This is a genomic window from Streptomyces sp. NPDC038200, from assembly GCF_055600785.1.
The window spans coordinates 1-57,133 of sequence record NZ_JBVJYH010000001.1; the positions used below are offsets into that span (position 1 = coordinate 1).

A 57,133-nucleotide genomic window follows, 5' to 3' on the forward strand; every position below is an offset into this window, starting at 1 on the left:
GCGAACGCGGCAGCATCAACGCCACCACCCGCTCCGGCCCCGCCCCACGCTCCACCAACAACCGCGCCAACCGGTTCGCCCGAGCACTCAACTCCTCGTACGACAGCTCCACACCCTCGAACACCACCGCGACCGCGTCCGGATCGGCCGCCACCCGCGCCGCGAACGACTCCGGCAACGACACCCACGGCACCTCGACACCCGTGGCGTTGCGGCGTACCACCAGCTCGTGACGCTCGTCCTCGGACAGCACATCCAGCCGGCCCACCCGCACATCCGGATCCGCCACCACCACCGACAACAACCGACCGAACCGCTCCACCAGACCCTCGACCGTCCCCCGGTCGAACAGATCCACAGCGAACTCCAGGAAGCCCGTCAGCCCGGCGGGCTCGCCGTCGGCACCCTGCTGTTCGGTGAGGTTCAGCAGCAGGTCGAACTTCGAGGAGCCGGTGTCCAGTTGCTCGACCACGGTGGTGAGCGCGGGGAGTTCGAAGCTGGGGGCTTCGTTGTTCTGGAAGGCGAGCATCACCTGGAACAGGGGGTGCGCGGCCAGGGAACGGGCGGGGTTGAGGACCTCCACCAGATGCTCGAAGGGCACGTCCTGGTGCGCGTACGCGGCCAGGTCCGTCTCCCGGACCCGGTCCACCAGCTCCCGGAACGTCGGATCACCCGACAGGTCGGTCCGCAGCACCAGCGTGTTCACGAAGAACCCGACCAGGTCGTCCAGCGCCTCGTCCGTACGGCCCGCCACCGGCGAACCGATCGGGATGTCCGTCCCCGCACCCATCCGGGACAACAAGGCCGCGAACGCCGCCTGCACCACCATGAAGAGGCTGGCGTCGGCTTCCTGGGCCAGCCTGGCCAGGGACCGGTGCACGTCGGGGCCGATCGTGACCGGGATGGTCTCGCCCTGGTGGGACGCGACGACCGGGCGGGGCCGGTCGGCGGGCAGTTCCAGCTGCTCCGGCAGTCCGTCCAGCGTTTTCGCCCAGTAGGCGAGCTGGCGTGCGAGCGGGGTGTCGCGGTCGTTCACGTCACCGAGGACGCGCCGCTGCCACAAGGTGTAGTCCGCGTACTGCACGGGCAGCGGCTTCCAGTCCGGCGTAGCGCCCATGCTGTGCGCCTCGTAGGCGGCGGCCACGTCGCGGGCGAAGGGGACCATGGACCAGCCGTCGCCGGCGATGTGGTGCAGCACGACGAGGAGCACGTGCGCGTTGTCGTCGAGGGTGAACAGGGAGCTGCGCAGGGGCAGGTCGCGGGTCAGGTCGAAGCCGCGGCCGGCCGCGCGGTCGAGGAGGCGCGGCAGCTCTTCGGCGTTCGTGGGTACGACGTCGAGGGGGACGGCAGGGATGCGGTCGGGGGTGAGGATGTCCTGGTGGGGGGCGTCGTCGGGGCCCTCGGGGAAGACGGTCCGCAGGCTCTCGTGCCGCTCCACGACGTCCCGCAGCGCGGCGGCCAGGGCCTCCCGGTCCAGGGTGCCCGTCAGCCGTACGGCGAACGACATGTTGTAGGCCGAGGAGTCGGCCCCTTCGAGGCGGTTCAGGAACCACAGACGGCGCTGCGCGAAGGAAAGGGGGATCTCGTCGGGTCGCGGGGCCGGGACCAGGGCCTGGACGGTGGAGCGCTCCGCCTCGTCGAGCCGCTGTGCGAACTGGGCCACCGTGGGCGCCTCGAAGAGCGCGCGTACGGGAAGCTCGACACCGAACTCCGTGCGGACCCGGCTCAGGAGCCGGACGGACGTGAGGGACTGCCCGCCGAGGTCGAAGAAGCTGTCGTCGATGCCGGGGACGTCGACGCCCAGTACCTCCGCGAAGACGCGGCACAGCTCCGCCTCCCTGGGGTTGCGGGCCGTGCGGCGAGGCGGTGCCGGTTCCCCGGCCGGGAGCGGCAGGGCCGCCCGGTCGAGCAGATGGTGCGGGGTGACGGGCAGCGCGTCGAGGACGACCAGGGCCGTCGGGGCCTGCGACTCGGGCAGCCGCTCGGCCGCATGGCGCTGGACCGCGTCCGGGTCGACGACGGCGCCGGAGTGCGGCACCACGTACGCCACGCGGACCGGGGTGCCCGCGGCGTCGTCCCGGTCGAGGACGGTCACCTGCGCTACCTGAGGGTGTGTGATCAGGGCGGCCTCGACGGAGGCGAGGTCCGCGCCCGGGTTCGGCACGGCGGTCCGGTCCGCGGAGCCGGCGTGTTCCAGGGCGCCGTCGGCGCGCCAGCGGGCCAGGTCCCCGGTGCGCCGCATCCGCCCGCCGGGCCGGCCGTGCGGGTCGGCGACGAGGAACCCGGCGGTGTCGGCGGGGCGGCCGGGGAAGCCGAGGGCGGCGTCCTCCTCCGTCACATACAGTTCGCCGGTGACGCCGGCCGGAACCGGACGCAGCCGGTCGTCGAGCACATAGGCGCGGGTGCCGGCCAGGGGGCGGCCGAGGACCGCGCTGCCGGTGCCGGGGTCCTCGTCGTCGGCCCGGACGACGGCGGGGACGCCGGACCCGGACGGGATGTGGACGGCGCACAGGGCTGCCTGGTCCAGAGTGTCGCGGAAGCGGGTCGGCAGCCAGGCCGGCAGGGGTTCGCCGGCGCAGACCACGGTGCGCAGGGAGGCACAGGCGGCCGCGTGCTCGGCGAGGAGCGCGGCCAGCACCGTGGGGGTGGTGTGCAGGGTGGTGACGCCGTGGGTGCTGATGTCCGCGGCGAGGGCGGCGGCCGTGCGTGCCGCGTCGCGGTGAGGCGCGTCCGGGACCTGGCCCTGGTGGGGCTGGTCCGGGCGGGGCTGGTCCGGGCGGGGCTGGTCCGGGCGGGGCTGGTCCGGGTGGGGCATCACCAAGGTCGCCCCGCTGCTGAGCGTCCACCAGAGCGCCCACAGGGACGCGGTGCCGTGCAGGGCGCGGTCGCCGGGGGGCTGCGGGTGGCCGGACCGCAGCCGGTCGAGCCGATCGGTGAATGCGGCGTGCGAGGTGGTGAGGCCCCCCGGGTGGCTCACCTGCGCCGGATGCGCGGGCAGCAGGGCGGTCGTGCGGTCCTCGTCGGTGACGTCCGTGTCCGGGAAGCGGGCGAGGATCCCGGCCGTGTCCGGCGCGTCCAGGGCGATGCCGGGCAGGGTGCCCGGGAGCCGGGTGGGGGTGTGGACCGAGGTCACCGCGCAGACGGCTCCCGGGACGTCGCCGGCGCCGGCCGGTGCGTCGGGTTCCGCGAGCAGGCAGGCCGCTCCCGTCTTCGCCACCGCGAGCGCCGCGACAGCCCACTGAGAGGACCGGGGCAGGGCGAGAGCCACGGTACGGCCCGGCCCGGCGCCGCGCTCGATCAACAGGCGGGCGACACGGTTCGCGCGGGCGTTCAGCTCCCGGTAGGAGAGCTCGTCGGCCGCGGAGGTCACGGCGAGGGCGTGCGGCATCCGCCGGACCTGCTCCTCGATCCGCTCGATCCGCTCGGTCAGCGTCGTCGCGGCGCCCGCCTCGCCGGCCGGGCTGCTCCACGTGCCGAGGATCAGCCGGCGTTCGCGCGGCGGCAGCAGGTCCAGCTCGGCCACGGTGCGGCCGGGGTCGGCCAGGGCCGTGGCCAGGGTGTGCTCGAAGCGTTCCAGGTGCCCGGTGAGTTCTTCGGCGGTGTAGAGGGTGTCGTTGCCGTCGAGGTGGATGACGAGGTCTTCGCCGCGGGCGGTGCCGTAGACGTCGAAGGCCAGGTCGTCGAGGGGCCCGTTGCCGAGGTTGAGGAGCCGGGCGGAACACTCGCCGAAGGCGAGGCCGTCGTCCGCGGCCATGATGTTGACCAGCGGGCCGAAGGAGCCCGAGCCGTCCGCGGCGGTCGCGAAGTGACGTTGCAGGTCCTCCTGGCGGTAGCGCTGATGCCGCAGCGCCTCCTTCACGACCTGCCCGGTGCGCGTGACGAGGCCGGTGAAGTCGTCGTCGGCCGAGACGGTCAGGCGCAGCGGGACGACGTTCGCGGTCATGCCGGGGGTGCGGCGGGCCGTGAGGCTGACGCGGGCGGTGACGGGGAAGCCGAGGGTGAGGTCGCGGGAGCCGGTCATGCGGTGCGCGTACAGGGCGACAGCGGCCGTGAGGACCACGGACCAGTGGGTGCGGGCGGCGCGGGCGGCGGCGACGAGCGCGTCGTTGAGCGGCGACGCGAGGCTCGTGGTGGCCCGCAGCGAGGAGCCGCGGGAGGTGGCGGTGCGCCGCGACAGGCTGAACCTGGCGGGGCGGTCGGCGAGCCGGGTCTCCCAGTAGGCGCGGTCCGCGGTGAAGTCCGCCGACGCCCGGTACTCCCGGTCCTCGGCGAGGAGGTCGGCGAGGGAACCGAAGGGCGATTCGCCGTCGGGGTTCCGGTAGATCTCGGCGACGCGGCGGGTGAACAGGCCGGCGCCGTGGCCGTCGACGACGGCGTGATGGGCGCGCGTGTACCAGAGGAGGTGGTCCGGTGCCAGGCGGAACAGGGCCAGCTCGTACAGCCGCTCCGCGAGGAGGTCGACGGAGCGGGCGCGGTCCTCGCGCATCCAGCGCAGGGCGGTCTCGGCGGGGTGGGGGTCCGCCGAGACGTCATGGAACGCCACGGCACCGTCGGGAACGGGCACGGGGGTCTGCCACACGCCGTCCGTGTCCTCGGTGAAGCGGACCCGCAGGGCCTCCGCCTCGTGCAGGGCCGCCCGGATCGCCGCCGTCAGACGCTCCACGTCGATGGCGCCGCGGATCTCCACGCACTGGGCGAGACTGAAGTCCAGGTCCGTCACGCCCAGTTGGTGGGCGAACCAGACGCCCGACTGCGCGGCGGACAACGGCCGGCGAGCGGCTCCCGTGCCAGACACCTGTTACCTACCCCATGAGTCTCGAATCCGGAACGGTGAAAAGGGAAGAACTGACCAGGGCGGGCGTCACCCGCGGCGGCCGCCCTGGCGGAGAAGGGTCCTCAGGCGGGTGTGTCCATGGCGTCGCGCAACGACTTGGGCCGCATGTCGGTCCAGTTCTCCTCTATGAAGTCGAGGCACGACTGCCGGTCGGTCTCGTCAAGGACGACCCGCCATCCTCCGGGGACTTCGATGAAGCCGGGCCACAGCGAGTACTGCTCCTCGTCGTTGAGCAAGACGAGGAACTTTCCCTCTGCATTCTCAAAAGGGTTCGTCACAGCACAACCTCGATTTCGATAATGGGCCGTTCTACCCAGCCCATCACGGGCTTGCATCACTTCGATATCACGGCACCATCTCCCCTTCACGCCAGTCGAGTTGACGGCTCGTAGGGCGCGACCAGGCGCTATCATTTCGCCTACCGTCACGTAACTGCCCTGCGACCGAGGGGAGCATCAGTGGAACTGCACGGCCTTCTGGGAACTTCAGACGGGTACGCAGTCGCCGATTCCTTCGCCCTGTACCAGATTGCGACCGGCCACACCCCGGCCGCGTCGTCCTTGAAAGCGGCGATCAGTGCCAGGGAATTCCGTCTCGTCATACCCTCCGTGACCTTCGCGGTGTCCTGTGCGATGCGCACCTGCTGGGACGAGTACTGCACGAAAGGTCATCAATTCGGCACCGGCGTCCCGGTGCAGAACCTCGTCGACCGGGGTGGTGTCGACATTCTCGAACTCTCCCCGGACGAAGCGGTGTCCGCGGGAAAGCTCTACGCCCGCTGTGCGGACCAGCGGATCGAGGGCGCCGAGGTGCTCGCGGCCTGTCACGCGTCCCACCTGGCGGAGGTGCGCGGCGCGCTGCTGCTCTCCACGTCGCGCGCCGCGTACTGCTATCCGGCCGCGGTCGGGCCTTCCGGCCGGATCGGGGTGATCTGAACGTTCCGGCGGCTCCGGACGGAGCGGGTGCCCTGTCCCCGCCGGTCCCGGGGGGGGTTCAGTCGGCGGCACCGGGCCGGACGTGCCCGGGAAGACGCACCGGATCGCCGAAGAGGGCGATGATGTCGCGTTCGCCGCGGTACGCCTCGCGGCTGTGGGCCGTCCGCAGGTTGTCCACGACGAGTACGTCGCCCTCCTGCCACGGTTCGGCGACCGTGACGGTGGCGTACGCGTCGTTGACGGCCGCGACCACCGGTTCGGGCACGGGTGTGCCGTCGCCGTAGAAGGTGGTGAAGGGCAGCGCGTCCGGGCCGTACAGGGAGACGAGGTACTCCCGGACCGCCGGGTCCATCGTGAACTCGTTGAGGAACGCGATCTGGTTGAACCACAGACGTTCCCCGTGGACCGGATGGCGGACGACCGCCGCCCGGCGCTGCACCGTGCGCAGCGATCCGTCCGGCAGCCAGCGGTGGTCCACGGCATGGTCGCGGCAGTACGCGGACACCGCCTCGGGGTCGTCGGTGCGGAAGGCCTCCGCCCAGCCCAGTCCCACTTCGCCGTAGTGCCGGGCGAGCAGCCAGCCGTGCTCCTCGAACGGGGCCACGAGGTCCGCGGGGAGGGCGTCGAGGACCTGCCGCGCGTCGGCCAGGGCGGTGGCTCCGCCCTGCTGCGGGGCCCGCAGGCAGCCGAAGAGCGCGATGCCCGGCACCTCGTCGGCGTAACTCAGCTCGTGGTGCATGCACATCGGCTCGTCGGCGGGCCACCGTGACGCCGAGTACACGCCGTGGCCGACGTCGTCGCGGACCGCGAAACCCTCCCGCTCCACCATCGGTGTCACTCCGAGGGCACGGGCCACGGCCGCCAGGTCCGCCGGTGCGGCCAGGCCCAGTCCGCGCAGGAGGACGGCGCCGTGACGGGAGAGGAGCAGCCGTACGGCTCGCGCGGGCGGTTCCCCCTGCGCGAGCCGGAGGACCGGCGGGCGCCCCGGTTCCAGGACGAGCCGGGAGCCGTCGGGAAGGACCTCGGACGTCGAGGCCGTCGTCACATCAGTCATCGGTGTCAGCCGTCCCGTTCGGGGAGTCGGTGGCCATGGCCGCGGTCTTGGCGTCGAGGAGCGCCGCCAGGTCCGCCAGCAGCGGGGTCTCGCGCAGCTCCAGGGGCGAGACCGCGCGGTCGAGGCCGATGGCCAGGCGGATGAGGGACAGCGAGGTGCCGCCCAGGGCGTAGAAGTCCGAGGTGCGGCGGATGGTCGCGGCCGGGACTTTCAGGACGTCGGCCCAGAGTCCGGCCAGTCTGCGCTCGGTGTCGCTGCTCGGGGCCGTGCCGTCGGCTTCGTGGGCCGCCGGCCGGTCGTCGGGGGCGTCCGGCGTCTCGGCGATCCGGGCCAGCGCCGTGCGGTCGGTCTTGCCGTTGCCGGTCAGGGGAAGCTCGGTCAGGTGGTGGAAGCGGTGCGGCACCATGTAGCCGGGCAGGGTCTCGCCCAGTGCCGCCGCGAGCCGGTCGGCGGACTGCCCGGTGCCCGTCCAGAAGGCGGCGAGCTGCCGGCGCTCTTCGGTGCCGACCACGATCACCGCGCTGTCGCGTACGCCGGGGATCTTCAGCAGGGCGTTCTCTATCTCGCCGATCTCGATCCGGAACCCGCGGATCTTCACCTGCGCGTCCCGGCGCCCCAGGAACTCCAGGCGTCCGTCGGGCAGCCAGCGGCCGAAGTCCCCGGAGCGGTACATCCGCTCCCCCGGCACCAGCGGATCGGGGACGAAGGCGGCACGGGTGCGTTCCTCGTCGTTGACGTAGCCGCGGCCCACGCAGACACCGGAGAAGGCGATCTCTCCGGGCGAGCCGAGCGGGACGGGCCGCAGTGCCTCGTCGAGGACGTACACCCGCACGTTGGCGATCGGCCGGCCCAGGGGCACCGAGGTCTGGTCCGGTACCCGCCGCATCACCTCGTGGTTGGTGTCGTCCGACGTCTCGGTCAGGCCGTACGCGTTGACGAGCGGCACCTCGGGGCACGTGGCGAACCAGCGCTCGACCAGTTCCTTCTTCAGGGCCTCACCGGTGGCCGACACACACCGCAGCCGGGGCAGCCGCCGCCGGGTGCGGTCGAGTTCGGCCAGCATCGTCTCCAGGTAGGACGGCACCACCTGGAGGATCTCGACGCCCTCCCGGTCCAGGGTGTCGACGAGCAGTGCCACGTCCTGGACGGCGGCCTGGTCCACGATGACGGTACGACCGCCGACGGCGAGTGCCGCGACGAGCTGCCACAGCGAGATGTCGAAGCACTGGGGCGCGGTCTGCGCCACCACGGTGCCCTCCGCGACCCCGAGGTCCTCGATCTTGGCGAGGAGGTGGTTGAGGAAGCCCGCGTGCTCGCACACGGCGCCCTTGGGGGTGCCCGTGGAGCCGGAGGTGAAGTACAGGTACGCGCTCTGGCGGGCCGCGACCGGTACCTCCGGATCGGTCACCGGGCCCGGGACGGCGAGCAGTTCCTCGACGTGGCCGGTACGCAGGCCGGGCAGCAGGGCCGCGGCGGTGTCGAGGGCGGGCGAGATGCCTCGGCGGGTGAGGACGTGCCGGCAGTCGGCCCGCCGGAGCATGTCCGTCACGCGGTGGGCGGGGAACTGCGGCTCCACCGGGAGGTAGACGCCGCCGGCCTTGAGGACGGCGAGCACGGACGCGAGCCACTCCAGGTCGCGTTCCATGACCACGCCGACCACGTCCTCGGCGCGCAGCCCGGCTTCCAGCAGGGTGTGCGCGATCCGGTTGGCGCGCTGGTTGAGTTCCACGTACGTCCAGGCCCTGGTGTCGTGCACGGCGGCGACGTCGTCGGGGCGGAGCCGCACCCGCTCCTCGAAGAGTTCGTGGACGCGCCGGTCGGGCAGCTGCCGCACGGGGCCGGCGAACTCGTGGATCTGGAGAGCGATTTCCTCTTCCGGTACGGGGCTCCACTCGTGGTGGGGGGTCTGCGGTGCCTCGGCGAGCGCGCGCAACGCCGCGAGCAGGTACGTGGCGAAGCGTCCCGCCTGATCGCCGCCCATGGCCCGCGGACGGTGGCGGAGGACGAGCGTCAGCGCGTCGCCGTCCCGGGACAGCCCCGCCGCGAGGACGGCGTCCGCCGGAAGGTCTGCGTCGCGGGGGGCGCGTCCCGCGACGCAGACCGCGTCGAAGAGGGGGCCCCGGGGGCCGGGTCCGGCTCCGTCGGGGGACGGCGGTGCTTCCGGGTAGCCCGGAAGGTGCCGGAGCAGCTCCGACTCGGCGCGTGCCACGTCGGCGAGGAGCCGGGACCAGGTGCCGTCGGCGACGGCCACCGGGCAGGGCACCGGCCCGCCACCGGCGTGCGGCCGGTATCCGCAGACCACGGCCCGGTCGGCGGTGACCTGTGCCAGCACCTTGGCACACGCGGCGAGGACGGCGGTGTCCAGTGTCACCGCGGACCGCTCGCACAGCTGCCTCAGGGCGCGCGCGGTCGCCGGAGGGAGGGTGACGTGCACCGCCTCGACCGGGCCGGGCGTTGCGCGCCGGCCGGCCCCTCCGGCGGGCCGCGGCTCGTTCCCCGGCCACCGGGGCAGCGGCGTGTACCCGCTGCCCGTGAGCACTCGCTGCCAGAACGCTCCAGGCGGCCCTGTCTCCACACCAGTACCTTTCTGCGCCGGGCGGCCCGGGCCCTGACGGCCCGTTCCGCCGACACCGTGGACGTTAAGCGGGTGGTTTATCGCCGGAATATCGTTGCCGGACCTTCCGGGAACTCCTCGTTCACGAACGGGCCAGCTGCGCCTCGGAAAGGCGGCCGAGGGCGGCGTACCGATCGTCCTCGGTCTCCTCCGCGAGCGCCTTCTCCCGGGCGCACAGACGCACCAGTTCGTGGAACGCGTAGTGCAGCGTTCCACCGGGCCCCACGCCGGCCACCCGGACGAAGTGCATGTCGAAGAGCTGCTCCATGGCGTCTTCGGCGTCGGCCGGGTCGACGGCGAGCAGTGTCGCGCCCGTGTCCGCGGTGAAGTACGGGGTGTCGAGGAGCCCCAGCATGCGGCAGGTGCGGGCCGCGGCGGCGGTCAGGCCGCTGTAGGCACGCTCGAACCCCGCCCGCAACTCGACGCCTCCGGCGCCGAGTTCCTCCAGTCGCCGGTCCGCCGCGGCGAGCCGGTACACGAAGTGCCGTACGGACCAGTGCGGTTTGGCGATGAGGCGCCCCGCGGCGGCGCGCAGCGCGAGTGGCAGACCGCCGCACAGGCGGCACAGCTCCCGCACGGCCCGCGGGTCGTCCAGGACGCGTCGTTCGCCGACCATCCTCGTCAGCAGGTCGGCGGCCTCGGGGAGCGGCAGTGCGTCCAGGTCGACGCGGACCACTCCGCGGCCGACGGCCAGCGGGTCCTGGCGGCCGTCGGTGGTCACGAGGAGCCGCGAGTCGCCGTAGCCGGGCAGGAACGGCTGGACGTGCGCGAGCGTCCTCGCGTTGTCGAGGACCACCAGGACGCGGCGCTCGGCGAGCAGGCTGCGGTAGAACGAGACGCACTCGTCGAGCCGTTCGGGCACACTCTTCGCTGGGATGCCGAGGACGCGCAGGAAACGGTGGAGCAGCGAGTGCACCGTGGCCGGTTCGTGGCTCCACTCGTACTGGGAGAGGTCGGCGTAGAGCAACCCGTCGGGGAAGGACTCCCAGGCGCGGCTGGCCCAGTGCACGACGAGACTCGTCTTGCCCACACCGGCGGTGCCGGCCACGACCCCCGTCCGGGTCGGCGGTCCGTCGGACGAGACGGTCAGCAGGGCGTCGAGCGCCTGGAGTTCCGCGTGCCGTCCGATGAGGTCCGGGACGTCGGCGGGCAGTTCCGCCGGGATGGTGCGGCGGTCCGGGTGGGGCGCCGCCTCGGCGTGCAGGGCGAGTCCGGGCTCGTCCTGCAGGATGGCGTTGTGCAGCTGGTGGATCGACGCGCTGGGCTCCATGCCGATCTCGTCGACGAACCGGCGGCGCCAGCTGCGGAATCCCTCGGCCGCCTCCGCCCTGCGTCCGCAGCGGTACTGGGCCAGCATCAGGCTGTGCCGCAGCTTCTCGTGCAGGGGGTGGTCGTCGGCGACCGCGGACAGTTCGGGCAGCACCTCGTTGTGGCGTCCGAGTGACAGCTCCGCGTCGAACAACGCCTCGTAGACGGTGAGGCGTTCGGCTTCCAGGCGGGTCGCCTCGTCCTCGACGAGCTGCCCGGCGACGCCGCACAGGGCGGGCCCGGTCCACAGGTCGAGCGCCTTGCGGTAGAGGCCGACGGCGTCGTCGAGGCGGCTCTGCCGCGCGCTGTCGGCGGCGTCGGCGGCCATGGCGGCGAAGTCACGGACGTCGAAGGAACAGGTCTCGGTCAGGAGTTGATATCCCGGGTGCGTGGTCAGGATGACCGGTTCCTTGACATCCGCCGCACGAAACGCCTTACGCAAAGCTCCTATGCAGATGGCCACTTGTGTACGGGCCGTGGTGGGCGGTCTGACCCCCCAGACCGCATCGACCAGACTGTCCACGGATACGACTCTGCCCCAGGCAAGGGCGAGCATCGCAAAGATGGTGCGCTGCCGTGGTCCGGCAATCACCACCGGGCGGCCATTGACGGTCGCCAGGAGTGTTCCCAATGCCGATATCGCTACGCGTTGACAGCCGGTCACTTCCAGTTGGTCGGCATCACAAGAGGTCATGCCAGATTTCCCCCATTATCCCGCCTGTTATTCCCTAGCAAGTGGAACTGTGGATCACTATAGGCACACGTCTCACAGTGTGGGCCGACCCCATGGGTGGCCCGTCGGCGCCTGTGTCGGAGTGGGGTGGACGCCCGGGTCAGCAGCGCACGCGGAGCCGGGTCAGACCCCGAGTGGCCGCGGCGGGCTTCCAGTGCAGGCCGTCGATGTCCTCGGCGAGCGCGAGGCGGGGGAAGCGGTCCAGCGTCAGGCGGATCACCGTGGCGAGCTGGAGTCGCGCCAGGGGGGCACCCAGGCACCGGTGCACCCCGTGCCCGAACGCGAGATGGGACCCGGCCGGCGTGCTCTCGGACCTGCGCAGGCTGCGGTTGGCGCCCATGAGGAAGACCAGGACCGGCTCCCCCGGGCGGATCGTCACGTCCGCCACCCGCACGGGCTCGGTGACCGCGCGGCTGAAGCTGAGGGGGGCCGAGGAGTTGGTCTGCAGCAGCTCTTCCACCTCGGTGGCGACGAGGCCGGGGTCGGCGCGCAGGGCGTCCGCGCGCGCGGGGTCGTGCAGCAGGCTCAGGAAGGCGAGGGTGATCTGGTCGGCGGTGGAGTCGTACCCGGCCATCAGCAGCGACAGCGCCAGGGTGACCAGCTCACGGTTGGTCAGTCTGCCCTCGGTGTCGGCGACCTGGATGAGGGCGCTGATCAGGTCGTCGCCCGGCTCACGCCGCTTCCGCCCGACGAGCTTCGCCATGTAGTGGGTGATACGGAAGGCGCGGGCCCGGTTCTCCGGGCTTGCGCCGTCCAGGTCGAAGAGGACGGGCACCCATGCGCGGAAGCTCTCCTGGTCGGTGACCGGGATACCGAGCATGTGACAGAGCACGCTCAGCGGCAGCGGCGCGGCGAGGCCGGCGACCAGGTCGGCCGGCTGGTCGCCGGCCGCCAGCTCGTCCAGGAGTTCGCGCACACGGTCCTCGATCACCGGGCGCAGCGCGGTGATCCGGCGCTCCGTGAAGGCCCCGGCCACGATCCTGCGCAGCCGGGCGTGCGCCTTGCCGTCCAGGCTGATGATGGAGTCGGGTGACGGGTCGATGCTGGCCACCCTGGCCACGTCCGGCGCCAGGGCGGCCGCGCGGCTGAACCGCGGGTCGGCGAGCACCTGGCGGGCGAGCCGGTAGTCGGACACGGCCCAGCAACCGGCGCCGTTCGGCATGCGCACCCAGCGGATCGGTGTGGTGTCGTCGGGATCGCAGGCGATCGGCAGCGGGCCCGTAGGCAACCCCTCGGGTACGGCCGGCTCTTCGAGTGCGGCTCGCGAATTCTGCATCGGCAAATCTCCCCGTGATAATGCGCCGCCGTCCACCATGCGCATGGGTTTTATCGCTTCGTTTTCACTCATCTATCGCCGTGCGGGCCGGGGTAGTTGACGCTTGCCACGGCGGGGATCGTGGCCTAGGGTCCCGATTCATCACGTACACGGCGGGTCTGCGGCCGAGCACTCTGCCGGGCACGCCCAACAGTTCGCTCGTGCACACTCCCGTCGGAAATGCCGCGAGCAGCCCGCTTTCGCCGTCGACCAGCGTGCGGCGCCTGCCCGCATTCACGGTGAAAATGCGCCGCTCACCGCCCCGGTAAACCGATGGCGCGCGCTTCTCTGGTCATTCCTGGAAGGACGTCCGATGTCCGATCTGCACGACGAGGTAGCCCAGCGGCTTTCGGATACGCTCGGCATCGACAAGTCGATCATCACCCCCGACGTGACCTTCGTCGAGCTGAGGATCGACTCACTGGCCCTGGTCGAGTTCTCGGTGGTCCTGGACGAGGAGTACGGGGTCCCGCCGCTGGAACTGACCCCGGACAGCACCATCGGTGAGGCGGTGGCCCTGGTGGCGGCCGCCATGGACGGCACGGCCGAGGCCACGTCGTGAGCGCCCGTCCCGCCGTGGCGGTGACCGGCCTCGGCCTGGTCTCCCCGTTGGGTACCGGCCTCGACGCCACCTGGGACGGACTGCTCGCGGGGGTCTCGGCGGCCGCGACGGACAGTCTGCTGGAGGGGCTGCCCGTCGACTTCTGCTGCGCGGTGCCGGACTTCGACGCGGACGCGCTGCTGGGGCGCGCGCTGGCGTGGCGGCTCGAACCGTACGCGCAGATGGCGCTCGTCGCGGCCCGGCAGGCCGTCGCCGACGCCGGCCTCGACCCCGCCTCCTGGGACGGTGCCCGGGTCGCGGTCGTGCTCGGAGTGGGCGGCACGAGCACCCGCCACTTCGACAAGCAGTTCAAGCAGTTCGCCGCCGAGCGCCACGACCGTGTCTCGCCGCTGTTCATACCGCGCTGCCTGACCAACCTGGCGGCCGGTGAGATCAGCGGCGACCTGCGGGCGTTCGGCCCCAGTCTGAGCGTGAGCACGGCCTGTGCCTCGGGCGCCACGGCCATCGGCCTGGGCCGTGATCTGCTGCTCTCCGGCAGTTGCGACATCGCGGTCGTCGGCGGCGCCGAATCGGGGCGGTCCCGCGCCACCAGCGTCGGCTTCAGCCGTATGGGGGCGCTGTCGACCCGCGTCGCGGCACCGGCCGAGGCGTCCCGTCCCTTCGACGCGGACCGGGACGGCTTCGTGCTCGGCGAGGGCGCGGGCATCCTCGTGCTGGAGCGGGCGGACGACGCGCGGGCGCGCGGCGCCCGCGTCCACGGCCACGTCGCGGGCTTCGGAGCCTCCGCCGACGCCTACCACTTCACCACGCCCGATCCCGAAGGACGGGGCACGGAGCTGGCCACGCGCACGGCGCTCGCCGACGCGGGCATGACGGCCCGCGACATCGGGCACATCAACGCCCACGGCACCGCGACCCAGCTCGGCGACGAGGCGGAGGCGGCCATGCTCGGCCGGGTCTTCCCGCACGCTCCTCCGGTGACCGCCACCAAGAGCCTGACGGGACACGCCCTGGGTGCGTCGGGCGCCCTGGAGGCGGCCTTCACACTTCTGACGCTGGCGCACCGGCGGGTGCCGGCCACCGCGAACCTGGACCGGGTGGACGCGGCGGCCGGCGCGCTCGACCTGGTCGTGGAGAAGCCCCGGGACGTGGTCGCGGGCGCCGCGCTCAGCACGTCCTTCGGTTTCGGCGGCCAGAACGCGGCCCTCGTGCTGACGGCCGCCTGAGGGTCGCCTGACCTGCGCCGCCCCGACTCCGCCCGTTTCCCCCGCACAGGAGGTTCCCGCTCATGGCCAGCATCGGCGTCGCCCCGCACGTCGGCCTCAAATCCGCCTACGAGAGGGACGGTTGGTGCGAGCCGCCGTACCGCTTCGGCGACGCCGCCGTGGCGCTGCTCCGGGAGCGGACCCTCGCCATCAGCCGCGAGCGCAGGCCGGAGGTGGTGCACGAGAAGGACGGCGGGACCGTCCGGGCGATCCACGGCTGTCACGCGTTCGACGAGGTGTGCGCGGCGCTCGTGCGCCATCCGTACCTGGTGGGGCTCGCCGAGGAGCTGATCGGCGGCCCCGTGTACGTGTACCAGTTCAAGGTCAACCTGAAGCAGGCCCACGAAGGGGCGGCCTGGCCGTGGCACCAGGACTTCGCGTTCTGGCACGAGGAGGACGGCATGCGGCGTCCGGACGCCGTGAACATCGCCATCTCGCTGGACGACGTGCACGAGGACAACGGGCCGCTCATGGCCATCCCCGGTTCGCACCGCCTGGGCCTGCTCGACCTGCCCGAAGGCCGCGCGGACGGCGCGGAGTCCGACTGGCGCAGCCATGTCTCCGCCGACCTCGCGTACACCGTGGACGCCGACCGGGCCCGCGCGCTCGCCGAGGAGAGCGGGCGGAAGCTGTTCGTGGGCCCGCGGGGCTCCGTCCAGGTCTTCCATCCCAGCATCGTCCACTCGTCGTCGAACAACGTGTCGGCGGACCGTCGCGCGCTGCTGCTCATCACCTACAACGCGGTGGCCAACGCCCCGGTGCGCCCCACCCGTCCCGCGTTCCTGGTCTCACGCGACACCACCGCCGTCGCACCGCGCGCCGACGAGCGTCTGGCTCTCCAGGCGCTCCCCGATCCCACCGTGTCTCTCTGAGACGCCGAGCAGAAGGGCGAGACACCCGCATGCCGACCGAGTCCGCCGAGCAGCCGCCGGTCATCGATCTGGTGGATCCCGAGCTGTACGCGAAGGGCGACCCCTTCGTCCAGTGGCGCTGGCTGCGGACGCACCAGCCCGTGCACTGGCACGAGCCGACGCAGTACCCGGGCTTCTGGGTCCTGACCCGGTACGACGACATCCGCGCGGCCTACCGGGACGCGGCCACCTTCAGCTCCGCCCAGGGCATCCTGCTGCGCCCCGAGAGCCACGGCGCCGACCCGGGCGGCGGCCGCACCCTGGCGCTGACCGACGCGCCCCGGCACCGTCAGCTGCGCGGGCTGGTCGACGGCTGGTTCTCCCTGCGGTCGGCCCGGGCCATGGAGGAGGACGTCCAGAGCGTCGTGGGGCGGGTCGTGGACGACGCTCTGGAACGGGGAACGTGCGACTTCGTCACGGACGTCGCCGCCCGTCTCCCGCTGTACGTGATCTGCAAGATGATGGGGATCCCCGGCACCGACTGGGAGAAGCTCTTCACGCTCACCAGCGACGCGTTCGGCGCCGGTGACCCGCTCACCCGGCGCCTCGCTCACCTGGACATCCTCGGCTACTTCGAGGCGCTTCAGGCGGACAAGGCGAAGGATCCGGGCGACGACCTGGTCAGCGTGCTGGCGACGGCGAGCGTGGACGGTGAGCGCCTCTCGCCGGACGACGTGATCCTGAACTGCGACAACCTCCTCGTCGGCGGTACGGAGAACACGCGCATCGCCACCGCGGGCGGCATGCTCGCGTTCCTGCGCCGTCCCGACCAGTGGCAGCTCCTGTCGGACAACCCCGACCTGCTGCCGTCGGCGGTGGAGGAGGTGCTGCGATGGACCTCGACCGCCACCCACATCATGCGCACCGCGACGCGCGCGGTGGAGATCCGCGGCCGGCGGATCGCCGCCGGTGATCGCGTCACCTTCTGGCTGCCCTCGGCCAATCGGGACGAGTCCGTCTTCGAGGACCCGGACCGGTTCGACATCCGGCGGCAGCCGAACCGGCACCTGGCGCTCGGTTTCGGCGAGCACTTCTGCGTCGGCAGTGTGCTGGCCCGAGTCGAAATGCGGTTGCTGTACGGCGAATTGCTCCGCCGGTCGATCCGGGTCACGCTGGAGGACGAACCGACGCTCCTCAGCTCCATCGTCGTCAACGGCCCCGAGCGTCTGCCGGTACGCATGACTGCCGCCTGAGGTACGCGTGACCGCTGCCCGAGGTACGCGGGCGGACACGGGTGAGCCCTGGACCGGCGTCCAGGGCTCACGCCGTCACCGCGACGGACGGGCCAGCGCCAGCACGCTCAGACCGAACATGAGGACGCCCAGGGGAAGATGGACCGACGGGACGTGCGCGATACCGAGCACGACCTGGACCGAGGCGAGGACGAGGAAACCCGACGCGTGCCAGACGGGCCGGGGCGAGCCGCCGCCCGGCTTCCACGCCAGCACCGCCGCGAGCACGTACAGCATCGACGCCCCGTACATCACACGGGCTCCGACACCGTGCAGCGTCTCTCCGTAGGACGCGGTCAGCAGCAGTCCGGCGGAGACGGCCTGGAGGAAGATGGTCAGGGTCTGCAGGGCGATCGCGATCCGCAGGAACGAGCCGGTGCGCTGTGCCCTGGCCGTCGCCGTCGCCGTCGCCTGAGTGGCCATGTCGCAGTCTCCTTGTCCGCCCTCGGGCAGTAGATCGATAAGGTCTCACCGGTCCGACGAAGCGGGCCTGCGAAAGGTAAGGCGAGGGGGCAACCGGAACCATGGGGACTGTCGGGACCAGCGCCCGGGGGATACCGGGCGAACGACGCCAACTGATCAACGTCGCGTACCGGTTGCTCGGCTCGGTGACCGAGGCCGAGGACGCCGTGCAGGACGCCTACACACGCTGGTACGGGCTGCCGCGAGGCCGGCAGGAGGAGATCCTGTCCCCCGGCGCCTGGCTGACGACGGTGACCAGCCGCATCTGCCTGGACCTGCTCGGCTCGGCGCGGGCCCGCCGTGAACGCTATGTCGGCGCGTGGCTGCCCGAGCCGCTGCCCGACCGCACCGAGTGGGACCACACGGGCGACGCCGGCCCCGGGGACCCCGCCGACCAGATCGTCCTGGACGAGTCGGTGGCCATGGCCTTCCTCGTCGTCCTGGAGTCGATGACACCCGCCGAGCGGGTGGCGTTCGTGCTGCACGACGTCTTCCGGTACCCGTTCACCGAGATCGCCGGCGTCCTCGGCCGGACCCCCGCGGCCTGCAAGCAGCTGGCGTCCTCCGCCCGTCGGCGGGTGGGCGCCGCGCGCGCACCGGTGACACCGGCCGGCCAGGCCGACGTGGTGCGGCGCGTCAAAGAGGCGTGGGAGACCAAGGACATCGCCACCCTCGTCGGCCTCCTCGACCCGGCCGCCGTGATGACCGCCGACGGCGGCGGCATGGTCGGCACCGTCCTGCGCCCGGTCGAGGGCGGCGCGCGCATCGCCCAGTACATGGTCGCCATCGCCGACAAGGCTCCGGGGCTCGAACTCCTGGAGCGGTCGGTCAACGGCGCACCGGGCCTGGTGGCCCGGCGTGCGGGCGCCGTCGTGACCGTGGCCGCGTTCGACCTCTCCGACGGACAGGTCGACCGGATCTGGGTGGTCCGCAACCCGGAGAAGCTCCGGCCGTGGGCCCGGGAGGGCTAGGGCCTCTCGTTTGGATCATGCCGGGCTCGCGGGCCCGGCCGCCTCCGGGGGGAGCGACACGGCCCACGACCGGGACCGGCCGTCGCCGGGCGCCCGGACCGGAGCGGGGCGCGCGGGGGCTTGCCGCGCGCCGCTGAGCCTGGTTGGGTACCAGCACCTCGGGCACGTCGGGCGCGCCGGGCGGGTGGGGAGCGGAGCGGGCACGGTGCACACGACGGTACGGCAGGAGGACGCGTGGTCCCTGCCCCACGGGCTGGGGCGGGCGATCCGGGGCACGGCCGAGGAGATCGCCGCGCTGGTGCGGAGCGCGGGCGACACGGCGCTCGCCGTGCCGGGGTCGCAGTGGACCGTCGGCGAGGCCGCCGCGCACCTGGCCATGGCCAACGAGCTGATGGCCGACCTGGCGGCCGGGCGGGAGCGTCCCTACGGCGACGGCACGCCCCAGAGTCTCGCCGGGGCCAACGCGGAGTCCCTCGCCGACTTCGGGGAACGCCGGGCGGAGCCTCTCGCGAGGATGATCACGGAGCAGGCCGAGGCGTTCCTGGACGCTGCGGCGCGCCCCGCCGCCGACGGCCCGGCGCCGGCCACGCCCCTGGGTCCGATGAACCGGTCCGTTCTCGCGTCGTACCTGCTCACGCACATGCTCGGCCATGGATACGACCTGGCTCGCGCCCTGCGGCGTCCGCACATGATCGACCGGACACGGGTGGGCTTGTGCATGCCGTTCATGCTCTCGGTCATGCCGCGTGTCACGAACCCCGCGGCCACGGCCGGGCTCACGGCCCGGTACCGGATCCGGCTGCGCGGGGGCGAGGCGTTCGGCGTGTCCCTCGCCGACGGCGCCGTGCGGGTGACACCGGGGGCGCCGCGGCGCGCGGACTGCACCATCCTGCTCGATCCCGTCGCCTTCCTGCTCATCGCGCTGGGCCGGCTCAACCCCTGGCGTGCCATCGCCCAGGGGCAGGTCCTCGCCTGGGGCCCCCGGCCATGGCTGGCCCCTCGCTTCCCGACCCTGTTCACCGCCCCCTGAGCCGTCTCCCGGTGCCGGTTCCCTCGTACCGCTTCCCCCTCGTACCGCTTCCCTCGTCCCGTGGTTCCCTCGTCCCGGGTCGCGGCAGACGTCCGGTTCGGGTCGTCGATGCGGCTGTCCGGGTGCCTTCCGGACATGCCGCGAGCGAGCGACACCCGGGGAGGGGTATGTCGTCTCGCGCGAGGTGACCTCGGATCCGTGAGGAGTTCGGCTATGTACGCGGTGGTTCGGCGGTACGAAGGGGTGACCGATCCTGCCGAGGCAGGACGTCGGGTGGACGAGGGATTCGTGCCCGTCCTGCGCCAGGTCCCCGGATTCGTGGCCTACTACTGGATCGACGCCGGGGACGGAGTGATGGTCTCCACCAGCGTCTTCGAGGACGAGGAGGGGGCCGAGGAGTCCGTCGGGAGGGCGGCGGACTTCGTACGGGACCACCTCGCCTCACTGCTCCCCGACCCGCCCCAGGTCACGGCCGGCCGGGTGGTGGCTGCCGGGTAGCGGCCACCGGGCCGCGGCGGGACCGCGGGCTACAGGCGCAGGTCGTGGATGCCGCCGTCGACGGCCAGGACCGTGCCCGTGGTGCCGGAGGAGGCGGGCGTGGCCAGGAAGGCGATGGCCTCCCCGACCTCCTCGGGCCGGGCCAGACGGCCCAGCGGGTGCCGCTCGTTGAGCGCGTCCCGCGCCTCCTGCGGATCGGCGGCCTGGGCCAGTATGCGCTGGATCCAGGGGGTGTCGACGGCGCCGGGCGCGACCGCGTTGACCCGGATGCCCTCGCGCACGTGGTCGGCTGCCATCGCCAGGGTCAGCGAGTGGACGGCCCCCTTGGAGGTGGAGTACAGGACGCGCCGCTGGACGCCCATCGAGGCGAAGACGGAACAGGTGTTGACGATCGCGGCGGCGGGAGACTTGCGCAGATGGGGCAGCGCGGCGCGGGCCAGCCGCACCATGCCGACGACGTTCACGTTGAGCACGCGGAGCCACTCGTCGTCGTCGTTGTCGGCGACGGTGCCCTGCGCGGCGATGCCCGCGTTGTTGACGACGATGTCGATGCGGCCGAAGCGCTCGGCGATCTCGGCGACGGCGCCGCGCACGGAGGCGTCGTCGGAGACGTCGCAGGCGATGCCGACGGCGGGCGCGGCGACCTCGTCGGGTTTCAGGTCCAGGGCGGCGACCCGGACGCCCCGGGCGAGGAGGGCGGCCGTGGCGGCCGCCCCGATGCCGGACGCGCCGCCGCTGACCACGGCCACGAGGGAATCGGACGTCTGTGCTTCGCTGTTGGCGGCCACGGCTGGCGCCTCCTTGAGGGTGAGGTGCGGATCGGGTAGAGGGGGGAGGCCGGCCGGGCCTCAGCGCGCGGGACCGCGTTCCAGCCGCTCCAGCAGCGGGTGCACCTGGGCGCCGGCGGCCCCCACCGCGCGCCGCGTCCACCAGGCCGCCGCGAGATTGGACGTCAGCAGCGTGGTGCGGCCGAATTCGCGGTCCAACTCGGCCAGGGCGGCCAGCGTGCCCATGCCCGTGCCCGTGAACAGGACGGCTCCCTCGTCGGGGAGGCCGGCCTCGCGCATCTGCGTGAGGACCGTCCTGGTCGTCACCCGGTACGGGTCGAACTCGTGGTCCTCCTCCCGCGGGGCCGGCACGGCCGGGGCGAGGACGACGCGGTCGATCGTCACGCCGGCCTCCTCCCAGAAGGAGCGGGACGTCTCGGTGAGCCACGCCCAGTAGGGCGAGACGAGCGTCATGCGGGTGATGCCGAACGCCTCGCACACGGCGAGGATCGCCTGCGTGGTCGACAGCACGGGATAGCCGAAGCGCTCCGACAACTCGGCGCAGAATGCGCGGTCGCCGTCGGGGCCCAGAAGATAGTGCGACGCGTTGCACGCCACCACGGCGGCGTCCAGACGCATACGGCCGAAGGAACCGAGAATGTCGGGAAGCACGTCGTTGTAGCTCAGCATCGTTTCCTTTACTCCCATTCCGGGAGTCAACGGGAAACGCGAGGTGTACACATTCACCTCGGAGCCGATCAGGCGATGGAACTCCGGCTCCGCGATGGGGTTTTCCGGAGGAACTATGAGGCCGAGGCGGGGCAGCGGGAAAATGTCCATGGCAGCACATTAATGGGCGCTCGGGGCACCGGCGGCGGCAATCTTCTCAACTTGACGTTCCGCCACGCCAATTTTGCAACACGGCCCGGTCTTGACATTCCTTGACAATCCACTACAGAGATTTGACGGGACCGCCTTTACTCTTTCCCGCGGCTCGTTGGAGGGTTGTGGATCGACACGAACCACACCGAATGGAGTTGAGCCATGTCCAGCGCCACCCTCACCGGCGCCTGCCCCGAGTGCGAGACCGATCTCACCGTCCCGCCGGTCGTCCAGGGCGAGACCCTCGCCTGCCCGGAGTGCATGCTCACGCTCCGCGTCGAGGACATCAACGACGGCCGGCTGACGCTGGAGATGGTCGAGGTCCAGCTGCGCGACTGGGGCCAGTGACCGCACCCCACGCGGCGTCCCGGCGGCCCCTCGCCCGGCCGCACCGGACGCCGCGTGGGCTGACCGACTGTCCCGTCCCTCTTCACGGTTGGAGTCCTGGCATGTCCGATGCCCCGCCCATTCCCATGTCGGCGACCCTGGCCGCCGACGAGGCCCTGGCCCGCAGGCGCCGCGCCGGGGAACAAGTGCTGTACATGGCCGGCGGGGAGATCGGGCTGCCGGTGCTTCCCGCCCTGCGCCGGCAACTGGCCGCCGCGGCGGACCGGAACGCCTACGGCCCCGTGCCCGGCAGCCAGGCGCTGCGCGCCGCCGCCGCCGGGTACTGGGGGCGGCGCGGTCTCGCGATCGACCCCGGACTCGTCGTGGCCGGGCCGGGCAGCAAGCCCCTGCTGTTCGCGCTGCTGCTCGCGATCGGCGGGGACGTGGTCGTGCCCGTACCCAGCTGGGTCAGTTACGCCGCGCAGGCCCGGCTCGTGGGGGCCCGCCCCGTCCCGGTGCCGATCGCTCCGGGCCAGGGCGGAGTGCCCGACCCGGAGCGGCTGGGCGCGGCCGTCGCCGCCGCGCGGGCCGACGGCCTGGATCCCCGGTGCGTGGTGGTGACGCTGCCGGACAACCCCACCGGCAACGTCGCCTCGCCCGACACCGTGCGCCGCCTCGCGGCCACGGCCCGGGAACTCGACCTCGTCATCGTCTCCGACGAGATCTACTGCGACCTCGTCTACGACACCTCGGTGCCCGCCGAGTCCCCCGCGCTGCACGCCCCGGAGCGCACCGTCGTCACCACCGGGCTCACCAAGAACCTGGCCGTCGGGGGCTGGCGCACCGGTGTGGCCCGGCTTCCCGACAGCGACACGGGGCGTGCCCTGCACGACCGCCTCGTCTCGGTGGCCAGTCAGATCTGGTCCAGTCCGCCGGCGCCCATGCAGGCCGCGGCGGCGTACGCGCTCGGCGAGCCCCCGGAGATCACCGAGCATGTCGCGACCACCCGCAGGCTGCACGAGATCGTGGCGCGTGCGGTCGCCGACCGCTTCACCGACGCGGGGGCGACCCTCGCACCGGTGCGGGCGACCTGCTACCTCTACCCCGACTTCGGGCCGCTGCGCGACCACCTGGCCCGGGTCCACGACGTGCGCGGCGGAACGGACCTGGTCCGGTTCCTCGTCGAGCGCCACGGCGTCGGAACGCTCCCGGCCAGTGCCTTCGGAGAGCCCGGCGACCCCTTGCGGATCCGGGCCGCGACCAGCCGCCTCTACGGCGAGGACGACGAGCAGCGCACCGCCGCACTCGCGGCACCGGACCCGCTCGAACTGCCGTGGATCCGCAAGAACCTGGAGCAGATCGGCGCCGCGCTGGCCGATCTCACCGGCGCCCGCCTGTCCCGGCCCTGATCGGCGCCAACCCCGTCCGGCTCGACCCTCACATCAAAGGTTCAGCATCCCATCATGACAAGCGCCGAGCCGTCCACCGGCACCGCCGCCCCTTCGCTCGCCTCATCCGACGCGACGTCAGCCCCCGAGCAGAAGCTGCCGCTCTCGGCGCTGCTCGCCCTGGCCGTCGCGGTGTTCATCACGAGTCTCACCGAGACCCTGCCCGCCGGGCTGCTGCCCGACATGAGTTCCAGCCTGCACACCAGCGAGTCGGCCACCGGGCAGACGGTGACCATCTACGCGCTGGGGACGGTGCTCACGGCCATCCCGCTGTCCGCGGCCACCTCGGCCTGGCCGCGCAAGCGGCTGCTGCTGACCGCCATGGCCGGCTTCGCCGTGGCCAACACCGTCACCGCCCTGTCGGCGAACTACCCGCTCACCCTGGTCGCCCGGTTCGTCGCCGGCGTCGCCGCCGGTCTGGCCTGGGCGCTGCTGGCCGGCTACGCCCGCCGCATGGTCGCCCCCCACCAGGAGGGCCGCGCCATAGCGATCGCCATGGCCGGCATCCCCCTGGCGCTGTCCCTGGGTGTGCCGGCCGGCACCTTCCTGGGACAGGTGGCCTCCTGGCAGGCCGCGTTCCTCTCCATGACCGGCCTGACCGTGGTACTGCTGGTGTGGATCACGGCGGTCGCGCCGGACTACCCCGGCCAGCAGACCTCCGGCAAGATCCCCATGCGCCGGACCCTGCAGGTGCCGGGCGTCACCCCGGTGCTGGTCGTCACCCTGGTCTTCGTCCTGGCCCACACCATCCTCTACGCCTACATCGCCAGCTTCCTCGACCACATCGGCATGGGCGACCACGTCGACGCGGCCCTGCTCGTGTTCGGCGTCGCCTGCCTGATCAGCATCTGGGCCGTCGGCACCTACATCCACGCCCACCTGCGCACCCTGACCATCGTCAGCACCCTGCTGGTCGGCGTCGCCGTCGCGCTCATGGGCGCCTTCTCCGGCAACGACGCCCTGGTCTACGTCGCCGCCGCGCTGTGGGGCCTGGGCTGGGGCGGGGTGCCCACGCTGCTGCAGACCGCCGCCGGACAGGCCGGAGGGGAGGCGGCCGACGCCGCCCAGGCCATCCTGGTGACCCTGTGGAACGTCGCGATGGCCGCCGGAGGCGTCGCCGGCGGCATCCTCCTGAACGCCGTCGGTGCCGACGCGTTCCCCTGGACCGTGTTGATCCTGCTGGTCCCGGTCCTCGCCATCGTGCTCACGGCCCGCTCGCACGGCTTCCCCGGCCGACGCTGACCGGGCACCGAACCGACGCGGCGCCGGGGCGTCACCTTCCGCCCCGGCGCCGACCGACTACACCCGCCGATCCCTGAGGAGACCCTGACAGTCATGTCCATCATCTTCGAGTGCGAGTACCAGGGCCGCCGGTACGCGGGCCGCGGCATCGCGGCGCCGGGCGGTTCCGTCACCCTGTACCCGGTGGCCGACGGGCAGTTGCAGGCGGCCCTCGTCGCCGGCAAGGGCCCCGAGGAGCTCGGTGCCGCCGTTCCCGAGGGCGGCGAGCGGATCGAGGTGGAACTCGACGACCCGGGGCTGAAGTTCCTTCCCCCACTGCTGCCGACCGCCTCCAACAACTCCCTGATCAACGGGTTCATGGGCACGCACCGCTCCAAGTTCGACCGCGACCCGGAGCCGGACGAGGAGTTCACCCCGCCCAACTACTACATCAAGGGCTTCGGTTCCTGGCTGCGGCTGCCGGACGAGCCGCTGACCACCCAGCACGACCCGGTCTGGCTCCTGGAGGAGCCCGAGGTGGTGCTGGTGTACGCCAACGACGAGCAGGGCATCCCGCACTACGCCGGTTACACCTTCGGCAACGACCTGAACGACATCGGCCTGCACCGGCAGAACCCGTGGGCCTGGACGCCGTACGCCAAGCTGTGCGAGACGTCCATCGCGCCCTGGCTGTTCCTCGACGCTCCGCCGGAGAAGGTGACCGGCACCGTCACCATCGAGCGTGACGGCGGCAAGGCGTGGCAGGGCCCCTTCTCGTGCGGCGCCGACTCCATCTTCCACCGGATCCCGGACATGGCGGAGTACCTCTTCTCCCACCCGCTGCTCCGCCGCCCCGGCCTCGTCAACTACCTGTTCCTGGGCGCGGACAAGGCCACGTTCCACGACGGCTTCCGCATCGAGAACGGCGACCGGATGATCCTCGACGTCAGCAGCCACGGTGTCGTGCTGGCGAACCAGGTCCAGTACGGTACCCCGCTCCCGAAGTAGCCCTCTCCCCCTCACGCGGGACGCCCGGGCCCCCGGGCCCGGGCGCGCCACCCCCGCACTTCGCCCGGCACAGCGCACGACACAGCGCACACGCACACGCACACGCGACGACAAGGGACACCAAGGATGGCCAACCAGGCGACCGGGTCGCTCCGGGGCACCGCGCGCGGCAGCGCTCCGGCTCCTCTCTCCGTTCTCGACCTGGTAGCGGTCGGAGAGGGCCACACCACGCGGGAAGCCTTGCGGACCTCCGCACGGCTCGCCCGCCTGGCCGAGGCCCGGGGCTTCCATCGCTACTGGGTCGCCGAGCATCACTCGATGCCGGGCATCGCCAGCAGCAGCCCCGCGGTGATCCTGGCGTACCTGGCTTCGCAGACCAGCCGGATCCGGCTCGGTTCCGGGGGCGTCATGCTGCCCAACCACGCTCCTCTCGTCATCGCGGAGCAGTTCGGCACCCTGGAGGCGATGGCCCCCGGGCGGGTGGATCTGGGGCTCGGACGGGCGCCGGGCACGGATCAGATGACCGCGCGGGCCCTGCGCGGGACCAGCGAGCCGGCGGCCGGTGACGCCTTCCCCAGCGAGGTGGCCGAACTCATCGCCTTCCTCAGGGACGAGTTCCCGCACGGGCATCCGTACCGCAGGGTGCACGCCGTGCCCGGGCCGGTCCAAGGGGGCGCGGAGGGGCAGCCCACGGTGTGGCTCCTCGGTTCGTCCGGCTTCAGCGCCCAGCTGGCCGGCCGGCTGGGGCTGCCCTTCGCCTTCGCGCACCACTTCGCGGCCCACAACACGATCCCCGCGCTGGAGCTGTACCGGCAGATGTTCCGGCCTTCCGCGGTGCTGTCCGAGCCGTACGCCGTCGTCGGTGTCTTCGCGTTCGCCGCGGAGACGGAGGAGAAGGCCCGGGAGCAGGCGCTCACCGGGGCGTTGACCACGGCGCGCTTCCGGAGCGGACACCCGGGGCTGGTGCCGACCCCCGAGGAGGCCAGGTCCCATGTCTTCTCGGCGTTCGAGCGGGAGATCCTCGGCGGCTGGCTCGACCACGCCGTGTACGGCACGGCGGAGACGGTACGGGAGCGGCTGGACGCCCTGCAGAAGCGCACGGAGGCCGACGAGATCATGCTCGCCTCCAACTCCCACGGCCTGGAGGAACGCCTCACGTCGCTGTCCCTGATCGCGGACAGCTACGGACTCCCGCATGCGGAGACCGGACCGGCGTAGCCCGCCGGACCACCCACGCGACAGCGCGGCGGCACTGCTTCGGAGCAGTGCCGCCGCGCTGTCGCGTACGGCCTGACGGAGGAGGCGCGGGCGAGGAGTGCGGCCGGGCTGGGACGGGCCTCGAAGGGGGGTGGGGCCTTGAAGGAAGTGGGGACCTCGAAGGGGGGCGGGGCCGCGAAGGGAGTGGGGGTCTCGAAGGGAGTAGGGGTCTCGAAGGGAGCCGGGGCCTCGAAGGGAGCGGGGCTGCCGGGCGGAGAGACGCCGCGCGAAGGGTTCGGCCCGGAGTGAGGCCATGGGGTGCCGGCTTCGCCGCGGTGGCGGCTGTCGTGTCCGCCGCCGGCTGTCGCGTCCGGGTCCCGCTCCTCGCCGGGACAGCCGCGCGGTCGCCGGGCGAGGAGCAGACCGCGCCCGCCACGACCCGGCCGACCGACGCGAGTGTCCCAAGACGGCCGCAACCGCCACGGCCCGGCCGACCGTCCGACGCGAGTGTCCCAAGACGGCCGCGCCCGCCACAGCCCGGCCGGCCGGCGCGGGCCTCCGAAGACGGCCACGCCCGCCACGACCCGGCCGGCCGGCGCGGGCCTCCGAAGACGGCCACGCCCGCCACGGCCGGTCGGCCGTGGCGGGCGCATGGGTGGTGAGGGGATCAGGCTCCGGTGAGGCGCCGCCGCAGCTCGCCCTTCTTGACCTTGCCGGTCAGCGTCTTGGGCAGGGCCTCGACGAGATCCAGCTGGTCCGGGACGAAGCGGGGGTCCTGACCGCGTTCGAGCAGGTGCTCCCGGATCTCCCGGAGCGTCGGCCGGGCACCGCCGCGCGGTACGACGACGGCGACGATCGGGTCGTCCGTGCGCCCGTGGGGCCCGACCAGGGTCGCCTCGGCGATCTTCGGGTGCGCGGAGAGAACCGCCTCCAGCTCGGCCATGGGGACGACGACCCCGTCGCGCAGGATGGCGTCCTTGGCCCGGCCCAGCACGCGGATGCCGCCGCGGCCGTCCTCACGCGCCACATCGCCGGTGTCGAACCAGCCGTCCGCGGTCAGCTCGGCGTCGAAGGCGTCCTGGTTCCGGTAGTACCCGAGCGCCTGGGACGCGCCGCGCACCCGCAGCCGGCCCACCTGGGCACGTTTGTCGGCGTTGCCGCACAGATCGATGCGGACCTCCATCGCGTCGATCGGCCGGCCGTGGCTGTGCGCGGACCAGTCCTGGTCGTAGTCCAGCCGGCTGATGGTGATCGGGCCGAACTCGGACATGCCCCACACCGAGTACGTGGTGGTGTCGAACGTGTCGCGCAGCTCGTCCACCAGCTCCTGGAGCACGGGTGCCGCTCCGGTGATGGTGTAGCGCAGGGTGGGCACCTCGTGCCGGTCGGCCCGCTGGGCCGCCGCCGCTCCGAACAGCGTGGGCGGCGGACCGTAGAGCAGGGTGGCGCCGTACCGCTCCGCCAGGTCGAGCAGACTGGTGTAGTTCCGGCCGTCCTGGAAAGCGACGGTCCCGCCGAGCATCACCCCCGCGAGGATGCCCTGGCCGAAGCCGGAGTAGTGCACCAGCGGCGTGGTGACGATCGCCACCAGGTCGTCGCGGAGCAGGAACGAGTCCACGTAGCCGCGCACGCCCGAGTGCACGGTGTTCTGGCTGTGCACGACTCCCTTGGAGAACCCGGTCGTACCGGAGGTGAACAGCACCACGAACGCCTCGTCGGGCCCGAGTTCACGGCCCTCCAGGTCGTCCATGTGCTCTTCCTCCCAGGGCACCGAGACGAAGTGGTCGTGGAAGTCGACCGTGTCCTCGGGTCCGTGGCCGCCGACCACCACGACGTGCTCCAGGGGCAGTTCGGAGCGGAGCGCGGTGATGCTCGCGGCGAGCGGATACTCCTGCCACTCGGCGACGGTGATGCACACCCGGGCCCCGGTGAGTTCGAGGCGGTGGCGCAGCTCCTCCCCCTGGCACTCCGGCGCGATGGGGCAGATGACGGCGCCGACGGCGATGCAGGCGTACATCAGCGGCACCATCTCCCACCGGTTGGGCAGCTGGACGGCGACGACGTCGCCGCGCTGCACCCCCAGTTCGAGCAGGGCCCCGGCGAACCGGTCGGTCAGGAGGGAGAGTTCGGCGTAGTCCAGGGTGTCCGTACGGGCCTCGTCGAGGCGGCGTCCGGCGATGGCCAGCTTGCGCGGACGGATCCGCGCCTGCCGGCGGAGGTCGTCGAGGAACGTCTCGTCCCTCCACCACCCGCGCGACCGGTACTCGGTCGCGCGGTCCGCGGCCGGCCCGGTGGCCGGCCGAGCGGTCGGGGGAACAGTGGTCGTCATCGCAGTTCTCCACGTCGTATCGAGAGCAGCTCCGGCAGCGGGTCGCCGGCGCGTGCGGCGGCGATCTCCAGCAGGGCCCGGGTGTTGTCCCGCACCCGGTCGCCGATCCAGTCGAAGACCCACGCCTTACGGGCGTCGGCCGCCAGGTCGAAGGGGACGACCCGGGTGACGGCCAGGGCGGCCGCGCCGGCCCCGCCGATGTTGGCGATGACGCCCGGCACCAGGGTGGCGCCGGCCGCCCGCGCCTTCTCCCGCGCCTCGGCGTCGGAGGCGAGGTTGGCGCCCTCGACCACCAGGGCGGCGCGCAGCCGGTGTGCGTTCTCGGCGTTCAGCGCGTGCTTCTGGGCCGCGAGGATCAGCACGTCGGCCTCGACGTCGAGCCAGGCGTCCGGCGTGCTGGTGGTGGTGACGTGCTGCGGCAGGCGGGCGCGGTCGATGCGCCCGAACTCGTCGGTGATCGCGACGAGGTCGGCCACCGGCAGCCGGTCCGCGCTGATGGTGCCCTGCACGTCGGCGACGCCCACGACGATGTGGCCGCGGTCCTCCAGGAACTGGGCGACCGCGCGGCCCACGGCACCGAAGCCCTGCACCACGACGCGGGCGGACTCCGTGCGGCCGCTCGCCTCCAGGGCGGTGACCGCGGCGACGCCGACACCGTGCCCGGTGACGTCGATGAGCGGCTCGTAGTAGGTGCGCCAGTCGATGGGCATGTCCGGGGCGCCCAGGCGGTAGCGCGGGTCGTAGCCCGCCTCGTCGAAGAACACGGCCCGGTCGGCCGGGGTGACGCCCATGTCGATGCCGAGGTGGATACCGCCGTGCAGCAGCGGCTTGACGGTGCGTCCGAAGGTGCGGAAGGTCTCCTCGCGGTTGCTGCCGTCGGAGACGATGCCGCCCTTGGCGCCGCCGATGCGCAGGCCCGCGAGCGTGAACTTCTGGGTCATGTCGCGAGCGAGGCCGGCGACTTCCTCGACGGTCACGCCGGGCGTCATCCGCACGCCGCCCATCGCCAGGCCGTCGACGAGCGTGTCGATGACCACCCAGCTCTTGATGGTGCCGCCGCTGCCGTTCAGGTGGACGACGAGCGCGGGATCCTGCGTGTTGTCAACGTCACTCATTGCCAAGTACTCCAGTTCGTCACAGGTTCGTCCAAGAGTGGGGGACGGCGCCGCGCCCGGGGCGCGGCGACCGTCACTGGTAGAGCTGGGCGAAGCCCCGCAGGATCTCCAGGCCGTCGCTGCGGAACTCCAGATGCGCCTGGGAACCGTAGATCCGGCCGTCGTCGGAGCGCAGGAACTCCACGGGGGCGTGCTCGGAGCGGCCGATGGAGCGGAAGCCCTTCGGGGCCTCCTGGAGGTAGAGGGTGTGCCGGTGGAAGACGGTCACCGTCGGCTTCACATGGGTGAAGAGCGGGTCTTCCTTGTCGACCTGGGCCTCGTAGCCGCCGACCCGCGAGGGGCCCTCCGCCAGCTGTCCGCCGGCGGCGACGGCGAGGATCTGCATGCCGCCGCAGATCCCGAAGACCGGGACGTCGGCGGTCATGACGAGGTCGACGAGCGGCTTGTAGTACTCCTGGTCGTAGGCGCGCACCTTGGTGCCGCTCAGCACGATCGCCTGGTAGCGGCCGTCGAGCCGGGCCGGCACGGAGGCCGCGTCGACGGTGTCGGTGTCCGAGCCCAGCGTTTCGAAGCGTCCGCGGAGCTGTGGCAGCGACAGCGTCTTGTTGTTGACGACCAGCACACGAGTTTTCGCCACGGTTGTGCTCCTCAGGTTCGGGTGATGACGGTGCCGGTGCGGGCGGCGAGCAGGTCCGAGACGGGCGCGCTGCCGATGACGACCCGCTCTACTCCCCGGTCCAGGGCCTCGCCGGCGGCGCGCAGCTTCTTGCGCATGCCGCCGGTGGCGCCCTTGTCGCGGAACTCGGCCGCCGCCTTCGCGGTGATCTCGCGCACGGGTTCGCCGTCGATCAGGAGGTGCGCGACGTCGGTGACGAGGATCAGGTCGGTGGCGCCGGTGGCGCCGGCGATGGCGGCGGCGGCCCGGTCGGCGTCGGTGTTGACCTCCTGGCCCGAGGCGTTGCGGGCCAGCGGCGTGACGAGGTAGGCGTGGCCGGGCTGGAGCTTCGTCAGCGGCGCCGGGTCCACCCCGGTGATCGGGCCGACGAGGTTCTCCAGTTCGACGAGCTGCTTGTCCTTCCACCACCAGCGCTCGCCCTCGCCGGCGTTGACCAGGCCGTCGCTGCCGAGCAGCCGTTCCGCGGTGATGTCGCGCTGCTCCAGGCGCCGCAGGACCTCCTGGCCCAGGTCGGCGCTGACGGTCTTGATGTCGGCGATGACCTCGGGCGTGGTCCAGCGGCTCTGGTTGCCGTAGCGGTCGCGCAGGATCGCGGACGGCTCGCTGTAGCGGGGGCTGAGCGCCTTCAGCGGCTTGGACCAGCCGTGCACGAGGACCAGCGGCCGCTCCTGCCCGTGCCGGGCGAGGTCGTCCCACCAGGAACCGTCGAGGTCGGCCAGGCAGCTGCCGCCGAGCTTGACCACGGTCGGGGGGTGCTGGATGTCGGTCATGCGGGCATCACCGGCTGCATGGTCAGGCCCGTCTCCTCGGGCAGGCGGAAGCGCTTGTTGACTGCCTGCACGGCCTGTCCGGCGGCGCCCTTGACCAGGTTGTCCAGGGCGGCGAGGACGACGATGCGGCCCCCGTCCGGGTCGTACATGGCGGTCACGTCGCAGTAGTTGGAGCCGAGCACGGCCTGCGGGTCGGGCACCGGGATCAGCGTCTCGTTGTGCCGGCGCACCCGGACGAAGGGGTGCTCCTTGTAGAACCGGAAGTACGCCCGCTGCAGTGCGCGCTCGTCCACCGGGTCGTCGGTGTACACGTAGGAGCTGGCGAGCAGACCGCGCACGTGCGACACCCCGTACGCCGACATGGCGAGGGAGCCGACGCTGCCGGGCTTGCTGCGCTGGAGGAAGTCGCTGACCTCGGCCGCGTGCCGGTGCCCGGTGGGGGCGTACGGCGCGATGGCGCCGTTGCGCAGCGGGTGCAGGTCCGGGACGCGCAGCTGCAGGCCGCCGCCGCTGGAACCGCTCTTGCCGTCCACCACGACCGTGCGCAGGTTCAGGCCGAGACCGAGGGTCAGCGGGGCGAGGCCCAGGGTGATGGCGGTGGCGTAGCAGCCGGGCACCGAGATCAGCGCGGCGTCCACCAGCTGGTCGCCGACGAGTTCCGGCACACCGTAGACGAACCGGTCGGCCAGTTCGGTGGTGCGCTCGGCCTTGGCGTACCAGCGCTGGTGCAGCTCCGGGGTGCGGATGCGGAAGGCGCCGCTGAGGTCGGTCACGCAGGGCACGCGGTCGGCCAGCTCGGCGGCGAGCCGGGCGGACGCCGGGGCGGGCGTCGCCAGGAACACCACGTCGCACTTCTCGGCCACGCGGTCGGCCGTGACGGGCTCGACGGTCAGCCCCAGGTCGAGGCGGAGCCCCGGGTGCAGCTCGGCCGGCCGCCGGCCGGCGCTGGAGTTGCCGCCCAGGAAGGTCAGCTCCATCTCCGGATGCTGAGTGACCAGCCTGATCAGTTCACCGCCGGCGAGTCCGGACGCGCCGACAATTCCCACACGGATCATTCGAGAGTCTCCTGGATGTAACGGACGACGACGGACGCGATGTCGATCCCGGTCGTCGATGCCACTCCCCGCCAGGCGGGGGCGTGGTTGACCTCGTTGACGAGATAGCCCGAGGAGGTCTTGAACAGGTCGACCCCGTAGATGCCGCTGCCGAGGCGGTCCACGACACCGTCCACGATCTTCTGGACCTCGGGGTCGTGCGCCAGCGCCCGGCTCTGGTTGCCCAGCGCGGCGTTGCTGCGCCAGTCGGCGCCCGCGCTCTCGAACTCGGCGGCGGCGACGATGTCCCGGCCGACGACCAGGCAGCGGATGGAGCCGCCGCCGAGGTAGGGCTCCACCAGGCAGGCCTGCTCGAAGGCGTGGCCGAGGTCCTCGACGTAGTCGTAGACGGAGTGGGCCAGGTCGGCGTCGCGGACCAGGGTCACGCGCTTGCCCATGCCGCCGTAGACCGGCTTGAGCACCACGGGGACGCCCAGTTCGCCGAGCGCCCGCTCGTAGTCCTTGCGGGACAGGGCGAGCCGGAAGTCCGGGACCGGGACGCCGGCCTCGCGCAGTACGGCGCGCAGGACCAGCTTGTTCTCGCAGGCGTGGATCGCCGCGGCGCTGTTGACGACCTTGAAGCCGTCCGCCTCGGCGAGGGTGGCGATCAGGCCGCCGCGGGTGTAGCTGCGGCTGCGCACCATGACCGCGTCGTAGTCCTGCAGGGACACGGCGTCCCGATCACCGGCGCACAGGGACTCGTCGTTGACCCAGTCGATCTGCAGGCCCAGGTCAGGGGCGGTCTCGATCAGCCGGCGTTCCTCCCAGCCGACGCGATCCGCCACGATGGCGACACGTTTGGTCATGTCACTGACCCCAGTCGCGCAGCTGGACCTCGACCATCTCCAGGGTCAGCCGGCCGTCGTCGATGCCGTCGATCCGCAGGGTGAGCATGCACTCGGGGCAGGAGAGGGTCTCGCCGACGACCATCTCGGGCACGGTCAGGTCGGTCTCGCACTCCGGGCACGAGCCGGTGAGAACAGCGGTGCTCATGGAACAACTCCGATCAGGGTGATGGACGGGGGTGGAGAAAGAGGTGGAGCGAGGGGCGTTCCCGGGGACGGTCCCGGGGCGGGACGGTCCTGGCCGGGGACGGGACGTGCCTGCTCGGGGTGGGACGGTCCCGGGCCGGGACGGTCCCGCTGCCGGACGGTGTTCAGGCGGCCTGGAAGTCGATGGCGGCCTTGCGGACCGCTTCCTGGTCCAGCACGGGAGCGCCGTTGCGCTCCTGCCGCTCGACGAGCCACGCGGTGAAGGCCTCGACGTCGACGTCGATGTCCGAGTCGGTGAGCGCCCACTTGACGAGCGCGGGAGTCAGACGGGTGCGTACGCGCAGCTCGCGGGTGTTGCCGACCAGCTCGGCCGGCAGCGTCTCGTAGGCCTCCGGGTTGGTGAGCTGGCCCGGCAGCTCGTAGGCGAAGGCGTGCGGCGTCGTGGGGCCGGACTGGAAGGCGCTGCCGAGACCCGCGCCCTTGAGGGCGACCCGCGACAGCTCCGTGAGGTGGGTCAGGTCGAACCGGGTGTCGCCGTGGATGACGCGCAGCGAGGTGAGCAGCTCGGCCAGGGGGGCGTTGCCGCCCCGCTCGCCGATGCCGCCGACGGTCGCCGAGATCCACTGGGCTCCCGCGCGGACGGCCGCGAGGGAGTTGGCGACGGCCATGCCGAGCATGTTGTGCGAGTGGATCTCGATCTCGGAGCCGTCGATCGCGGTGAGATCGGAGATCACTTCCTCCATCTGCCAGGGCGACAGGTACGCGACGGTCTCGGCGAGCCGGAACCGGTCGGCCCCGGCCTCGAAGCCGGCGGTGACGTAGGGGACCAGCCGCTCCTTGGGGGTGCGGGCGCCGTCCTCGCCGCTGAAGGTGACGTGGAAGCCACGCTCCTTGGCCTGCGTGATCGCCGAACGCGCCAGCACGTTCAGGAACTTGGCGCTCGGGGAACCGAGCTTCAGCTTGGCGTGCTGCTCGGAGGTGGGGATGGAGTACATGATGTGCCGCACGCCCAGGCGCTCGGCCTCGTCGAGGGCCTTCTTGACCTGCTCGCGGTCGCGCACCACGACGAGGGTCATGCTGCGCTCGGCGCCGATCGCGTCGTGGGTGGCGAGGACCAGGTCGGCGTCCTTGGAGTTCGGTCCGGAGACCATGCCGACCTCGACCAGGTCGATGCCGGTCTTCACCAACAGCTCTGCGATGACTGCGGCGTCCTTGGGGCCGAATTCGACGCCGCCCATGTGAGCGGAGTCGCGCAGGGTCGCATCGGACAGATGCGGCAGCCTCGGAAGGCTCCCCCAGTTCTCCGTGTCAGTCATTGCGTTCCCTCCCTATTCCAGAGCCTTGCTTCTCTATCGCCGGGCTCTGCGCTGGATTTGCGCTGCCTCGAACATGTTGCGGGACCCCGTGCAAAGATGCGCTGCGCCCTGTGTCAGAGCTGTGTCAAGAGCTGTCAGGGAATGTCACGCCGAGCAAGGTGTGCGAATAATTCAGGCTTGAAATAGTTCGGGAATCTGCTGTTGCCCCGTGCCGGACAACACGAAACGGCCCGCCGCGGAAGGCGACGGACCGTTTCGCTGGGTATACGACCGGGGCCGTCCCCTCGCGGCCGGCCGGGCGGCGAGGGGACGGGGACGGCTCACCGTCAGGCGGTGTAACCGCCGTCCACGGCGAGGGAGGTGCCGGTGATGTAGCGGCCGGCCGGACCCGCCAGGTAGGCCACGGCGGCGGCGATGTCCTCGGCCTCGCCGTAGCTCCCCAGGGCGGTGAGAGAGCGCTGCCAGTCGGCGGAGTCGCCGTCGGCCGGGTTCATGTCGGTGTCGATGGGGCCCGGGTCCACGACGGTCGCGGTGATCCCGCGCGGTCCCAGCTCCCGGGCGAGTCCCTTGGTCAGTCCGACGAGCGCGGTCTTGGCCATCGCCTGGAGGACGAAGTTCCCGGCGGGGACGCGTCCGTTGAAGCAGGAGCCGATGCTGATGATCCGGCCGCCGTCGCCCATGTGCCGGGCGGCGGCCTGCGCGGCCAGGAACACCGAGCGGACGTCCACGGCGAGCACCCGGTCCAGGTAGTCGGGGGTCACCTCGTCCAGCGGTCCGTAGGCGAGGAAGCCCGCGTTGTTCACCAGGATGTCGATGCCGCCCAGCTCCCGGACCGTCTGCTCCACCGCCTCCGCGGCGGCGTCCGGCTGGGTCAGGTCGGCCTGGATCACCGCGGCCTTGCCGCCGTCCGCCTCGATCCGCTTGGCGACCTCGCGCGCCTGGTCGGCTGCCTGAACGTAGGTCACCGCGACCGCCGCGCCCGCGTCGGCCAGCCGCTTCGCGATCGCCGCGCCGATACCGCGGCTGCCGCCGGTCACCAGGGCCACCTTGCCGGTCAGGTCACTCATCGATCCATCCTCCGTAGACGGTTCGTTCGTCGTCATGCCGCTACGCTAAAAGTTGACACCGGCGTCAGATTCAAGTCCTCCAGGGCAAAAACGGGGTGGGAGATGCGGATCGGTGAACTGGCCCGACGCAGCGGGGTGAGCGAGCGATCGCTGCGGTACTACGAGACGAACGGCCTGCTCCGGGCCGAGCGAACCCCCGGAGGCCACCGCGACTACGGCGAATGGGCCGTCGACCGGGTCATTCGCATCCAGGCGCTCTACGCCGCGGGGCTCAACAGCAAGAAGATCGCCCAGCTGCTCCCCTGCATGCGGGACGGTGACGGCACCCCGAGCGAGAGCGCCACGCCCCGCCTGGTCGACGAACTCACCGCGGAGCGCGAGCGCCTGGACCGGATGATCGCCGACCTGGTCCGCTCGCGCGACGTCCTGGACGGCATCATCGACACCGCGTCGACGGGCCTCGGGGACGACGCGCTCTCCGGGGCCGGCGGCGGCCTGGCGACCCACTGACCCTGCCGCGGCCCGGTCCGGAGCGGCTCAGGCGGCCTGGTCCGACAGCCGGTCCAGCGTCGTACACGCGTGGTGCTCCGCCTCGGCGGGGCTCAGCCATGCGCCGCGCTCGAACGACTCCTGGAAGGCGCGCATGCCCATGACGGCCTGGGCCGTCGCGGTGATGCGGTCGACGTCACCGCGCTCCGCGGGCGGCAGCGGCGCGCCCACACTGCGGCGCGCGGCGTGGGCCGCGCCGAGGAGCAGGGCCGCGCAGGCCGCGCCCGGCCGGTGTCCGCTCAGGGTGGCCGCGCCGGCGAGTCCCTCCAGGGAGAGGGCGCGGGCGCGCGGCTCGTCCAGGGAGCGGGCGATCTCCAGGCCGCGCAGGTGGTGGGCCGCGCACTGGGCGGCGTCACCGCGGAGTTCGGCGATGAAGCCGAGTTCGGCGTGGAGGAGATGGTCGCCGGCCGGCGAGGAGACGCAGGCGTGGTGGTCACGGATGCGCAGCAGGTGCGCCTCGGCCGCGTCGACGTCCCCGGAGCGCCGCGCGCCGAGGGCCAGCCCCATGTCGGCGTGGATCTCGCCGTACTTGTAGCCCTGGGCGACGGCGATCCGCCGTGCCTGCTCGTGCAGTTCGCGGGCGCGGTCGAAGTCCCGTTCGAGCAGGGCGAGACGGCCGAGCCCGGACAGCCGCGCCGAGACCTCGGCCTGCAGACACAGCTCCCGGGCCATCTGCAGCCCTTCGTGCTGGCGGTGCGCCGCCTGCGCGTACTCACCCTTGATCTCGGCGAGCGCGGCGAGCGGTGAGACGGTCTGCAGTTCGCCCCAGCGGTCGCCCAGGTCACGGAAGAGGGCGCGGCTGCGCTGTCCGTCACGGGCCAGGCCGTCCAGGTCACCGCGGACCAGGGCGAGCACCGCACGCAGACCGAGCGCGGCGGCGACGCCCCACGGTTCGTCCGCGGCCTCGAAGTGGTCCAGGGCGCGCGTGTTCCACGCCCGGCTGCCGTCCAGGTCGCCGACGCTGAACATCCCGTAGGCGGTGAGCCACAGCGCCCGGGCGCGGCGCACCGGGTCGGGTACGGCGTCGGCGGCGCCGATCACCGTGCGCTCCCCGGTCAGGAGCACGAAGGCGCCGTGGAGCAGGGCGAGTTCGGGGTCGGTGTCGCCGGCGGTGGCCGCGAGGACGGCGGCCAGGCTGCGACGGGCCTCGGTGAGACGGCCGCGCAGCAGCCACCACCAGGACAGGGCGGTGGCGAGCCGGACGGCTTCCGTGCTCCGCCCGGCGGCGGCCCGGCGCACCGCCTCGTCGAGGGCGGCGCGCAGATTGCCCGCCTCGGTGTCCAGGCGGGCCAGCCAGTCCCGTTGGTGCGGGCCGCGCAGCCGGCGCTCGGCGCGTTCGGCGAGCGCCAGGTAGTGGCGCAGATGGCGCTCGCGTGCCGCGGTCTCGTCGGCCGTCTCCCGCAGCCGCTCCACGGAGTACGCGGCGACCGACTCCAGCAGACGGTAGCGGGGGCCGGTGGGGCCGTCCGCGACCACGACGAGGGACTTCTCCACCAGCCGGGTGACGAGGTCGAGCACCGCGCCGCCGGCCACGCCCTCCCCCGCGCACACCGCCTCCGCCGCGGCGAGGTCGCAGCCGTCGCTGTGCACGGCGAGCCGGCCGAGGACGAGACGCTCGGGCGCGTCGAGCAGCTCCCAGCTCCAGTCGATCATGGCGCGCAGGGTCTGCTGCCGGGCGGGCGCGCCGCGCTGCCCCGAGGTCAGCACCCGGAACCGGTCGCCGAGGCGAGCGGCCAGCTCCCGTACGCCCAGGGCGCGTACCCGGGTCGCCGCCAGCTCCAGGGCGAGCGGGATGCCGTCCAGGCGGCGGCAGATCTCGGCCACGGCTGCGTGGTCGGATCCCGCCCCGTCCGCGGTGCCGTCCGGCTCGTCGGAACCGAGCCGGAAGCCGGGCGCGCAGGCGGCGGCCCGCTCGGTGAACAGGCGGACGGCGTCGGGGGTGTGCAGCGGCTCGACCAGGAACACGGTCTCGCCGGCCAGCGCGAGCGGCTCCTGGCTGGTGGTGAGGATGCGCAGCTGGGGGGCGCCGCGCAGGAGCAGCGCCACCAGTTCGGCGGCGGCCGCGACGACGTGTTCGCAGTTGTCCAGCACGAGCAGGGTGTGGCGGTCGCGCAGGGCGGCGGTCAGCCGGCGCACCGCGGAGGCGGCCCCGGTGCCGGTGGCGGGCGGGGCGGAGGGAGCTTCGTGCCGGATGCCGAGGGTCGCGGCGACGATCTCGGCGAGGTCGTCGGGGGTGGCGCTGCGGACGCCCGCGAACTCGACGAACCAGGCCCCGTCGGGGAGCGTGCCGCCGGACGCGATGTCCTGGGCGGCGGCCACGGCCAGCCGGGTCTTCCCCACGCCTCCGGGACCGGTGAGGGTGACCAGCCGCTGCCGGGCCAGGAGCCGGGCCAGCCGGCCGAGGGCCTGCTCGCGGCCGATGAGGGCGGTGAGCGGGACGGGCAGACCGGCCGGCGCGGCGGGCGCGGGGGCGGCCTCGGGCCGGGTGGGCGGGGGCGGCGCCGCGTCGGCCGGGGACGGGGTGGGGGCGTCCAGTCCCGGGTCCTGGCGGAGCATCGCCTGGTGCAGCGTGCTCAGCGCGGGGCCGGGGCAGGCTCCCAGCTCTCCGGCGAGGCGGGTGCGCAGGTCCTCGTACGAAGCGAGCGCCTCGCCCTGGTGCCCCGCCCGGTACAGCGCCTGCATCTGGACGGCGCGCAGGCGCTCCCGCAGCGGGTGCTGGGCCACGAGGGCGGCCAGCTCTCCGGCGAGGAGCAGATGGTCCCCCGCCGCCAGGCGGGCCTCGGCCTGCTCCTCCAGCACGGCCAGCCGCTGCTCGGCCAGGCACTCCCGGGCCGCGCGGACGAACTCCTCGTCGGCGAAGTCCGCGTACGCCGGCCCCCGCCACAGCCCGAGGGCCTCGGTGAGCAGCGCCGCCCGCGCCCGGGGGTCCGTGACGGAACGCGCCTCGGCGACGAGGTCGCCGAACCGGTCGGCGTCGACCTCGTCGGCCGCGTCGAGCCGCAGCCGGTAACCGGGCGGCTGCCGCACCAGCCGCTCGCGGCCGATCACCCGGCGCAGCTGGGAGACCTTGGCCTGCAGGGCGCCCGCCGGATTGCCGGGCAGGCTGTCGCCCCACAGGTCGTGGATGAGCCGGTCCGCGGAGACGGGGCCGCCGTCGTGCGCGAGCAGATCCGCCAGCAGCGCCCGGACCTTGGTCTCGGGGACCTGAACCGGCTGCCCCTCGTCGTCCCACACCGCAAGTGGTCCGAGCACCCCTAACCGCATGTACACAACCGTACCTCTTCAGTAAGGCGCCCAGCCTGTTCCGTCATCGGCTCCTAAGCGTTCCCGAAGCATTCCCGAAGCATTCCCGAAGTGGCCGCGCACACAGTCGTAGCGCCGGACGGCCTCGCTGCGGGCGTCCGCGGCGACTGCACCCCCCGTGGCTCACCGCCGGACTCCCGCGGCAGGCACCGGCATCGGCCCCACGAGATACGGAGTACACCCCCATGAGCGCCTCACCCGACACGGCCGCCGCTGCCGGCAGGGATTCCGGTGCCGCGCCCGCCGCGCGGCGGGAGAGCGAGGAGCAGCGGCAGAAACTGCCGCTGGCGGCGCTTCTCGCCCTCGCCACCGCGGTGTTCATCACCAGCCTCACCGAGACGCTCCCCGCGGGCCTGCTGCCCGAGATGAGCCACGCCCTCGGGGTGAGCGAATCCGCGACCGGGCAGACGGTCACCATCTACGCGCTCGGCACCGCGCTCACCGCGATCCCGCTGACGGCGGCCACCGCGGGCTGGCGCCGCAAGCGGCTGCTGCTCAGCGCCGTGGCGGGCTTCGCCGTGGCCAACACGGTCACGGCCGTGTCGTCCGCCTACGGCCTGACGATGGTGGCCCGCTTCGTCGCCGGTGTCGCGGCCGGTCTGGCGTGGGCCCTGTTGGCCGGCTACGCGCGGCGCATGGCGCCGGTGGCTCTGCAGGGCCGGGCGATCGCCGTCGCCATGGCCGGCATTCCGGTGGCGCTCTCCCTCGGTGTGCCCGCCGGGACCTTCCTCGGCCAGGCCCTCGGCTGGCGCGTGGCGTTCCTGGCGATGACGGCGCTCACGGTGGTGCTGCTGGGGTGGATCGCGGCCGTCGTGCCCGACTATCCGGGCCAGGAGCGCGGCGAGCGGCCGCGCATGCTGCGGGCACTGGGTGTGCCGGGCGTGCGCCCGGTGCTCTTCGTCACGCTCGTCTTCGTGCTGGCCCACACCGTCCTGTACGCCTACATCGCCACCTTCCTGGACGACCTGGGGATGGGCGACCGCACCGACCTCGTGCTGCTCGCCTTCGGTGTGTCCTCGCTGGTCAGCATCTGGATCGTGGGTGCGCGCATCCAGCACCGGCTGCGCTCGCTGACCATCGCGGGCACCCTGCTGGTGGGGGCCGCCGCCGCCCTGTTCGCGGCCCTCGGCGACGGTGGACCGCTGGTGTACGTCGCCGCCGTGCTGTGGGGGCTGGGCTGGGGCGGGCTGCCCACGCTGCTGCAGACGGCGGTCGGTGACGCGGGCGGCGACCACGCCGACGCGGCGCAGGCGATGCTGGTCACGCTGTGGAACGTGGCCATGGCCGGCGGCGGTGTGCTCGGGGGCGTCCTGCTCGACGCCAGCGGCAGCGGTTCCTTCCCCTGGACCGTCCTGCTGCTCCTGCTGCCCGTGCTCGTCGTCGTGGTCGCCGCGCGCGGTCACGGGTTCCCGTCGCGGCGGCCCGGCGTGTAGGCCCGGCGCGCGGGTCCGCGGCTGCCCCGGGCGCCGGTCCGGTGCTCCCGCGGACACTCCGGCCCGGGTCCGGCGGCTCGGCGACTGTTCGCGGCGTGCAATGTGATGTTCACAGACCGTTGGCTGGATGCAGGCTTTCTTTCAGCCCCCTTTCGGCGACGCTCCCGATCACCGGCAGCAGACCCGGCAAACCCCCGGTGACCAGCGGAAACAACCCCCCTCCCGCTGGTCGCCCCAGGGGGGCAAGCGCCTTCCCCGAGCCCCCGCGCCCCGCCGGACCAAAAACCGGCCCGGCGACCTTTTCGCAGGTCAGGGGGCGAAATGTCAAAGTGACAGGCCGACCGGTGAAATCGGCGAACAAGCCGGTAGCTTTGTCCCCCGTACGACTGTCTGCACATCGACACGATGAGGCGACACGACTGCGAGGGGGCGTAGTTAACCATGTCGTCAATGGGAGTGCGCGTCGCTGCCGGGGAGCGCGAGCGCATACAGAAGTTTATTGAAGAAGTATTCAACCCGCTCCACCGTGCGGAACAACGCCGCTGGGCGCGTGAGTACTTGTGGGGTCTGCTCCATACGCCCGGTAAAAAAACACCGCGGCGCATGGCTCAGGCCGGCTTAATGCCGACGGGAGCCGCGCACGGACTGCACCAGTTCATCAACAGCAGTACCTGGAGCTGGGAGCCGGTGCGCTGCGGACTCGCCCGCACGATCGCGGCGAACCGGCCGGCCTACGCATGGACGACCGCGGACCTGCTGATCCCGAAGCAGGGCGAGCATTCGGTGGGGGTGCACCGGCGCCTGGACCAAGCGACCGGACGCACCCTCAACTGTCAGCGCGCCGTCGGGCTCTTCCTGGTGGCGGGCGGCCAGTGCTTCCCGGTCGACTGGAACCTCGTGCTCGACGGAGCGTGGGACTGGGACGACCTGCGCAGGCGCCGTGCGCGTATCCCGGAGACGGAGACCGGGCGTCCCGTGGGCGCCTACGTCCTCGGCTTCGCCCGCGGTGTCGCCGCACACAGCCGGCTGCCCGACGCGCCCTGGGCTCTCAACCTGACCCAGCGGTGCGACGACGCAAGCGGTGTCATGGCCGGAATCGCCCGCCGTGGGCTCGACTTCGTGTGTGAGGTCGACCCGGGGCAGATCGTGCTGATCGGACGCCCTGCCCCGCGGGTGATCACCGTCGGGGAACTCATGGAGGAGCCGCATGCCCGGCAGCCGCACGTGCTGATGCGCCAGTCCGAGCAGGGCGGTGCGAAGGCGGTACGGGTCAACGTGTACGGCGGGCCGGTGCGCCTGTCGCAGCGCGGGGCCGGCAAGGACGGGGTGTCGCGTACCTACCATGTCCTGGAACTGCCCTCCGCCGACGGCGCGCAACCCACCAGATACTGGATCACCAGTCTGCTCCGCCGGGGCGTGGAGGAGGTCCTGGCACTGGCCCGGACCCAGGCCGTCGCCCGTACGACCGTCGCCACGCTGCGGGAGGAGTTCGGCGTCCTCGATTTCGAGGGCCGCTCCTTCCCCGGCTGGCACCACCACATGACCATGGTCTCGGCAGCGTATGCCTACCAGCAGCTCCACGGCACTCTCGACGCGGTCCCCGCGCCGGCCGTACCGCTGCCCAGGGCGAGTGCCGAGGCCGCGAGCTGCTGGGCGGAAGCCGGAGCGAAAGGCCTGGGCGCGTGAAGAAAGTGCTGGTCGTGGAGCCGGACGTCGCCGCGGCCGAGACTACTGCGGGCGATCTGCGACGGCAGGGCTATGCCGCCCACACCGTCGACCGCGGGGCGCGGATCCTGCGTACGTACCACGATGCCGATCTGGTGCTGCTCAGCCTGGATCTGCCGGACATCGACGGGCTCGAAGTGTGTCGCACGCTGCGGGCGGAGAGCGACATCCCGGTCATCGCGTGCACGCACCGTGACAACGAACTGGAGCGTGTTCTCGCCCTCAAGGCGGGAGCCGACGACTGTGTCCTGCGGACCTGGAGTCCGCGGGAGATCGGAGCACGGATAGAGGCGGTGCTGCGGCGTACCCGGCCGCAGGCCGTCGGAGCGGACAGCATCTCGCTCCGTCCCCTGCACATCGATCCGCGGACGCGGGAGGTGCGTCTGCTCGACCGGGTCGTCGAAGTGACGGCCACGGAGTTCGAGTTGCTGTACACGCTCGCCGCACGGCCCGACTCCGTCGTCTCCCGCAAGGAGCTGATGGCGAAGGTGTGGGGCAGCAACTGGGTACGTACCAGCCGCACCATCGACACGCACGTGAGCAGCCTGCGGGCGAAGCTCGGCTCCAGCCGATGGATCATCACGGTGCGCGGGGTCGGCTACCGCATGGGACACGTCGGGCAGATGCCCGAGGCGTCCGTGGGCTGAACCGACCCACCGACCGTCAGAAGACCCGGGCACGCGCGGTGTACCAGTGCGCGCTGCCCGGGTCCCGTTCTCCACCTTCCGAGATTCCTAGGGAGCCCTGCCTTGGTGAGCCCTGCCCTTTTCCCGTTCGCCCCGGACGGAGTGAGCGGCGCATGACGAAGCAGATCCACCTGGCCGCGCAGCTGCCGGCCATCCACAACGTCACCGTCTGGTCGGACCCGCGCTCCACCAGCCAGATCGCCGTCGACAACTTCGTGCATCTCGCGCGGACCGCGGAGCGCGGCAAGTTCGACTTCTTCTTCCTCGCCGAAGGACTGCGGGTCCGCGAGCACAAGGGCCACTTCTACGACCTGGACGTGGTGGGCCGCCCGGACAACCTGACCATGCTCAGCACGGTCGCCGCCGTCACCACACACCTCGGGGTCGCCGCCACCGTCAACGCCACGTTCAACGAGCCGTTCGAGGTGGCACGCCGGCTCGCGACCCTCGACCACCTCAGCGGCGGGCGGGCCGCCTGGAACGTGGTGACCAGCTTCGACGCCTTCACCGGTGAGAACTTCCGCCGCGGCGGCTTCCTGGCCGAGGCCGACCGCTACACCCGCGCCGCCGAGTTCCTGACCACCGCGCGTGAGCTGTGGGACAGCTGGGCCGACGACGACGTGCGGGCCGACCCGGTGTCCGGGCGGTTCGTCCGCTCCGGGGCCGGCGCGTTCGCGCACCGGGGCGAGCACTTCGACATCTCCGGACGCTTCACCACCCCGCGCAGCCCGCAGGGGCATCCCGTGATCATCCAGGCCGGGGAGTCCGCCGCGGGCCGCGAGTTCGCGGCGTCGGACGCCGAGGTCGTCTTCAGCAAGTACAACCGCCTCGACGAGGCCCGCGCCTTCTACCAGGACGTCAAGGGCCGTCTCGCCCGGTACGGCCGCTCCCCGGACGACCTGCGGATCATGCCGACCGCCACCGTCGTCGTCGCCGACACCGACGCCGAGGCCGCCGCGTACGCCGACGAGATCACCCGGGCCCAGGTGAGCCCGCAGACCGCGATCGCCCACCTGGAGGCCGTCTGGGGCCGTGACCTGTCCGCGTACGACCCGGACGGGCCGCTGCCCGACATCGACCCGGAGTCCGAGTCGCTGGTCCTGAAGGGGCATTCCGTGTTCCGCACCGGCCGGGCGGAGACCGCACGGCGCTGGCGCGCCCTCGCCGAGGAACGCGGGCTCAGCATCCGTGAACTGGTCATCGAGGTGCACGGCGGGCAGACCTTCGTCGGCAGCCCGCGGACCGTCGCCGACGCCGTGGACCACTTCGTGCAGAGCGGCGGCGCGGACGGCTTCGTGTTCGCCGCGCATCTGACGCCGGGTGGCCTGGACGACTTCGTCGACCGGGTGGTGCCCCTGCTGCAGGAGAAGGGCGTCCTACGGCGGGACTACACCGGCACGACCCTGCGGCACCACCTGGGTCTGCCCCCGCTGCCGCGCACCGAGCGCACCTCCGGGGACACGAAGGAGGCATCGTGAACGACCACCCGCTGCATCTCGCCGTCGCCCTCGACGGCGCCGGCTGGCACCCCGCGGCCTGGCGGTCCCAGGAGACCCCCGGCGCCCTCTTCACCGCCGCGTACTGGGCGGACCTGGTCACCGAGGCCGAACGCGGGCTGCTCGACTTCGTCACCTTCGAGGACTCCCTCGGCATGCAGTCGGCCGCGCCGCACCGGCCCGACGACCGGACCGACCAGGTCCGGGGCAGCCTGGACGCGGTGCTGATCGCGGCCTTCGTCGCCCCGCTCACCACACACATCGGCCTGATCCCCACCGTCAACGTCACCCACACCGAGCCGTTCCACGTCGCCGTGGGCATCGCCACCCTCGACCATGCCGCCAAGGGCCGGGCCGGCTGGCGCCCGCAGATCGCCCCGCGCGCCGCCGACGCCGCCCACTTCGGCCGCCGCTCGACCCCGCAGCTGACCGACGACGACATCCGCGACCCGGAGTTGATCGCCAAGCGGCTGCGCCCGCTGTTCGCGGAGGCCACCGAGGTGGTGGAGGTGACCCGGCGGTTGTGGGACAGCTGGGAGGACGACGCGGAGATACGGGACACGGCCACAGGCCGCTTCATCGACCGCGACAAGCTGCACCACATCGACTTCGAGGGCGAGTACTTCAGCGTCCGGGGCCCGTCGATCACACCGCGTCCGCCGCAGGGGCAGCCGGTGATCGCGAGCGTCGCGCACGCCTCGACGCCGTACGAGTTCGCGGCACGCGGCTGTGACGTCGTCTTCGTCACGCCCTTCGACCGCGCGGGCGCCAAGGCGATCCTCGCGCAGGTCGACGAGGCCGTCGAGGGAGCGGGCAGGGACGTGGTGGACCGGCCCCTGCGCCGGTTCGCGGAGCTGGTCGTCTTCCTGGACGACGAGCCCGGCGCCGCCGCCCGCCGCAAGGAGCGCCTGGACGCGCTGAACGGCGCCGAGTACACCTCGGACGCCGCGATCTTCACGGGCACTCCGGGCGAGCTGGCCGACCTGCTGCTCGACTGGCGCACCACCGGGCTCGACGGCTTCCGGCTGCGCCCCGGTGCGGTGCCGCACGACCTCACCGCGATCACCCGGCGGCTGGTGCCGGAGCTGCGGCAGCGCGGCGCCTTCCGCACCGAGTACGGGGCCGGGACCCTCCGCGACCGGCTGCGCCTGCCGGTTCCCCGCAACAGGTACGCGCGCAGGGGCTGAGGAACGGAAGTGACCGGCCGTCCCCGCGACGCCCCCCGGGGCTCGGCGCCGCCGTGCGCACCTGGCCTGGGGTGCGGGGTGGGGAGGCCGGTCAACCGGTGGCCGGCGGGGGGCCGGTCACGCGGTGTACGGCGGGGGGCCGGTCACGCGGTGGCCGGCGGGCCTCACCGGGCGGTGCGGACGGGATCCTGGTCGGCCGTCGCGGCGAGCCGCTGCCGCTTGCGGGGCCGGAAGACCCGGCCGGACGCTGCGGACTGACGGCCAATCACACCACCCGCACCGGATGCCGGACCACCGCGTCGAACAGATAGCCCTGGGTGTTCGGGACGGTGGCGTCCGGCTGGGTCCGGCCCGCCGTGTCGGTGGCGCGGGCCAGCAGGGTGTACGGCCCCGGGGCGGGCGGACGCCAGTCGGTGGACCAGCGGACCCAGCCGTCACGGCGCGGCGCGTCGTGCAGCCGGGCCCGCCGCCAGGTGGTCCCGCCGTCGGTGCTGACATCGACCCGGACCACTCCCCCGGCCCCGGACCAGGACCTGCCGGTCAGCCGGTGCCCGGCCCCGGCGGACAGGGTCGCGTCCCAGACCAGCTCCCAGGCGCTCTTGACGGTCTGCCGGGTCAGCGGCGCGCTGCCGCCGGGCGGGTAGGCGTCGCCGAACAACCGGTAGAAGTCGGTGTTCCACGGCGAGAACAGCGGTGTGGCCGACACCTCGATGTCGCCGACCCACTTGATCGAGGAGATGCCGATCCACGAGGGCACCAGCACCCGGACCGGGTGGCCGTGGTCGTACGGCAGCGGCTCGCCGTTCATCTCGTAGGCCAGCAGGACGTCGTCCATGGCCTTGGCCAGGGGCAGCGGACGACGGACCCGGCCGAGGTCGGTGCCGTCGGCGGTGACGTAGTCGGCATCGAGTCCGCGCGGCATGACATCGACCGCGCGACGGCTCACGCCGGCCCTGCGCAGTACGTCGGCCAGCCGCACGCCCGTCCACCGCGCGGTGCCGATCGCGCCGAGCGTCCACGCCGTGCCGGTGACGGCCTGGCCCTGCTGGCCGGTGAAGAAGCTGCGGCCGTTGCCCGCGCACTCGACGAACGCGGTACGGGTGACGACGGGCAGCTTCTTGAGGTCGGCGAGGGTGAACTCCGCGCCACGGCCGTACGCGAGCCCGTCGCCCCACACGGTGAGCGTCCAGTCGTCGGCGTCCAGGACGGGCGTGGACGTGTGGTTGCGGACGAAGAAGTGGTCCACGGGTGTGTGGTAGCCGGTGCCGGCGAGGGAGGCGAACTTCGTCTCGGCGTTGGTGCCGCGGACGGTGAACCATTCCTCCGGCAGCGGCTTGACGATACCGGCCGCCGCCGACACGGACGCGGCGGCGGGCGCGGCGAGCGCGGCCGGCACGGCACCGGCGGCGAGGCCGGCGGCGGTGAGCAGCCGCAGCATGTCCCGCCGGGACACCCCCTCGGCACGGGCGTCACCGGCCAGCCACTGACGCAGTCGGCGGCGGTCGTAGGCGGACTCGGGGGTACGCATGGGGGCCTGCCTTTCCTGGGCGGGAGTCGAGGCGGGGAGGCGTACGGGCGCGGTGGGCACCCGCATCCGGATTCAGGGGAACGAACCGACGCTGCTACGGCGTCGACCGCACGGCCGAGACGGAGGAAAAAAGGGGGGGATCAACAACAGCGGCGGGAGACGTGCACGCGGGGCCGCGGAAGAGCGGGGACGACGCGTCGGCTGTGGATCACGGGCGCCATCGTACGTCGGTCGGGGCACGGTCGGCAGGAAAACAGTATGGCGACGGTGTGACGGCAACGCCCGCCCGGGCAGCGGGCGTTGCCCGGGAGGAGGCGCTCCTCAGAGGTCGTCGAGGCCGTCCGGCGTGCCGATGCCGGTGAGCGCGCCCACCGGATCGAGGTCCGGGGTGCCGCGGGGCCACCAGTCGTCCTGGCCGGGCTCCGACTCGTAGGCGTACCACAGCCCGTCGCGGCCGAGGCGCAGCTGGACGTGGGCGCGGGGGTGGGTGAGGCGGTTGCGCCAGGGGCGGAACGCCGGCAGGTCGGCGGCGAGCAGCAGGGGGCGGGCCCGGTCGAAACGGCCGGCCGGCGGGTCCCACGGCTCCTCCAGGACGGCCAGCCCGGCCGGTCCGCCCTGCCGCCAGGCCGCGACGGCTCGCGCGAGGTCGGCCGGGGTGCGGCCGACGGCGTCGGCGAGTGACGCGTACAGCGTGCGCGTGGCCGCGGTCAGCCCCGAACCGGGCCGGGCCGCCGCGAGGCGCACCGCGTCCTGCCACAGGCTCAGCTCGCCGACCGGGTCGCGTCCCGTGCCGAGCAGGGCGTGGGCGCGAGCGGCGGCGTCGGTCGCCAGCTGGTCCAGCGCGAAGGGATCCGGACCGCCGGGCGCCGACGGGTACACCGGGGGCTGCCCGGGATGCGACGGTGCCGGCAACGGCGGGGGCAGCGGTGGCAGTTCACGCGGGGCGAGAACCTCGGCGGCGCGGACGCCGGGCAGGGTCCCCGACTGCCGTTCCCGCGCGGCACGGGCCGCCCGCGCGGCACTGCGCCGGGACAGCGCGTCGAGCAGCTCCTTCTCGCCCCGGCCGCGGAGCAGGAGCAGCACGAAGGGGTCGGCGTCGAGCAGACGGGCCGTCTGGTAGCAGAGAGCCGCCGCGTGCTTGCAGGGGTGTCCGGAGTCGGGGCAGCTGCAGCGGGGGCCGAGGTCACCGGGGCCGGGCAGCAGCGGCACGCCGCAGTCGGCGAGGGACTGGGGCAACTCCTTGTCCAGCAGCGCCGCGATGTGCCCCGGCCGGTCGGCCGCCGCGTCCAGGAACCGCTCCCAGTCCTCGTCCTCCAGCGTCCGTACCCGCACCTGCACGCGGTACGGACGCGGGCGGCTGCCCCGCACGTACGCCAGCACGAGTCCCGGTGTGACGGTGATCGCGTCCACGTGTCCCTGGTCCGCGTACCCCCGCCCCCGCGCCAGCCGCTTGGCGTCCAGCGCCCCCTGCTCCAGCGCCCCGACCCAGGCGTTCCCCCACCAGGTCCCGGCGAACGCCCCGTCCGCCCCGGCACCCTCCCGGGCGGCGAACGCCGGGAAGGTGCGCCGCAGTTCGGAATCGCGGTGGGGCGTGGCCATGGAGGCGGGCACCCGCGGCTCCACACCACCGGACCCCACCACCGCGCCCGACGAGGCGGAGCCCGGGACGGCCGGGGGCCAGGGGGTGGACGACCTCGGTGAGGCGGCGCTCCCGGCGGACGGCGCAGTGGGCGCCGGGGACGAGGGGGTGGGCGACGACGTCGACGCGGCCGGGTCGGCGGGGGTGGGGGCCGGGGACGAGACCGTGGGCGAGGACGCCGTGGGCGTGGTCGAGGACGCCGTGGACGAAGGAGCGGCGTCCGAGGGCGCGGGCTCCTCGGGCGAAGGTGCTGCGGGCGAGGGCGTCGATGAGGTGGCGAGCGCGGCCGACCGGGACGCGGGCGGACGTCCGGGGGCCGACGGAGCAGGCGGCGGCGTCGACGCGGCCGGGTCGGCGGGGATGGCCGTGGTGTCGGCCGGGTCGGCGGGGATGGCCGTGGTGTCGGCCGGCTCCTCCGGTTCGCCGGTGGTCTCCGTCCACGTGGGCATGCGGAAGGCGTTCGCCAGGTAGTGCCGCATCTCCTGCACGGCCTTGACCCGGGCGGCCCGGGCCTCCTGCCCGGGCGCCGAGGAGGTGCGCGGCGCCGCGGGAACGGAACGTGCCGCCGCCCGCCGCTCGCGTGGAGCCTCCTCCGCCCGCAGCGCTTCCCGCCGCGCCGCCCGCAGTGCCTCCCGAGCCGCGTCGGCGGGACGCCCGCCCCCGCCACGGGAAGCACCGGAGGCACCAAACGCACGAGAGACACCAGAAACACCAGACGCAGCAGACGCAGCAGACGCAGCAGACGCAGCAGCCGGGTCCGAACCCCGCGCATCGGCTTCCGGCTCCGCACCCGCGGCCTCGGAGGCAGCGTGCGCGGTCGCCGACTCGACGGCGTCTTCCGTCGCGGTCCCGGTGGGCGTCGGCGCCGGCTCGGACACCGGCCCCTCCGCCGGCCGGGCCGTACCCTCCCGCTGTGCCTCGGCCCGCTCGCGGGCCGCCCGCAGGGCGCGACGGGCGGCGTCGCCGGGGCGGCCGGTGCCGGTCATGGCGTCCTCCGCAGGGAGACGAGGTCGGACAGCTCACGGTCCGTCAGTTCGGTGAGAGCCGCCTCGCCGGAGCCGAGGATGGCGTCGGCCAGGGCACGCTTGGCGGCGAGCATCTCGGCGATGCGGTCCTCCACCGTGCCCTCGGTGACCAGACGGTGGACCTGGACGGGCTGGGTCTGGCCGATGCGGTAGGCGCGGTCGGTGGCCTGTTCCTCGACGGCCGGGTTCCACCAGCGGTCGAAGTGGACGACATGGCCCGCGCGGGTCAGGTTCAGGCCGGTGCCGGCGGCCTTCAGGGAGAGAACGAGGACGGGGGTCTCGCCGTTCTGGAAGCGGTCGACCATGCGCTCGCGTTCGGGGACCGGGGTGCCGCCGTGCAGCAGGTCCACCGGGATCGCGCGGGCGGACAGGTGGGCGGTGAGGAGGCGGGCCATGCCGACGTACTGGGTGAAGACGAGCGCCGAGCCGTCCTCGGCGAGCAGGGTGTCCAGCAGCTCGTCCAGGAGGGCGAGTTTGCCGGAGCGGGCCGCGAGCCGGTCGGCGCGCGCGTCCTCCTTCAGATACAGCGCCGGGTGGTCGCAGATCTGCTTCAGGGCACCGAGCAGCTTCAGCACCAGGCCCCGGCGCGCCATGCCCTCGGCGGTCTCGATGGCCAGCATGGACTCGCGCACCACCGCCTCGTACAGCGCGGCCTGTTCCCGGGTGAGCGGCACCGGGTGGTCCGTCTCGGTCTTGGGCGGCAGCTCGGGGACGATGCCGGGGTCGGACTTCCTGCGGCGCAGCAGGAACGGCCGGACCAGCCGGGACAGGCGCTCCACGGCCTCCTCGTCCTCGCCGTTCTCCACCGCGCGGGCGTGCCGGGCGCGGAAGGACTTGAGCGGGCCGAGGAGTCCGGGGGTGGTCCAGTCGAGCAGGGCCCACAGTTCGGAGAGGTTGTTCTCCACCGGGGTGCCGGTGAGCGCCACGCGCGCGGGGGCCGGGATGGTGCGCAGCGCCTTGGCGGTGGCCGAGTAGGGGTTCTTCACGTGCTGGGCCTCGTCGGCGACGACCATGCCCCAGGGCTGCTCGGCGAGGCGGGTCGCGGCGGAGCGCATGGTGCCGTAGGTGGTGAGGACGAAGCCGCCGCCGACGTCGTCCAGGGTGCGCTCGGGGCCGTGGAAGCGGCGGACGGGGACGCCGGGCGCGAACCGGGTGATCTCCCGCTGCCAGTTGCCGAGGAGGGAGGCGGGGCAGACGACGAGGGTCGGCTCGGTGCGGGCCCGTTTCAGGTGCAGGGCGATGAGGGTGACGGTCTTGCCGAGCCCCATGTCGTCGGCGAGACAGCCGCCGAGGCCGAGGGAGGTCATCAGGTCGAGCCAGGCCAGGCCGCGCAGCTGGTAGTCGCGGAGGGTGGCGGCGAGCCCGGCGGGCGGTTCGGCGGGGTGCAGACCCGCCGTGAGACGGTCGCGGAGGGCGGCCAGGGCGCCGGTGGGGACGGCCTCGACGGTCTCGCCGTCGACCTCTGCGGTGCCGGTGAGGGCGACGGACAGGGCGTCGACCGGGTCGAGCAGGCCCAGTTCGCGTCTGCGGGCCTTGCGGACCAGCGCGGGGTCCACCAGCACCCAGCGGTCCCGGAGCCGGACGACCGGGCGGTGGGCCTCGGCGAGGGCGTCCATCTCGGCCTCGGCCAGCGGATCGCCGCCGAGCGCCAGCTGCCAGCGGAACCGCAGCAGGTCCTCGCTCTCGAAGAAGCCGGTGCCGTCGGTCGCCGAGCCGGGTGCCGGGCGGACCACCGCGGTGGCGGTCAGGTCGCGGGCGAGGTCGCGGGGCCAGTGCACGGCGACCCCGGCGGCGGCCAGCCGGCTCGCCGCCACGCCGAGCAGTTCGCCCAGCTCCTCCTCGGACAGGGCGAGGACGTCGGGCACGTCCTGTTCGGCGAGGCGGTCCAGGGGCGGCCACACCCGGGCGGCACGCCGGACGGCGAGGGCGGCGTCCACGCGTGCGCGGGGCCCGAACGCCGGGTCGGCGTCCCCCGCCCACAGGGACGCCGCGTCGGCCACCAGGGTGGGGTCGGCGAGGCTGTGGACCTGTACGACGGCGGCTCCGGCGGCGCGGGCGCCGTCGTGTGCGCCGGCGTCGAAGACGTCGGACGCGGACAGGTCCAGGCGGAGCGAGATCCGGACGCCCGCGTCCATGCCGGCGGCGACCTCCGCCGCCCACTCGTGGGCCCCGGGCAGGGCGTGCGGTTCGTGGCCGGCGAAGGGACGGCCGACGGTGTAGGGGGCCGCGGGGGTGCGGGGCAGGGTGTCGGCGACCGCGTCCAGGAAGGAGCGGACCAGGGCCTCCGGCTCCGGCAGCCGGAGCGCGCCCGGGCCGGGGAGGGGCGCGGCGTGGCCCTCCGGGGGCAGGGCCGCGGCGATCGCGCGGAGGTGGGCGATGTCGTCAGGCTCCAGAGGGCCGGCCCGCCAGGCGTCGTGGCCGTCCGGGGTCAGGCCGGGCAGCAGCCGGCCGCGGGCCACGAGCCGCAGCGCGTGCAGGGCGGCGGCGCCCCAGCAGGCGGTGGCGGGGTGGGCGGCGGGGTCGCGGCGGGCGAGGACCAGCAGCGGCAGGGCCTCGGTCAGGGGCAGGGTCAGCGCGGGCACCTGGCGGCGGCGCACCCCGGCGCCGTGGCGGCGTACGACCGTCAGCTCCAGCGGCGTGCCCGCGGCCGGGGTGGGCAGCGGGTCGCCGTCGGGATCCCAGAAGGCGAGGCGGCCCTCGCGCGGCAGAGCCGCGGGCAGGTAGACGGAGGCGAGGCGCACCGGGACCGGGTGCCCGGTCTCCCGGGAACCCCCCGTGCGCTCGGCCACCGCAGCCGTGCCGCTCATACGTCCTGCCACCTCCCGCCCGTGTGTCGGATCAGACGTCTCCGACTCTACGGGCGGGGTCTGACAACCGGCTCCGGGGCCCGGTCGGGGCCGCAGGTCACGGGACCGTGCGGGAGACCACGAACACCATCGGCCGGGCGGGGTCGGACAGGTTGACGACCACGTCCTGGGTGGGCGCCGGGTTCTTCTGCTCGTGGGTCAGGCCCCACCAGGGGCCCGGCCCGCTGAAGGTCCAGCCGCTGACCTTCCGGTCCCGCTCGCCGATGGCGATGTCGTCCTTCTTCAGCTGTTCCCGCCGGACGCCCATGGCCTCCAGGAAGCTGTCCAGGCCCGCGGGGTTGGTGCGGAACTGCACGTAGAGGCGGCTGGTCTTCCAGTTGTTCGTCTCGTAGTAGGCGATGTCGTCGGCGGGGTGCGGGACGCTCACCTGGTAGAGACGGCGCTGCACCTTGGACGGCCAGCCGGCGGTGAGGCCGGTGGCCGAGTACTTCGCCTCCTTGTCCTTGCCGCTGTTGCGGCTCTGGTTCGCGGAGATCACCAGGTAGCCGGCCGGCACGCCGATGAGCAGGACGATGATCAGCAGCGTGAGCGCCCGGCGCCTGGCCTTGTGCCGCGGGTCCTCGGCGGGCCGGTGCGGCTCGTCCGGCGGGCCGCCCTGGTGGGGCAGCGACGGGGTCATACGGTGTCCCGGTCGCGGCGGGACTGGGCGTACCGCTCGTAGCGCTCGTGGCGCTCGACCCGGCGTCGCTTGGCCCGGCGGAACCGGCGGGCGACCAGCCGGGCCAGGTCGGCGGCGCCCACCATGCCCGCCTCGGGGCCGAGCTGGGCGCGGGTGATGCGGGCCTCGGGGCGGTAGCCGCGGCCGGTGAGGTGGCGTTTGAAGGCGTCCCGGGCAGGGCCGATGAGCAGGTCGTCGGCGGCCGAGACCCCGCCGCCGATGACGAAGCAGGAGGGGTCGAGCGCGGCGGCGAGGTTGGCGATGCCGACGCCGAGCCACTGGCCGATGTCCTGGAGCAGCTCCACGCACATCGCGTCGCCCTCGCGGGCCAGCTCGGTGATCATCGGGCCGGTGATGTCGTCGACGTTGCCCTTGACGTGCTCGATGATCCCGTAGGCCACCGGGGAGTCCGCCGCGGCCAGCTCCTTGGCCTCACGGACCAGCGCGTTGCCGGAGCTGTACTGCTCCCAGCAGCCGCGGTTGCCGCACGGGCAGCGGTGGCCGCCGGGCACGACCTGCATGTGGCCGAACTCGCCGGCGACGCCGAACTTGCCCCGTTTGACCTGGCCGTCCTCCAGGATGGCGCCGCCGATGCCGGTACCGAGGGTGATCATGACGAGGTGGTCCTCGCCGCGGCCTGCGCCGAAGCGCCATTCCGCCCAGGCGGCGGTGTTGGCGTCGTTGTCCACCAGGACCGGGACGGAGAGCCGGCCGGCGAGGCGGTCGCGCAGGGGTTCGTTGCGCCAGGACAGGTGGGGGGCGAAGAGGACGCGGTTGCGGTCGGCGTCGACCCAGCCGGCCGCGCCGATGCCGACCGCGTGCACGTCGTGCCGGTCGGAGAGGTCCAGGACCAGCTCGACGATGGTGTCCTCGACGACCTTGGGGCTCTTGGACTTGTCCGGGGTCTCCGCGCGGAGCTTCTCCAGGATGTTGCCGTCGGCGTCCACGACGCCCGCCATGACCTTGGTGCCGCCGATGTCGATGCCGACGGTGGGGACACGGGGGGCAGTCAGGTGGGACCGGCGTTCCCTGGTACCGACCGTTCGCAGGACGGGGGCTCGGCGGGAGCCGATGGGGGCCGTGAGGTCGCGGTAGGTGCTCATCGCGCTCGATTCTGCCTCACCGCCGGTAGGGGTGCCGTACGGGGCACGGGCGGGGCGCGCCAGCAGTGCCGGGGGGCGGCGTGCGGCGTGGCTGCGCGCGCCTCGTGGCGGAGCCGCAGGTGGATGCGGCCCCGCGTCTCTCAGCCGCGCCGCAGTTCGTGACGCAGAGCGTCCAGGTCGGACCCGCCGGCCATCTGCCGGGTCAGCTCGTCCAGGCTGATGTCGTCCCGTGTGTGATGTCCCACCATCGTGCCCCGCCTCAGGAGCACGAACCTGTCGCCCACCAGGTACGCGTGATGCGGATTGTGGGTGATCAAGACAACGCCCAGGCCCTCGTCCCGTGCCGCGGCGACATATTTGAGGACCACACCGGACTGCTTCACTCCGAGTGCTGCCGTCGGCTCGTCGAGGATCAGGACCTTCGCGCCGAAATGGACCGCACGAGCGATCGCCACGCACTGACGTTCGCCGCCGGAGAGGGTGCCGATGGGCTGGTCGACGTCCCGCAGGTCGATGCCCATGCGCAGCAGCGCCTCGCGGGTGGTGCGGCGCATGAGGTCGGTGTCGAGGCGCTTGAAGGGGCCGACGCCGGTGCGGGGCTCGGAGCCGAGGAAGAAGTTGCGCCAGACCGGCATCAGGGGGACGACGGCCAGGTCCTGGTAGACCGTGGCGATGCCCCGGTCCAGGGCCTCGCGCGGGGAGGCGAGGCGGGTCTCCTCGCCCTCGATGCGCAGGGTGCCGGCGTCGTGCCGGTGCAGTCCCGCGATCGTCTTGATCAGCGTCGACTTGCCGGCGCCGTTGTCGCCGAGGACGCAGGTGATCTCCCCGGCGTGAACCTCCAGGCAGACGCCCTCCAGGGCGCGGACGTTGCCGTAGCGCTTGCCGACGCCGGACAGCTCCACCAGGGCCGTACGCTTCTCGGTCTCGGTCATTTCACGGCCTCCGCGCGCTTGCGGACCCAGGTGTTGAGCAGGGTCGCGAGGAGCAGCATCGCTCCGAGGAAGAACTTGAACCAGTCGGGGTTCCACTCGGCGAAGACGATGCCCTTGCTGGTCATGCCGAACAGGAGCGCGCCCACGGCCGAGCCGACCGCGCTGCCGTGGCCACCGGTGATCAGGCAGCCGCCGATGACGGCCGCGATGATGTAGATCAGCTCGTTGCCGACGCCTTCGCCGGACTGGACGGCGTCGAAGGAGAACAGCAGGTGCTGGCCGGAGATCCAGGCGCCGAACGCGACGCCCATGTAGAGGCCGATCTTGGTCTTGGCGACGGGGACGCCCACCGCGCGGGCCGCGTCCTCGTTGCCGCCGACGGCGAAGATCCAGTTGCCGGTGCGGGTGCGGAGCAGGATCCAGGAGGCCAGGGCGACCAGGCCGAGCCACCACAGGATGGTGACCTTGACGTCGACGCCGCCCAGGCCGAGCGTCGAGGCGAAGACGGCGTGGGCGCTGGGAAAGCCCTCCATGTCGCCGATGGTCTTGGTGGAGACGGTGCCGTCGATCAGCTTGGTGAAGCCGAGGTTCATGCCGGTCAGCATCAGGAAGGTGCCGAGCGTGACGATGAAGCTGGGCAGCTTGGTGCGGGTGAGCACGAAGCCGTTGAAGGCGCCGACGGCGAGGGTGACCAGGAGGGACACGCCGACGCCGACCCAGGCGTTCGCCGTCATCTGATAGCTGAACATCGAGGAGACCAGCGCCGAGGACGTCACCAGGACGCCCGCCGAGAGGTCGAACTCGCCGCCGATCATCAGCAGGGCCACGGGTACGGCCATGATGCCGATGGTCGACGAGGCGTACAGGACCGTGCTGAGGCTGGAGGCGTGCAGGAAGCCGTCGGCGGCGAAGGCGAAGAACAGGAAGACGGCGAGGGCGCCGACGACCGAGCCCAGTTCCGGGCGGGCGAGCAGCTTCCGCAGCGACGAGGTCCGCAGAATCCTTTCGTCGGCCGTCTGGCCGGCTCCCGCCGGCTCGGCCGCCTCGTCGCCGGTGCGTTCCACGGTGG

The 57,133-nt window shown here is 72.9% G+C and carries 45 protein-coding genes (1 of these 45 cut by a window edge); 19 read left to right on the plus strand and 26 right to left on the minus strand.

What is annotated here, in order from left to right:
- Both ACZ7KF_RS00005 and ACZ7KF_RS00010 read right to left on the minus strand, forming a co-directional pair.
- Positions 1-4,795: condensation domain-containing protein (locus ACZ7KF_RS00005; RefSeq protein WP_471067458.1), on the minus strand; the 4,795-nt coding region annotated here is incomplete at its 3' end.
- A 101-nt stretch (positions 4,796-4,896) separates the two neighbouring features.
- Positions 4,897-5,112 carry an MbtH family protein gene (locus ACZ7KF_RS00010; protein WP_471067461.1) on the minus strand — a complete coding sequence of 72 codons (216 nt, stop codon included), beginning with the start codon at positions 5,110-5,112 and terminating at the stop codon, positions 4,897-4,899.
- 180 nt (positions 5,113-5,292) lie between these two features.
- On the opposite strand from ACZ7KF_RS00010, the gene ACZ7KF_RS00015 reads away from it, so the two are divergent.
- The gene (locus ACZ7KF_RS00015) at positions 5,293-5,769 is read left to right on the plus strand and encodes a hypothetical protein (protein ID WP_471067462.1); all 477 of its coding nucleotides are present in this window, start codon (positions 5,293-5,295) and stop codon (positions 5,767-5,769) included.
- A gap of 58 nt (positions 5,770-5,827) precedes the next feature.
- Here ACZ7KF_RS00015 and ACZ7KF_RS00020 read toward each other — a convergent pair whose 3' ends face one another.
- The 4 genes from ACZ7KF_RS00020 to ACZ7KF_RS00035 form a co-directional block, all read right to left on the minus strand.
- Positions 5,828-6,823 carry a TauD/TfdA family dioxygenase gene (locus ACZ7KF_RS00020; RefSeq protein ID WP_471067463.1) on the minus strand — a complete coding sequence of 332 codons (996 nt, stop codon included), beginning with the start codon at positions 6,821-6,823 and terminating at the stop codon, positions 5,828-5,830.
- Complete coding sequence (locus ACZ7KF_RS00025) at positions 6,816-9,257, minus strand: non-ribosomal peptide synthetase (RefSeq protein WP_471067466.1); 2,442 nt, start codon at positions 9,255-9,257, stop codon at positions 6,816-6,818. The genes ACZ7KF_RS00020 and ACZ7KF_RS00025 overlap by 8 nt, the downstream gene beginning before the upstream one ends.
- Before the next feature lie 262 nt (positions 9,258-9,519).
- A complete protein-coding gene (locus ACZ7KF_RS00030; RefSeq protein WP_471067468.1) occupies positions 9,520-11,439 on the minus strand; it encodes an AfsR/SARP family transcriptional regulator in 1,920 nt (639 codons plus the stop codon).
- Between the two features lie 139 nt (positions 11,440-11,578).
- On the minus strand, positions 11,579-12,754 hold the full coding sequence (locus tag ACZ7KF_RS00035; RefSeq protein WP_471067471.1) for a cytochrome P450: 1,176 nt from the start codon (positions 12,752-12,754) through the stop codon (positions 11,579-11,581).
- Positions 12,755-13,106: 352 nt separating this feature from the next.
- On the opposite strand from ACZ7KF_RS00035, the gene ACZ7KF_RS00040 reads away from it, so the two are divergent.
- From ACZ7KF_RS00040 to ACZ7KF_RS00055, 4 genes are all read left to right on the plus strand, one after another.
- Positions 13,107-13,355: an acyl carrier protein gene (locus ACZ7KF_RS00040; RefSeq protein WP_471067474.1), complete on the plus strand. Its 249-nt coding sequence runs from the start codon at positions 13,107-13,109 to the stop codon at positions 13,353-13,355.
- Complete coding sequence (locus ACZ7KF_RS00045) at positions 13,352-14,581, plus strand: beta-ketoacyl-[acyl-carrier-protein] synthase family protein (protein WP_471067477.1); 1,230 nt, start codon at positions 13,352-13,354, stop codon at positions 14,579-14,581. The genes ACZ7KF_RS00040 and ACZ7KF_RS00045 overlap by 4 nt, the downstream gene beginning before the upstream one ends.
- Before the next feature lie 62 nt (positions 14,582-14,643).
- The gene (locus ACZ7KF_RS00050) at positions 14,644-15,492 is read left to right on the plus strand and encodes a phytanoyl-CoA dioxygenase family protein (RefSeq protein WP_471067480.1); all 849 of its coding nucleotides are present in this window, start codon (positions 14,644-14,646) and stop codon (positions 15,490-15,492) included.
- Positions 15,493-15,521: 29 nt separating this feature from the next.
- Positions 15,522-16,724, plus strand: a complete 1,203-nt coding sequence (locus ACZ7KF_RS00055) for a cytochrome P450 (RefSeq protein ID WP_471067482.1) — start codon at positions 15,522-15,524, stop codon at positions 16,722-16,724.
- A 75-nt stretch (positions 16,725-16,799) separates the two neighbouring features.
- On the opposite strand, the gene ACZ7KF_RS00060 is transcribed toward ACZ7KF_RS00055, so the two are convergent.
- Positions 16,800-17,186 (minus strand): hypothetical protein, encoded by a 387-nt coding sequence (locus tag ACZ7KF_RS00060; RefSeq protein ID WP_471067484.1) that lies wholly within the window; start codon positions 17,184-17,186, stop codon positions 16,800-16,802.
- Positions 17,187-17,287: 101 nt separating this feature from the next.
- Here ACZ7KF_RS00060 and sigJ point away from each other — a divergent pair, with 101 nt between their 5' ends.
- From sigJ to ACZ7KF_RS00075, 3 genes are all read left to right on the plus strand, one after another.
- Positions 17,288-18,196: an RNA polymerase sigma factor SigJ gene (sigJ, locus tag ACZ7KF_RS00065; protein ID WP_471067486.1), complete on the plus strand. Its 909-nt coding sequence runs from the start codon at positions 17,288-17,290 to the stop codon at positions 18,194-18,196.
- A 205-nt stretch (positions 18,197-18,401) separates the two neighbouring features.
- Positions 18,402-19,226, plus strand: coding sequence for a maleylpyruvate isomerase family mycothiol-dependent enzyme (locus ACZ7KF_RS00070; RefSeq protein ID WP_471067488.1), 825 nt, complete (start codon positions 18,402-18,404; stop codon positions 19,224-19,226).
- A gap of 273 nt (positions 19,227-19,499) precedes the next feature.
- The gene (locus ACZ7KF_RS00075) at positions 19,500-19,724 is read left to right on the plus strand and encodes a hypothetical protein (RefSeq protein ID WP_471067490.1); all 225 of its coding nucleotides are present in this window, start codon (positions 19,500-19,502) and stop codon (positions 19,722-19,724) included.
- A gap of 29 nt (positions 19,725-19,753) precedes the next feature.
- Here ACZ7KF_RS00075 and ACZ7KF_RS00080 read toward each other — a convergent pair whose 3' ends face one another.
- Both ACZ7KF_RS00080 and ACZ7KF_RS00085 read right to left on the minus strand, forming a co-directional pair.
- Positions 19,754-20,512 carry an SDR family NAD(P)-dependent oxidoreductase gene (locus tag ACZ7KF_RS00080; protein WP_471067493.1) on the minus strand — a complete coding sequence of 253 codons (759 nt, stop codon included), beginning with the start codon at positions 20,510-20,512 and terminating at the stop codon, positions 19,754-19,756.
- A 60-nt stretch (positions 20,513-20,572) separates the two neighbouring features.
- Positions 20,573-21,331 carry a maleate cis-trans isomerase family protein gene (locus ACZ7KF_RS00085; protein ID WP_471067496.1) on the minus strand — a complete coding sequence of 253 codons (759 nt, stop codon included), beginning with the start codon at positions 21,329-21,331 and terminating at the stop codon, positions 20,573-20,575.
- Between the two features lie 204 nt (positions 21,332-21,535).
- Here ACZ7KF_RS00085 and ACZ7KF_RS00090 point away from each other — a divergent pair, with 204 nt between their 5' ends.
- The 5 genes from ACZ7KF_RS00090 to ACZ7KF_RS00110 all read left to right on the plus strand — a co-directional run bounded on the left by ACZ7KF_RS00090 (position 21,536) and on the right by ACZ7KF_RS00110 (position 26,595).
- The gene (locus tag ACZ7KF_RS00090; protein WP_471067499.1) at positions 21,536-21,721 is read left to right on the plus strand and encodes a lysine biosynthesis protein LysW; all 186 of its coding nucleotides are present in this window, start codon (positions 21,536-21,538) and stop codon (positions 21,719-21,721) included.
- Positions 21,722-21,822: 101 nt separating this feature from the next.
- Positions 21,823-23,109 carry a pyridoxal phosphate-dependent aminotransferase gene (locus ACZ7KF_RS00095; protein ID WP_471067501.1) on the plus strand — a complete coding sequence of 429 codons (1,287 nt, stop codon included), beginning with the start codon at positions 21,823-21,825 and terminating at the stop codon, positions 23,107-23,109.
- 54 nt (positions 23,110-23,163) lie between these two features.
- A complete protein-coding gene (locus ACZ7KF_RS00100) occupies positions 23,164-24,390 on the plus strand; it encodes an MFS transporter (protein ID WP_471067503.1) in 1,227 nt (408 codons plus the stop codon).
- Between the two features lie 93 nt (positions 24,391-24,483).
- Positions 24,484-25,377: a fumarylacetoacetate (FAA) hydrolase gene (locus tag ACZ7KF_RS00105; RefSeq protein WP_471067506.1), complete on the plus strand. Its 894-nt coding sequence runs from the start codon at positions 24,484-24,486 to the stop codon at positions 25,375-25,377.
- A gap of 126 nt (positions 25,378-25,503) precedes the next feature.
- Positions 25,504-26,595: an LLM class flavin-dependent oxidoreductase gene (locus ACZ7KF_RS00110; RefSeq protein ID WP_471067507.1), complete on the plus strand. Its 1,092-nt coding sequence runs from the start codon at positions 25,504-25,506 to the stop codon at positions 26,593-26,595.
- Between the two features lie 646 nt (positions 26,596-27,241).
- Here the strand turns inward: ACZ7KF_RS00110 and ACZ7KF_RS00115 are convergent.
- From ACZ7KF_RS00115 to ACZ7KF_RS00155, 9 genes are all read right to left on the minus strand, one after another.
- Positions 27,242-28,903: an AMP-binding protein gene (locus ACZ7KF_RS00115; RefSeq protein ID WP_471067509.1), complete on the minus strand. Its 1,662-nt coding sequence runs from the start codon at positions 28,901-28,903 to the stop codon at positions 27,242-27,244.
- On the minus strand, positions 28,900-30,018 hold the full coding sequence (locus ACZ7KF_RS00120; RefSeq protein ID WP_471067511.1) for a Glu/Leu/Phe/Val dehydrogenase dimerization domain-containing protein: 1,119 nt from the start codon (positions 30,016-30,018) through the stop codon (positions 28,900-28,902). The genes ACZ7KF_RS00115 and ACZ7KF_RS00120 overlap by 4 nt, the downstream gene beginning before the upstream one ends.
- A 73-nt stretch (positions 30,019-30,091) precedes the next feature.
- Positions 30,092-30,655, minus strand: coding sequence for a type 1 glutamine amidotransferase (locus ACZ7KF_RS00125; RefSeq protein WP_471067513.1), 564 nt, complete (start codon positions 30,653-30,655; stop codon positions 30,092-30,094).
- A gap of 11 nt (positions 30,656-30,666) precedes the next feature.
- Complete coding sequence (locus tag ACZ7KF_RS00130; RefSeq protein WP_471067514.1) at positions 30,667-31,464, minus strand: amino acid kinase family protein; 798 nt, start codon at positions 31,462-31,464, stop codon at positions 30,667-30,669.
- Positions 31,461-32,519, minus strand: a complete 1,059-nt coding sequence (gene argC / locus ACZ7KF_RS00135) for an N-acetyl-gamma-glutamyl-phosphate reductase (RefSeq protein ID WP_471067516.1) — start codon at positions 32,517-32,519, stop codon at positions 31,461-31,463. Before argC ends, ACZ7KF_RS00130 begins: the two co-directional genes overlap by 4 nt.
- Entirely contained in the window at positions 32,516-33,364 is an 849-nt protein-coding gene (locus tag ACZ7KF_RS00140) for an ATP-grasp domain-containing protein (protein WP_471067518.1), read from the minus strand. Before ACZ7KF_RS00140 ends, argC begins: the two co-directional genes overlap by 4 nt.
- 1 nt (position 33,365) lies before the next feature.
- Positions 33,366-33,551, minus strand: a complete 186-nt coding sequence (locus ACZ7KF_RS00145) for a lysine biosynthesis protein LysW (RefSeq protein WP_471067520.1) — start codon at positions 33,549-33,551, stop codon at positions 33,366-33,368.
- A gap of 163 nt (positions 33,552-33,714) precedes the next feature.
- Positions 33,715-34,866 carry an isopropylmalate synthase gene (locus ACZ7KF_RS00150; RefSeq protein ID WP_471067521.1) on the minus strand — a complete coding sequence of 384 codons (1,152 nt, stop codon included), beginning with the start codon at positions 34,864-34,866 and terminating at the stop codon, positions 33,715-33,717.
- 326 nt (positions 34,867-35,192) lie between these two features.
- Positions 35,193-35,933, minus strand: a complete 741-nt coding sequence (locus ACZ7KF_RS00155; protein WP_471067523.1) for an SDR family NAD(P)-dependent oxidoreductase — start codon at positions 35,931-35,933, stop codon at positions 35,193-35,195.
- A gap of 102 nt (positions 35,934-36,035) precedes the next feature.
- On the opposite strand from ACZ7KF_RS00155, the gene ACZ7KF_RS00160 reads away from it, so the two are divergent.
- Complete coding sequence (locus tag ACZ7KF_RS00160; RefSeq protein ID WP_471067525.1) at positions 36,036-36,443, plus strand: MerR family transcriptional regulator; 408 nt, start codon at positions 36,036-36,038, stop codon at positions 36,441-36,443.
- A gap of 27 nt (positions 36,444-36,470) precedes the next feature.
- Here ACZ7KF_RS00160 and ACZ7KF_RS00165 read toward each other — a convergent pair whose 3' ends face one another.
- A complete protein-coding gene (locus ACZ7KF_RS00165) occupies positions 36,471-39,746 on the minus strand; it encodes an AfsR/SARP family transcriptional regulator (RefSeq protein ID WP_471067527.1) in 3,276 nt (1,091 codons plus the stop codon).
- Positions 39,747-39,970: 224 nt separating this feature from the next.
- Here ACZ7KF_RS00165 and ACZ7KF_RS00170 point away from each other — a divergent pair, with 224 nt between their 5' ends.
- The 5 genes from ACZ7KF_RS00170 to ACZ7KF_RS00190 all read left to right on the plus strand — a co-directional run bounded on the left by ACZ7KF_RS00170 (position 39,971) and on the right by ACZ7KF_RS00190 (position 46,312).
- On the plus strand, positions 39,971-41,218 hold the full coding sequence (locus tag ACZ7KF_RS00170) for an MFS transporter (RefSeq protein ID WP_471067530.1): 1,248 nt from the start codon (positions 39,971-39,973) through the stop codon (positions 41,216-41,218).
- A 441-nt stretch (positions 41,219-41,659) separates the two neighbouring features.
- Positions 41,660-42,904 carry an IS701 family transposase gene (locus tag ACZ7KF_RS00175; RefSeq protein ID WP_471067533.1) on the plus strand — a complete coding sequence of 415 codons (1,245 nt, stop codon included), beginning with the start codon at positions 41,660-41,662 and terminating at the stop codon, positions 42,902-42,904.
- Positions 42,901-43,590 carry a response regulator transcription factor gene (locus tag ACZ7KF_RS00180; RefSeq protein ID WP_471067535.1) on the plus strand — a complete coding sequence of 230 codons (690 nt, stop codon included), beginning with the start codon at positions 42,901-42,903 and terminating at the stop codon, positions 43,588-43,590. The genes ACZ7KF_RS00175 and ACZ7KF_RS00180 overlap by 4 nt, the downstream gene beginning before the upstream one ends.
- A 152-nt stretch (positions 43,591-43,742) precedes the next feature.
- The gene (locus ACZ7KF_RS00185) at positions 43,743-45,107 is read left to right on the plus strand and encodes an NtaA/DmoA family FMN-dependent monooxygenase (RefSeq protein WP_471067537.1); all 1,365 of its coding nucleotides are present in this window, start codon (positions 43,743-43,745) and stop codon (positions 45,105-45,107) included.
- Positions 45,104-46,312 carry an LLM class flavin-dependent oxidoreductase gene (locus tag ACZ7KF_RS00190; protein WP_471067540.1) on the plus strand — a complete coding sequence of 403 codons (1,209 nt, stop codon included), beginning with the start codon at positions 45,104-45,106 and terminating at the stop codon, positions 46,310-46,312. The genes ACZ7KF_RS00185 and ACZ7KF_RS00190 overlap by 4 nt, the downstream gene beginning before the upstream one ends.
- 265 nt (positions 46,313-46,577) lie before the next feature.
- On the opposite strand, the gene ACZ7KF_RS00195 is transcribed toward ACZ7KF_RS00190, so the two are convergent.
- The 7 genes from ACZ7KF_RS00195 to ACZ7KF_RS00225 all read right to left on the minus strand — a co-directional run.
- Entirely contained in the window at positions 46,578-47,840 is a 1,263-nt protein-coding gene (locus tag ACZ7KF_RS00195; RefSeq protein WP_471067543.1) for a sulfite oxidase, read from the minus strand.
- 321 nt (positions 47,841-48,161) lie between these two features.
- A complete protein-coding gene (locus ACZ7KF_RS00200) occupies positions 48,162-49,928 on the minus strand; it encodes an SWIM zinc finger family protein (protein WP_471069543.1) in 1,767 nt (588 codons plus the stop codon).
- A gap of 533 nt (positions 49,929-50,461) precedes the next feature.
- On the minus strand, positions 50,462-53,311 hold the full coding sequence (locus ACZ7KF_RS00205) for a DEAD/DEAH box helicase (RefSeq protein ID WP_471067546.1): 2,850 nt from the start codon (positions 53,309-53,311) through the stop codon (positions 50,462-50,464).
- Positions 53,312-53,408: 97 nt separating this feature from the next.
- Positions 53,409-53,990, minus strand: a complete 582-nt coding sequence (locus tag ACZ7KF_RS00210) for a sugar kinase (RefSeq protein ID WP_471067548.1) — start codon at positions 53,988-53,990, stop codon at positions 53,409-53,411.
- The gene (locus ACZ7KF_RS00215) at positions 53,987-55,132 is read right to left on the minus strand and encodes an ROK family glucokinase (protein ID WP_471067550.1); all 1,146 of its coding nucleotides are present in this window, start codon (positions 55,130-55,132) and stop codon (positions 53,987-53,989) included. The genes ACZ7KF_RS00210 and ACZ7KF_RS00215 overlap by 4 nt, the downstream gene beginning before the upstream one ends.
- Before the next feature lie 140 nt (positions 55,133-55,272).
- Positions 55,273-56,064 (minus strand): ATP-binding cassette domain-containing protein, encoded by a 792-nt coding sequence (locus ACZ7KF_RS00220; protein ID WP_471067553.1) that lies wholly within the window; start codon positions 56,062-56,064, stop codon positions 55,273-55,275.
- On the minus strand, positions 56,061-57,133 hold the 3' portion of the coding sequence (locus tag ACZ7KF_RS00225; protein WP_471067555.1) for an ABC transporter permease. It continues 7 nt past the right edge of the window; the window shows 1,073 of its 1,080 coding nt (coding positions 8-1,080); its start codon lies off the right edge, out of view; it ends in the stop codon at positions 56,061-56,063. The genes ACZ7KF_RS00220 and ACZ7KF_RS00225 overlap by 4 nt, the downstream gene beginning before the upstream one ends.

Excerpts from the sequence above, each read along its gene's own strand:
- ACZ7KF_RS00205 (WP_471067546.1), bottom strand. The coding sequence starts at position 53,311 with ATGAGCGGCACGGCTGCGGTGGCCGAGCGCACGGGGGGTTCCCGGGAG.
- ACZ7KF_RS00115 (WP_471067509.1), bottom strand. The coding sequence starts at position 28,903 with ATGACGACCACTGTTCCCCCGACCGCTCGGCCGGCCACCGGGCCGGCC.
- ACZ7KF_RS00170 (WP_471067530.1), top strand. The coding sequence starts at position 39,971 with ATGAGCGCCTCACCCGACACGGCCGCCGCTGCCGGCAGGGATTCCGGT.
- ACZ7KF_RS00150 (WP_471067521.1), bottom strand. The coding sequence starts at position 34,866 with ATGACTGACACGGAGAACTGGGGGAGCCTTCCGAGGCTGCCGCATCTG.
- ACZ7KF_RS00195 (WP_471067543.1), bottom strand. The coding sequence starts at position 47,840 with ATGCGTACCCCCGAGTCCGCCTACGACCGCCGCCGACTGCGTCAGTGG.
- ACZ7KF_RS00050 (WP_471067480.1), top strand. The coding sequence starts at position 14,644 with ATGGCCAGCATCGGCGTCGCCCCGCACGTCGGCCTCAAATCCGCCTAC.
- ACZ7KF_RS00120 (WP_471067511.1), bottom strand. The coding sequence starts at position 30,018 with ATGAGTGACGTTGACAACACGCAGGATCCCGCGCTCGTCGTCCACCTG.
- ACZ7KF_RS00220 (WP_471067553.1), bottom strand. The coding sequence starts at position 56,064 with ATGACCGAGACCGAGAAGCGTACGGCCCTGGTGGAGCTGTCCGGCGTC.
- ACZ7KF_RS00060 (WP_471067484.1), bottom strand. The coding sequence starts at position 17,186 with ATGGCCACTCAGGCGACGGCGACGGCGACGGCCAGGGCACAGCGCACC.
- ACZ7KF_RS00055 (WP_471067482.1), top strand. The coding sequence starts at position 15,522 with ATGCCGACCGAGTCCGCCGAGCAGCCGCCGGTCATCGATCTGGTGGAT.
- ACZ7KF_RS00095 (WP_471067501.1), top strand. The coding sequence starts at position 21,823 with ATGTCCGATGCCCCGCCCATTCCCATGTCGGCGACCCTGGCCGCCGAC.
- ACZ7KF_RS00030 (WP_471067468.1), bottom strand. The coding sequence starts at position 11,439 with ATGACCTCTTGTGATGCCGACCAACTGGAAGTGACCGGCTGTCAACGC.
- ACZ7KF_RS00035 (WP_471067471.1), bottom strand. The coding sequence starts at position 12,754 with ATGCAGAATTCGCGAGCCGCACTCGAAGAGCCGGCCGTACCCGAGGGG.
- ACZ7KF_RS00100 (WP_471067503.1), top strand. The coding sequence starts at position 23,164 with ATGACAAGCGCCGAGCCGTCCACCGGCACCGCCGCCCCTTCGCTCGCC.
- ACZ7KF_RS00165 (WP_471067527.1), bottom strand. The coding sequence starts at position 39,746 with ATGCGGTTAGGGGTGCTCGGACCACTTGCGGTGTGGGACGACGAGGGG.
- argC (WP_471067516.1), bottom strand. The coding sequence starts at position 32,519 with ATGATCCGTGTGGGAATTGTCGGCGCGTCCGGACTCGCCGGCGGTGAA.
- ACZ7KF_RS00085 (WP_471067496.1), bottom strand. The coding sequence starts at position 21,331 with ATGGACATTTTCCCGCTGCCCCGCCTCGGCCTCATAGTTCCTCCGGAA.
- ACZ7KF_RS00140 (WP_471067518.1), bottom strand. The coding sequence starts at position 33,364 with ATGACCAAACGTGTCGCCATCGTGGCGGATCGCGTCGGCTGGGAGGAA.
- ACZ7KF_RS00155 (WP_471067523.1), bottom strand. The coding sequence starts at position 35,933 with ATGAGTGACCTGACCGGCAAGGTGGCCCTGGTGACCGGCGGCAGCCGC.
- ACZ7KF_RS00145 (WP_471067520.1), bottom strand. The coding sequence starts at position 33,551 with ATGAGCACCGCTGTTCTCACCGGCTCGTGCCCGGAGTGCGAGACCGAC.
- ACZ7KF_RS00200 (WP_471069543.1), bottom strand. The coding sequence starts at position 49,928 with ATGCCCACGTGGACGGAGACCACCGGCGAACCGGAGGAGCCGGCCGAC.
- ACZ7KF_RS00090 (WP_471067499.1), top strand. The coding sequence starts at position 21,536 with ATGTCCAGCGCCACCCTCACCGGCGCCTGCCCCGAGTGCGAGACCGAT.
- ACZ7KF_RS00215 (WP_471067550.1), bottom strand. The coding sequence starts at position 55,132 with ATGAGCACCTACCGCGACCTCACGGCCCCCATCGGCTCCCGCCGAGCC.
- ACZ7KF_RS00160 (WP_471067525.1), top strand. The coding sequence starts at position 36,036 with ATGCGGATCGGTGAACTGGCCCGACGCAGCGGGGTGAGCGAGCGATCG.
- ACZ7KF_RS00210 (WP_471067548.1), bottom strand. The coding sequence starts at position 53,990 with ATGACCCCGTCGCTGCCCCACCAGGGCGGCCCGCCGGACGAGCCGCAC.
- ACZ7KF_RS00020 (WP_471067463.1), bottom strand. The coding sequence starts at position 6,823 with ATGACTGATGTGACGACGGCCTCGACGTCCGAGGTCCTTCCCGACGGC.
- ACZ7KF_RS00040 (WP_471067474.1), top strand. The coding sequence starts at position 13,107 with ATGTCCGATCTGCACGACGAGGTAGCCCAGCGGCTTTCGGATACGCTC.
- ACZ7KF_RS00110 (WP_471067507.1), top strand. The coding sequence starts at position 25,504 with ATGGCCAACCAGGCGACCGGGTCGCTCCGGGGCACCGCGCGCGGCAGC.
- sigJ (WP_471067486.1), top strand. The coding sequence starts at position 17,288 with ATGGGGACTGTCGGGACCAGCGCCCGGGGGATACCGGGCGAACGACGC.
- ACZ7KF_RS00130 (WP_471067514.1), bottom strand. The coding sequence starts at position 31,464 with ATGACCGACATCCAGCACCCCCCGACCGTGGTCAAGCTCGGCGGCAGC.
- ACZ7KF_RS00105 (WP_471067506.1), top strand. The coding sequence starts at position 24,484 with ATGTCCATCATCTTCGAGTGCGAGTACCAGGGCCGCCGGTACGCGGGC.
- ACZ7KF_RS00175 (WP_471067533.1), top strand. The coding sequence starts at position 41,660 with ATGTCGTCAATGGGAGTGCGCGTCGCTGCCGGGGAGCGCGAGCGCATA.
- ACZ7KF_RS00185 (WP_471067537.1), top strand. The coding sequence starts at position 43,743 with ATGACGAAGCAGATCCACCTGGCCGCGCAGCTGCCGGCCATCCACAAC.